A 55,323-nucleotide genomic window follows, 5' to 3' on the forward strand; every position below is an offset into this window, starting at 1 on the left:
CACGACTCCGCCGACCAAGCCGCCCACGACCCCGCCCACGACTCCGCCGACGACCACTCCGCCGACGACGCCGGGTTGTGAGCACGGTGGCACGGGTCCGGGTTGCGAGACGGATCACCCGACGACTCCGCCGCCCACCACGACTCCGCCGACCAAGCCGCCCACGACCCCGCCCACGACTCCGCCGACGACCACTCCGCCGACGACGCCGGGTTGTGAGCACGGTGGCACGGGCCCGGGCTGCGAGACCGATCACCCCACCACTCCGCCGACCAGCACGCCGCCCACCACGACTCCGCCGACCACCCCCGGCTGCGACTACGGCGACACGGGTCCCGGTTGCGAGACGGACCACCCGACCACTCCGCCCACCACCACCCCGCCCACCGACCACCCGCACCTGCCCGACACCGGCAGTGACTCCGCCGCCCTCATGGGCGCCGCGGCCATCAGCGCCGCGCTCGTCATCGGTGGCACCGTCCTCTACCTGCGCGGCGGCCGACTGGTCCGCGGCAAGCACTGACACGCGCTGACGTCACGTCAACCGAGGCCCCCGCCCTCACCGGTGGGGGCCTCGTGTTGCTGCACTCAGGGGAAACCCGTCACGTATTCGCCTCGCAACTCGTTTGCAGGACATGAATCTGCGATCTCACGCCGGCCTTGGCCTTCTCGCCGCCGCCCTCGCGTCGGCGGCCCTGGCCTCCCCCGCCGTCGCCGACGCCCCCGTGGTCGTCCCGCTGCAGGGCCTGGAGCCGGTGCTTCCGATGGACGCCCCCACCGTCGCCACCGGTGTCCCCACGCCGATCCCGGGCGCGCCCACCGGTTTCCACCAGGGTTCCGGTGCGCTGCCGGACCTCAGCCTGCCCCGTCTCCCGCTCGAAAGCGCCCTGTCGGAGACCGACATCGCCGCGCCGCTCCCCGAGGTGCTGCGCGGCAGCGAGCCCGGCACCGCCGAGCTCAACAGCCCGCGCTCCGAGATGCACGCCGTCACCCCCGGCGCCACCGTCGGCAACGCGCTGCAGACCGCGCACCACGACCCGCTCGGTCTGCCCGGGCTCGGCGTCCCGGAGATCGGTCTGCTCACCCCCGCGCTCAACGGCGCCGTCGACCCCCAGCTCGGTCTCGCCCCCTGACCGTTTGCGCATTTCCTGTGCAGAGCGGTGGTCCGGCGGGTGAAGACACGATTCTTCCCGCCACCCATGGGGCTCGCGCTCGTTGCAACAGGCGGCTTGTCGCATGGCCGCGGCCCGCGGAAGAACCGGTTCGTCCCGTCGTATCCGACGACGGGCGGGCGGCCCTTCCGCGGGCCATCTCTTCCGACTCTTCCGATTCTGATTTTTCTTCGCTCCCATTCGGCGCAATGCCCGTGACTCGTGCGCGCTTTCGCCGTTGAAGGACGCGTGTGGCCGTGATTCTCGCGGTCGCTTTCCCCGTTCAAGGAGTTCCTGATGTCTCGCATCGCGAAGGCTGCCGCTGTCATCGCCGGCACCGGTGCCGTTGCCCTCAGCGGAGCCGGCCTGGCCATCGCCGACGCCGGCGCCGAGGCCGTCGCCGCCCACTCGCCCGGCGTCGCCTCCGGCAACGTCGTGCAGGTTCCGATCCACGTGCCGGTCAACCTCTGCGGCAACACCGTCAACCTCGTCGGCCTGATCAACCCGGCCTTCGGCAACCAGTGCGCGAACGTCGACGGTGGTCACGACCGTCACGACGACGGCGGCTACGGCGGCTGATCCCCGCCCCGCTGTACAGAGCGTCCCCCCGGCCCGCGCGGGCCGGGGGGACGCTGTCATGTCAGGTCGGGCATGTCACGCGTAGCGGTAGATCGCGCTGTGGTCGAGCAGCTCCGACGGTGTCACGTTCCACGGCCCCATCCGCTCGTGCAGCGCCGCGACCTTGCGGTACTGCGGATCGCCGAGCGACGGCGGGTCCTTCGGCAGATAGCCGGCCCCCGGGTTGCGGGCCTGCCAGCGCGACCACAGCAGGTCGACATAGGCGTGGTGCAGCCAGAACACCGGGTCGTTGACCGACCCGCCGCCGAGCATCAGCCCGCCGACCCAGCGGTGCACCCGGTTGTGCAGCTTGAAGCGGTCGTTGCCCGAGCCCTGCGCCCAGCCCTCGACCCGGTTGCGGAAGCCGGTGCGGCTGGTGGAGTTCCAGGGCGCCGTGTCGTACGTGCTCTCCCGCATCGCCACGTCCACGTCGGCGGCGGTGGGCAGGGTGATCGCGTCGCCCGGCCGCCCGAAGTCCCGGCTCAGGAACTTCTGTTCGGTCATGCCGTGCCGGACGGTCCACTTCCCGCCCGCGTACGCGAAGGGGCCGGTGGTCACCTGGAGGTCGCCGCGCCGCCCGTTGCCGCCGAGGAAGTCCTCGCGCCACAGGCCGGCCGCCGGGGTGTTGTCCCGGGTCCAGTCCCAGTACGGCACGGTCACCGACGCGTCGATCCGGCGCAGCGCCCGCTCGAACTCCAGCAGGAACTTGCGGTGCCAGGGCAGGAAGCTGGGGCACATGTGTGCGACACGCAGCTTCCCCTCCCCGTCCGCGACGTAGTAGTCGATATGGGTGCGGACGAACTCGTCGTACTCCCCCCTCCGCTTGAGCTCCAGGACGGCGGAGACGAAGCGCTTCCGCTCGGCACTGGTCAGATCGCGCTGGTTCTTACGCGTATACGCCACGCGGGCTCCCTCCCGTAGCTCCCGCCTCGTGACCGCCGTGCCCGGCGGCGTAGCGGCTGAGCGGCGCGGGCCCCGCCACGTCCACGGCCGCTCGGGTGGCCGCGAGCGGGGTGGGGCAGGACTCGTAGTGGTCGAGCGGGGTGACCCAGCCGCCGTCGGCGCAGCGCATCAGATGCAGCGGCCGCCCGTCGACGAGCACCACGGGCTCGCCGCCCGGCCCGGCGAGGCCCCGGAGGTGCCGGCCCGCGTACATCTCGTCGAACTCCTCGAAGCCGGACTCCTCGGAGGCGCCGGCGGCGAGCGGGTCGTCCCGCGAGTCCCCGGTCGGTATGGCGGTGATACGGGTCAGCGCGCCGCCCGTGAAGGCGGTGACGGCCAGTGCGAAAAGCGAACGCACGGCCACCCGGCGCGGAATGATCATGAATGATCTCCTGGGGTCGAAAAGGTGCCCTATGGGCACAACGATGAAAACCCCGGTTCGTTGCGGCGGAAATGCCAGCAGACGGTTTGTCGGCCGAATGAGTGAATTCGGCTCCGGCTGACGGGTGTTCGTCCCCTAGCATCCGGATTCATGACCACATCCAACGCCGTGTCCAAGGCGCACAGCGCCCATTCGATCGGGACGCTCACCGTCATCTCGTGGACCCTGGGGCCCACCGACGACATTCCCGCCACTCCCTTTCTGATGGTGTATTCGCTCGGCGACGGCCTGCACGGCCCGGAGGCCGGCGAGGCGGAGCTGCGGAGCACCCTGGAGGACATGGGCGTGCCGATCGGCGGCATCGTCGTCGACGCCGCCCAGGAGCGCGGGATCGGCGCGCACCTGCTCGTCGAGGCGGGGCGGGCCGTGCTCACCATGCCGTTCATGAACGCGCAGTGCCTGGTGCCGGAGGACTGGCAGGCGGCGGCGTACGCGACCGGCCACGTCATCGTGAAGGTCCCGGTCGTCCCGTGGCCGGACGCGCAGCCGGGGGTGCCGATCGCCGAGGACCGTCTCAAGGCGTTCCTCACCGACGAGCACGTCGTACGGAACTCGGGCCTCATCGCGGTGCCGGTGAGCCGGATCCAGGGCTGAGCGGACAGGGGGCGGCGTCATGGCGACGGTGAACGTACGCGGCGGAGCCGGGGTCCCCGGCCAGCGGCAGCAGGACCTGGAGCAGGGGCAGGACGGCGAGCGGACGGGTGGAGCGGGGACCGGCGCGAGCCGGGCCTTCGCCTGGATGCTGATGGTGACGGGCGCGGCCGGAGTCCTGGCCGGCTGGGTAATCACCATCGACAAGTTCAAGCTCCTGGAGGACCCGGGCTTCCAGCCGGGGTGCAGCCTGAACCCGGTGGTCTCCTGCGGCAGCGTGATGAAGAGCGAGCAGGCGGGGGTGTTCGGCTTCCCGAACCCGATGCTCGGGCTCGTCACGTACGCCGTCGTCGTCGCCGTCGGCGCCGGGATCCTGGCGGGCGCCCGCTACCGGGGCTGGTTCTGGCTCGGGCTCAACGCGGGCATGCTGTTCGGCGTGGGCTTCTGCACCTGGCTGATGCAGCAGTCGCTGTACGAGATCAACGCGCTGTGCCTGTGGTGCTCGCTCGCCTGGTGCGCCACGATCGTCATGTTCTGGTACACGACCGCGCACAACGTGCGGCACGGGGTGCTGCCGGCGCCCGCCGCCGTGAAGGGCTTCCTCACGGACTTCACCTTCGCGCTGCCGGTGCTGCACATCGGGATCATCGGGATGCTGATCCTGACCCGCTGGTGGGAGTTCTGGACCAGCTGACATGCGCTCCCTCCGCTCCCTCCGTTCCCGGGCGAGAACCTGGGCGACCTGGCCGCGGGTGGCACTGACCGTGCTGCTCGCGGTCGCTCTCGTGTTCCTGCTGCCGTACGCGTGGCGCACCGCGGAGCGGAAGGCGCCGCCGTCGGCGACCGGTCCGGTGCCGCGGCCGGGGGTGCCGTCCGGGTTCTTCACCGGCTCGGACGCGGCCGGGGTGCGGCGGATCGCCGAGGTGGAGCGGTGGCTGGGCGGCGCGCCGCTGACGGTCGGGCACACCTATCTGCCGGGGGACCGCTGGTCGAACATCGAGGGGCATCCGGCGCTCTTCGAGCCCTGGGCGCGCTGGAAGGCGGAGCGGCCCGGCCGGATGTTCGTCCTGAACGTGCCGCTGCTCGACCGCAACGAGGAGGGCCTCTCCGACGCCGAGGTGCGGGCGGGCCTGCGGAGCGGGGCGGCCGGCGCGTTCGACGGGCACTTCCGGACGCTCGGCGGCCGGCTCGTGACGTACGGGCTCGCGGACTCGGTCCTGGTGCTCGGCTGGGAGATGAACGGCACCACGTACGCGCACCGCTGCGGTCCCGACCCGGAGGCATGGAAGGCGTACTGGCGCCGGGTGGTGGAGGTGCTGCGCGAGGTGCCGGGCCAGCGCTTCCGCTTCGACTTCACGCCGAGCCGGGGCCGGGACGCCATCGCCTGGCCGGACTGCTGGCCGGGGGACGACGTCGTGGACGTGATCGGGCTCGACGCGTACGACCAGCCGGCCGGTCTCTCGTTCGAGGAGCAGGTGGCGGAGCCGTACGGGCTCGACTTCCACGCCCGGTTCGCGGCCGAGCACGGGAAACCGGTGTCGTTCCCGGAGTGGGGTCTGTTCCGCAACGGGGACAACCCGGCGTACGTACGGGGGATGCTGGACTGGTTCGCCCGGCACCGGCCGCTCTACCAGACCTTCACCGACTACTGCCCGCACGGGGTGTGGGAGTGCGCCGAGAACCCGGTGTCCGGCGAGATCGTCAGGGCCGGGCTCGGGGCTGTCAGGCCCCCTGGCCCGGCCTCAGGGTCAGCCCGGCCTTGAGGACGTCGACGGTCCGGTCGAGCAGCGGCACCAGGTCGTCACCCTGGCCGTGTTCGGCCCAGTGGACGGTGGCCTCGCGCAGCGCGCCGAGGACGGCGGCGGTGAAGACCCGTACCTCCAGGTCGTCGGGGGAGCGGCCGGTGCGCTCGGCGACGGCGCCGGACAGCAGCCGGCCGGTCTGGGCGGTGGTCTCGGTGAGCCGGGCGCGCAGGGCGGGGACCTCCACCAGGAGCCGGGTGCGCAGCCGGGTCTCGGCGGGTTCGGCGGCGAGTGCGGTGGTGACGGCGTCGAGGACGACGGCCCGCAGCGAGTCCAGCGGTTCCTCGTCGGCGGGCCGGGCGCGCAGCCGGGCGAGCAGGAGCTCGTCCTGGTCGTCGGTGAGGACGACGTCCTCCCTGACCGGGAAGTAGCGCACCACGGTGGAGGGGGAGACCTCGGCGGCCGCGGCGATCGCCTCGGTGGTCGCGGCCTCCCAGCCGTCCTCGGCCGCGATCCGGTAGGCGGCCCGGCGGATCGCGGCGCGGGTCTTCAGCTTCTTGCGCTCGCGCAGCGAGGGGCGCGCGGGGGGTTCCACCATGTCCGCCATTGTGCCTGGTCAGGCACGGGTGGCCAGGCGCGGGCGGTTCAGACGTCGGTGGCTCAGGCGTGGCTGTAGGCGACCAGCGAGATGCCGACGTAGTGGACGATGAACGCGGCGAGCGTGAACGAGTGGAAGACCTCGTGGAAGCCGAACCAGCGGGGCGACGGGTTGGGGCGCTTCATGCCGTAGATCACGCCGCCCGCGCTGTAGAGCACACCGCCGACGATCACCAGGACCAGGACGGCGATGCCGCCGGCCCGCATGAAGTCGGGCAGGAAGAAGACCGCCGCCCAGCCCATCGCGATGTAGCAGGGCGTGTACAGCCAGCGAGGGGCGCCGACCCAGAAGACCCGGAAGGCGATGCCGGCCGCGGCCGCCGCCCAGACCGCCCACATGAGGGGCCGTCCGGTGGAGTCGGGGAGGAGGAGCAGCGTCAGCGGGGTATAGGTCCCCGCGATGATGAGGAAGATATTGGCGTGGTCGAGGCGCCGCAGCACCGCCTCGCCGCGCGGCCCCCAGTTCCCCCGGTGGTACAGCGCGCTGATGCCGAACAGCAGGCAGGCTGTGAGCACGTAGATCCCGCAGGCGATGCGGGCCCGCGGGGAGTCCGAGAGGGCGACCAGAACAAGCCCCGCGACGATCACCGCGGGGAACATTCCGGCGTGCAGCCAGCCCCGGAGTCTCGGCTTGAGCGGGAGCGGCAGCAGCGCCGGGCGCTGCTGCGATGCGGTGAGGTCCGGCGAGGCTGCAGTCATGAGTCCGCATCGTACCTACGCGATCGTAAGTAGTGGATATGAGTGGCGCTGCTCACGTGTGCACCCCTCTGGACATATGCGCGGAAGCGTCGGATGATCAAATGAGTGCGGTCGGCACCGGATGAGCGCCTACGACGCAACACACGCATCCGGGTCGAAGCCCCCAAGGGGCATACATCTGAAAACCCCTTCTTCAAGGAGCAATCGTGGCGCGCGACAACGCGGCTCCCTCCACCGTCCCGACCCAGCACCAGGAGCTCGTCTCCTGGGTCAACGAGATCGCCGAGATCACCCAGCCCGACCGCGTCGTGTGGTGCGACGGGTCCGAGGCCGAGTACGACCGCCTCGCCGAGGAGCTGGTCGCCAAGGGGACCTTCAAGAAGCTGGACCCGGTCAAGCGCCCGAACTCGTACTACGCCGCCTCCGACCCGACCGACGTCGCACGCGTCGAGGACCGGACCTTCATCTGCTCCGAGAAGGAGGAGGACGCGGGCCCGACGAACAACTGGATGGCCCCGGCCGAGATGCGGGACCTCTTCGCCGGTGACAAGGGCATCTTCCGCGGCTCGATGAAGGGCCGCACCATGTACGTCGTGCCCTTCTGCATGGGCCCGGTCGGCTCCCCGCTCTCCGCCATCGGCGTCGAGATCACCGACTCCGCGTACGTCGCCGTCTCCATGCGCACCATGACCCGCATGGGCCAGGCCGTGCTCGACGAGCTCGGCACCGACGGCTTCTTCGTCAAGGCCGTGCACTCCGTCGGCGCCCCCCTCGAAGAGGGCCAGGAGGACGTGCCGTGGCCGTGCAACACCACCAAGTACATCTCCCACTTCCCCGAGACCCGCGAGATCTGGTCGTACGGCTCCGGCTACGGCGGCAACGCGCTCCTCGGCAAGAAGTGCTACGCCCTGCGCATCGCGTCCGTCATGGCGCGTGACGAGGGCTGGCTCGCCGAGCACATGCTCATCCTCAAGCTGACCCCGCCGCAGGGCCAGCCCCGCTACGTCGCCGCCGCGTTCCCGTCGGCCTGTGGCAAGACGAACCTGTCGATGCTGGAGCCGACCGTCCCCGGCTGGACCGTCGAGACCATCGGCGACGACATCGCCTGGATGCGCTTCGGCGAGGACGGGCGCCTCTACGCGATCAACCCCGAGGCCGGCTTCTTCGGCGTCGCGCCCGGCACCGGCGAGCACACCAACGCCAACGCCATCAAGACCCTCTGGGGCAACTCCGTCTTCACGAACGTCGCGCTCACCGACGACGGCGACGTGTGGTGGGAGGGCCTGACCGAGGAGACCCCGGCGCACCTGATCGACTGGCGCGGCAACGACTGGACCCCGGAGTCCGAGACCCCGGCCGCGCACCCGAACTCGCGCTTCACGGTCCCGGCCTCGCAGTGCCCGATCATCGCGCCCGAGTGGGAGGACCCCAAGGGCGTCCCGATCTCCGCGATCCTCTTCGGCGGCCGCCGCGCCTCCGCCGTACCGCTGGTCACCGAGTCCTTCGACTGGAACCACGGCGTCTTCCTCGGCGCCAACGTGGCCTCCGAGAAGACCGCCGCGGCCGAGGGCAAGGTCGGCGAGCTGCGCCGCGACCCCTTCGCCATGCTGCCGTTCTGCGGCTACAACATGGGCGACTACATGGCCCACTGGATCAAGGTCGGCGCCTCCGCGGACGCCGCGAAGCTCCCGAAGATCTACTACGTGAACTGGTTCCGCAAGAACGACGCGGGCAAGTTCGTGTGGCCCGGCTTCGGCGAGAACAGCCGCGTCCTGAAGTGGATCGTCGAGCGCCTCGACGGCAAGGCCGAGGGCGTCGAGACCCCCATCGGCATCCTGCCGACGAAGGCCGCCCTGGACACCGACGGCCTGGAGATCCCCGACGAGGACCTGGACTTCCTGCTCACCGTCGACAAGGACGTGTGGCGCGAGGAGGCCTCCCTGGTCCCGGCGCACCTGGAGACCTTCGGCAGCCACACGCCGAAGGAGCTGTGGGACCAGTACAACAACCTGGTCGAGCGCCTGGGCTAGTTCCCCAGAGACTCGTGACGGGTTGCCCCGATTTCCGCCCTGACCAGCTGGGGTCACGACGGCCCGCCACGACGCATCCGGCCCCCGGAGCCCCCTCACGGCTCCGGGGGCCGGCGCATGCCCGTGCTCCCTCCGCGGGCGGAAGTGTCATGCCCGGAACATAACGGATCACCGGCCGCGGACGATCGCCCTCCGCGGCCGGTGACCCGTGTTCGCGGCGCCGGTCACCGGTCACCGGTCACCGGGCCCTGATCTACCGGCCCCCCCGGTCGGCCCCCCGGGTCGGCCCCCGGTCACCTTCCGCGGTCCTCCAGATAGCGCGTGTGGGTCTCCTGCCGGCGCGCCTCCGCCTCCCGCAGGGCGTCCGCGATGGCCGCCGCCTCCTCGTACAACGCGTCCAGCTGACGCTCCAGATGACGCTCCGGCGGCTCCGCGCCCGGCACCACCCGGTTCCACCACCGCGTGCGTACGAACGCGTCGACGGCCTCCGGGACGTCCTGCCGCACCGCCCGGCCGAGCACCCGCACCTGCTCCGGGTCGATCACCCAGCCCGGCGCCAGGAGCGCCTCGATCAGGTCGTCGACCTCCGTGAGCCGGGTCTGCGCGGCCGACGGCAGCTCCACCTCGGCGATGTACGTGCGCAGGGTCGCCAGGTCCGCGCGCAGCGCGTCGAGCTGCTCGGCCGGTTCCGGGAACGCCGGGGCGGGCGGCCGCTCCGGCGGAGCGATCAGCGCCCCCGCCCCGTAAAGACCCGCGACCACCACCGGCCACAGCGAGCCCGCGGCGCCGGTCAGGGTGATCCCGAGCCCGGCCAGGCCGCACGCGCAGCCGACCAGGTTCTTGCGGGACTCCAGGTAGCGCAGCGCTCTGTTACTGGTAGCCACGGATCTCCTCGAAGGCCCCGTCGAGCGAGCCGGTCGTCGCGTCGAACAGCCTGCCGCCGGTGAGCTGCGCGATGTGGTCGAGCGCCGCCCGGTCGGAGTCGCCGAACAGGATCGGGAACACCGGGATGCGCTGCTGCTCCGGGCGGAGGCCCTGGTAGAAGCCGTCGAAGGCCCCGGCCGGGTCGCCGTCCGAGTTGGCGCCGTCCGTCATCAGCACGATCGAGGTGAAGGTGTCGTCCGGCGCGGTGCCCAGCTTCCCGTACGCCGCCTCCAGACTGGAGTAGATGGCCGTGCCGCCGGACGCCGAGAGGCGGTTCGCGTCGCCGCGGATCGCGTCGAGCGCGGCCTTCGGCGCCGCCGGGTCCACCGTGTGCGTGGTGACCTCGGACTCCTTCACCGACGAGCCGAACGGCATCAGCGTCACCTCCTCCCGGTCCCGGAAGTCGCCGGTCAGCTCCACCAGGGCCTTCTTCAGCCGGTCGAGCCGCTCGCCGTCCATCGAGCCCGAGGTGTCGAGCACGTACACCGTGCGCGACGGGCGGCGCAGCGTGTTGTCGTACGAGTCGAGCAGTCCGTCCGCGACCGAACGGCTGCCGGGGAACGGCAGTTCGCGGCGCGGGTCGGCCGCGAGCCGCGGCTCCGGCGCGACGCCGGGGACCACGGGCCGGCGCAGGGTCTTCTCGGTGATCAGCTTCTGCGCGGCCGGGGTGCGCAGATGCGCGGCGAGCCGGCGGGCCGCGTCCTTCGCCTCGGGCCGGGCGGCCGTGAGCGAGGTCAGCGGATAGTCGGCGGTGACGACGCCGTCGGCCGGGCGGATCACGGTCAGCTTCTGCGGCATCGAGAGCAGCACCGACTCGTAGTTGACCAGCGCGTCGATGTCGGTGCGCCGCTCGTACGCCGTGGCCAGCCAGCCGGAGGAGCCGGAGGTCAGCTTCTGCCCGGCGAAGAACTCCTTCAGCTTCGGGCTCGTCTTCCTCACGTCTGCGTCGGTGAGCGCCGACTGGGCGCCGGACAGGCCCGAGGTGACCGAGACGAGCGCGGAGAAACCGGAGTTGGAGCGCAGCGGGTCGGTCATGCCGTACGTCAGCTTCTTCTCGGCGACGGCCTGGTGGATCTGCGCCCAGGTGACCTTCTTCGGGTCCCAGCCGAGCCGGGTCACGGCCTCGGGCCGTACGCCGAAGGCCACCGGCGAGGTCATCACCGGGGTCTCGCCGGTGATCCGCCGGGCGACCTCGGGCCGCAGCCGCAGGTAGTCGTTGGAGGACAGCCAGATGGCGTCGTACTGCTTGTCCGCCTCGCCCGAGGCGATCCGCTCGACCGCGTCCAGGGTGCCGGCGTAGGTCGGGCGCACGGTGACGCCGGTCGCCTTGCGGGCCTCGTCCAGGACCGGGGCCAGGTCGGCGAGTTCGGAGGAGGCGAGGACGCGGAGGGTGCCGGGGCGGTACTCCAGGTCGTCCATCCCGGAACCCTTGTCGCCGCTCCCGCCTCCGTCGGACGTGCAGCCGGTGAGCGCGAGGGCGAAGGCGAACGCGAGGGCCGCGAGCCGGCCCGTACGGGGCCTCATCCGCGGCCTCCTTCGAGGATGCCGGGGGCGGCGGTGCCTTCCGTGCCCTGCGCGCGCTCCAGGTAGGCGCTCGCGGTGCGCAGTTCGCCGGACAGCGCGTCCACGGTCTGTGCCATCGACTCCGTCGCGCGCACCTTGTACGTGTCGATCGCGTCGAGCGTCCGGTAGATCTCCTGGAACGCGCCGCGCACCGTCTCCAGGCCCACCGCGGGCTCCGCCGCGAGCCGCTGGATGTCGCCGGACTGGCCCGCGAGGGCCGCCGCGTTGCCCTGGATCAGGGTCTCCGTCGTCCCGCGCAGCGCGTTCACCTGCTCGACGACCTTCTTCTGGTGGTCGAGCGCGGAGGCCAGCATCACCGCGATCCGCAGCGCGGTCACCGTCGTCGTGGTGGCCCGGTCGACGCCCTTGATCAGCTCGTCGTTGTTGCGGCGCACCACGTCCATCGCCAGATAGCCCTGCGCGCACACCGCGAGCTGGGTCAGCAGGTCCTGCTGCTTCTGGCGCACCGGGAACAGCACGTCGGCGCGGAGCGCGTCCGCCTGGGCCGGGTCCGTGGTGCCCGCGATCCGCTGCTCCACCGCCGTGTCCAGGGCCTCGGTGAGCACCGCGTACTCCTGGAGCTTGCCCATGGTCGCCCACAGCCGGGCCCGCTCGGTCTGCAGGGCCGCGTTGTCGCGGCGCAGCTCGTCCTGGCCGCCGCGCAGCGCGTCGAGGATCCGGCTGATGGTCTCCTGCGAGGAGGCGTACTTGGCGATGTGGTCGCGCAGCCTGTTCCCGCCGGGCAGCTTGGACAGCAGACCGCGCATGCCCTTGGCGGGGGTGTCGCGCGGGTCGAGGTCCTCGATCGTGCGGCACAGCTCGACGAGCGAGTCGCCGACGCGGGAGGTCGGGTCGCCGCCGGCGGAGCCGAGCGAGCGGACGGTGCGGTCCAGCATCCGGTTGGACTGCTGGGCGGCGGTGCGCATCTCGCCGGAGCCGAGCGCCGTGATCTCGCCGATGCGGCCGCTGAACTCCGGGGAGCGGGCGTCGATCCCGGCGAGCGCGCCGATGTACTCGGCGGCCCGGCGCCCCATCTCCGTACGGACGGAGTCGTCGATCGGCACGAGCGTGGCGGCCTGCTCGGCGCGGATCGGCGCGACCGGCTCGGGCGGGGTGAGGACGAGGGCCGGCGTCTCGTCCGGCGGCCGAAGCGAAGGCGTGCCGGGCGTGCCGGGCGTGCTGGGTGTGGTCATGCGGTGCCCCCCTGGTCCCGGGCCCGCAGCGCCATCTCGTGCAGCACCTGCGAGGTGGGCACGGGCGCCTGGCGGACTCCGGCGAGCGTCTGGTTGAGGTAGCCGGTCCGGCCGGCGGTGGCGGCGGTGAACTCGGCGGCGGCGCCCTGCGGGCGGAAGCCGTGCCGTACCGCGAGCTTGCGCAACTCCGGGTCGGAGGAGAGGAGTTCACCGAGGGCGCGGCCGGTCTCGGTGAGCGGGACGAGGGTGTGGTCGCTGTTGACGGTGGTGTCCGGGTAGAGCACCACCAGGTCGCCCAGGTCCTGCTTGGCGATCAGCTGCGCGGCCACCTGCGACTCGTACACGAGCACCAGCGGGTTGCCGACACCGCTCACGAAGTCCCGGAACGGCGCGTCCGAGCTGGACTGCTGGGCGCCCTGCACCTGCGTCAGCTTGCGCAGCAGCGGCGCGGTGCGGTCCACGGCGGCCTTGTCCCCGGCGACCCGGCCGCCGTCGGCGACATAGCTCGCGGCGGCGAGGTAGAGCGCGCCGGAGTTGGAGGCGAGGGGGTCGGTCGAGGTGATGAAGAGGGTGCCGCTCAGTTCGGCGTGCCCGGCCGAGCCCTTGAGCTGCTGCCAGGTGCGGTCGGCGCGGGCGGCGGCCAGATACGGCTCCATCCTCAGGGTGCCGGTGTGGCCGCCGGCGCCGAGGGTGGCGAGCCCGTTGTCCGCGAGCACCTTGGCGGCGGCGCTGTGCGCGACGACCACCAGGGGCGAGTAGAAGGGCCGCAGCGGGGCCGCGGTCACCTTCGTCTTCGCCTTGATCTCGTCGGCGGGCGCCTTGGCGGACGGGAACGCGAAGTCGTAGCCCTTGAGGGGCAGTTCCTCCATGTCCCAGGACCCGGAGGTCTCGGTCCGCACGGTGAGGCCCTTGGTTGCCAGGGCCTTCACGACCTCGGGATCGGCGAAGAACTCCGCCTTCTCCGACCCGATCACTCCTCGCACGGTCTTCGTTGCCGTGCCGCTGTCGTCCTTGTCGCCGCCCACCACGAGGGCGGCGGCCACGCCGCCGAGGAGAAGGACGGCGAGGACGATTCCCAGAATGCGTCTCACGCGTGCAGGGTGCTCGCGGAAGCCCACATTCCAGGGGGAGTTGGGTGTACGGAGGGTGAATCGGTGATCCCGGTAGTGAACCGGAGGCGGGCGTACCGCGCCGTCCCGGACCAGGGTGGGTGGCGCCCGGTCCGCGCGGGGTCGTGGCCGCGCGGACCGGGGCCGTCAGGGGGCGCCGACGAGAGTGTCCTCGGCGAGTGCCGCGGTGTGCGCGTCCATGCGCTCGGCGGCGAGGATCGCGGCGGCGGTGTCGGCCCGGGAGGCGGCGACGACCAGGGCGCGGCCCGCGAGGGCGTGGGCCTTGCGGTGCAGCGTCCCGGCGGGGGCGCCGCTGAGACCGGCGTGCCGGGCCGGCGGGGCGCCGCGCAGCCTGGCCACCTGGCGGGCGATGAGCTCGCCCGCCTCCGTGTCGCCCAGCTCGTCCGTGACGGCGAGCAGCGCGCCGAGGTGCCCGGCGAGCTGGATGTCCAGCTCCTCCTCGCGGGAGCGGTGCGGGAAGGCGTCCCGGGCGTCGTCGGTCATCCGGTGGACCGACTTGGTGCGGATCGGTTCGTACATGGGGATGGCCTCCAGCGGTAGCTCTGGAGGCATCCTAGCTTAGATCCGGTCTAAAGTTGAGCGGCGTCTCGGTAAAGAGAGGGTCAGGGGCCAGATGGCTGGGGCTCAGGAGGCGGGGGTCAGTACTGGCTGTAGCCGTCCAGGAAGCGCGCGATCCGGGACACCGCCTCCGCGAGATCCGTCGCGTTCGGCAGGGTCACGATCCGGAAGTGGTCCGGCTCGTGCCAGTTGAAGCCGGTGCCGTGCACCACCATGATCTTCTCGGCCCGCAGCAGGTCCAGGACCATCTGCCGGTCGTCCTTGATCTTGTAGACCGCCGGGTCGAGCCGCGGGAACAGGTACAGCGCACCCTTCGGCTTCACGCACGTCACACCCGGGATCCGGGTCAGCAGCTCGTACGCCGTGTCCCGCTGCTCCAGGAGCCGCCCGCCCGGGAGCACCAGGTCCTCGATCGACTGCCGGCCCTGGAGGGCCGCGGCCACCGCGTGCTGCGCCGGCATGTTGGCGCACAGACGCATGTTGGCCAGGATCGTCAGCCCCTCGATGTACGAGGAGGCGTGCGCCTTCGGACCGCAGACCGCGAGCCAGCCGGAGCGGAAACCGGCCACCCGGTAGTTCTTGCTCATCCCGTTGAAGGTGAGGACGAGGAGATCCGGGGCGAGCGAGGCCGTCGGGGTGTGCGTGGCGCCGTCGTAGAGGATCTTGTCGTAGATCTCGTCCGAGCAGACCACCAGGTTGTGCCGGCGGGCGATCTCCGTCAGGCCGCGCAGCATCTCGTCGTCGTAGACGGCGCCGGTCGGGTTGTTCGGGTTGATGATCACGAGCGCCTTGGTGCGGTCGGTGATCCTCCGCTCGATGTCGGCCAGGTCCGGCATCCAGTCCGCCTGCTCGTCGCAGCGGTAGTGCACGGCCGTGCCGCCCGCGAGCGAGACCGCCGCCGTCCACAGCGGATAGTCGGGGGCCGGGACGAGCACCTCGTCTCCGTCGTCGAGCAGCGCCTGCATCGCCATCATGATGAGCTCGGAGACGCCGTTGCCGAGGTAGATGTCCTCGACGGAGAGCGGGATGCCCTTGGTCTCGTAGTGGCTCATGATCGCGCGCCGCGCGGACAGCAGGCCCTTCGCGTCGCCGTAGCCGTGCGCCTCGGAGAGGTTGCGCAGCATGTCCTCGAGGATGGCCGGCGGGCACTCGAAGCCGAAGGCGGCGGGGTTGCCGGTGTTGAGCTTGAGGATGCGGTGGCCCGCCGCCTCCAGCCGCATCGCCTCTTCGAGCACCGGGCCCCGGATTTCGTAACAGACGTTGGCGAGCTTCGTGGACTGGATCACCTGCATGACGAGAGCTTACGGCGGGTCGCCGCGTTCCGCTTCGTGTTTTGTGACACGCCGGGCGCGGCGTACCGTTCCCGAGGTTTGTCCCTGATGCGCCGCGACTCGCCTGTAGGGTGCCATGCTCCCTACAATCCGGCGCCATGAGCCACCAGGAGAACAGCGTCTTCGTCGACACCTCGGGCCGGCGTCGGCGCGCCGCCCGCTGGACCGCCGTGGGCATCGGAGTCGGCTGCCTGGGCTTCCTGGGTGTCGTCGTCGCGGGCGTCTTCGGCAGCGGGCCCGCCGGCGGGCCGCTGCACTGGCAGGACGACGAGCCCCCCGCGCCGCCGTCCCTGATCCAGGCGGATCCGGGAGGCGACGGCGAGGGCGACGGCGAGGACGCGGAGAAGTCCGCCCGGCCCTCCGGGTCCCCGAGCGCCAAGGCCACCGCGAGCGCCGCTCCGAGCTCGGCGGCGCCGAAGACCGCCGCACCCGCACCCTCCGCCACGTCGACCACCAAGGCGCCCTCGCCGGCTCCGAGCGGCACCACCGCCGCCGGTCCGGGGAACTCGGGCAACGCCCCCGGCGCGACGAAGCACCCGAAGTGACGGGCGGGCGCCGGCGCCGCGGCGGAGACGGCGAACCGGAGCCGCACGGTTCCGGTTCCGGTTCCTACGAGTCATACGGTGAGCGGTACGGCGAGACGTACGGCTCCCACGAGGCGTACGGCCAGGGCCCGTACCCTCCGCAGGGCGGGTACGAGCAGCCTTACGGCACCCAGGCCGGGTACGCCGGGCAGCCGTACGAGCAGCAGCAGGGCTACGACCCGTACACCCCCTACGACCCGTACGACTCGTACGGCGTCCAGGGCGAGCCGTACCCGTCCCCTCACCCGTACCCGTACGAGAATGCGGACCCCGCCCCCGCCCCCGCCCCGCCGGCCGGCCCGGCCCCCCGCGCCGCCGCCGGGGCACGCGCCCACGCGCGCCGCCGGGACCCCCGGGCCCACTGGGCCATGCTCTGCCTCACCCTCCTGGTCGCCGCCACCGCGCTCGTCTTCGCCGGATACGGGCGCCACGAGATCGCCGCCACCGGCGCGGCGCCCGCCGCCGACTGCCTCCCCGCGCCCGCCGGCGTACGCACCGGCGAACCGGTGCTGCGGGTCGACGGCTCCGGAGCCGTACAGAGCACCGCACCCTCCGGCGGCAGGGCCGCGCTCACCTACGACGGCGGGCCGAGCCCCGACTGGACCCCGCGCCTGCTCGACGTCCTCGCCGCCCACAAGACCAAGGCCACCTTCTTCCTCACCGGCTCCGAGGCCGCCGCCCACCCCGACCTCGTGCGCCGGATCGTCGCCGACGGCCACGAGATCGGCTCGCACACCTACTCCGACGTGGAACTCGGCCAGGTCTCCGAGAGCCGGGCCGCCCTGGAGCTGTCCTTCACCCAGAACGCCCTCGCCGGCTCCGCGGGCATCGGCACCCGCCTGCTGCGCCTGCCGCACACCGCCGGCCCCGGCACCCTCTGCGCCGACACCTGGGACGCGGGCCGCCGCGCCGCCGCCGAGGGCTATGTGATCGTGGCGGCCGACGACGAGTCCGTGCGCCAGTTCACCGGCTCGGCGCAGGCCGTGGACGACACCGAGCGGCTGCTCGGGCAGCAGGGCGCCGCCGGCCGGTACACCTCCGTCGGCGCCGCCCTCGGCCTGGACGGGACCACCTACCCGGTGTCGACGGTCGCGGAGTGGAAGGGCGCCGCGTTCATCGCCGCCCAGGGGGCCTCCCGGTGGTTCGTGGACGGCATGACCTGGCTGCTCGCCGTGGCCGGCGTCATCACCGCCGTACGGCTCGCGCTGCTGCTCGGCGTGGCCCGGGTCCATGTGCGCCGCACCCGGGCCGCCCGGCGCAGGCGGGGCGTCCCGCGGACGCCGCCGGTCACCGAGCCGGTGTCCGTGATCGTCCCCGCGTACAACGAGGAGGCCGGGATCGAGGCGACCATCCGGTCGCTGCTCGCCTCCACCCACGAGTACGTCCAGATCGTCGTGGTCGACGACGGCTCCACCGACCGGACCTTCGAGATCGCCGAGTCCGTCGAGGACCCGCGCGTGATGGTGGTGCGCCAGGACAACGCGGGCAAGGCCGCCGCCCTGAACACCGGCATCGGCTGGGCGCAGTTCGACATCATCGTGATGATCGACGGCGACACCGTCTTCGAGGCGGACGCCGTGCAGCGGCTGATCCAGCCGCTCGCCGATCCGCGGGTCGGCGCGGTGAGCGGCAACACCAAGGTCGGCAACCGGCAGGGCGTCCTCGGCCGCTGGCAGCACCTCGAGTACGTGATCGGCTTCAACCTCGACCGGCGCATGTACGACGTCCTGGAGTGCATGCCGACCGTGCCCGGCGCCATCGGCGCCTTCCGCCGGGAGGCGCTCGCCCGGGTCGGCGGGGTCAGCGAGGACACCCTCGCCGAGGACACCGACCTGACGATGGCGCTCTGCCGGGACGGCTGGCGGGTCGTGTACGAGGAGTCCGCCATCGCCTGGACCGAGGTGCCGGCCACGCTCCGCCAGCTCTGGAAGCAGCGCTACCGCTGGTGCTACGGCACCCTTCAGGCCATGTGGAAGCACCGCAGGGCGGTGGTGGAACGCGGGCAGGCAGGCAAGCTGGGCCGCCGGGGGCTGCTGTATCTGCTGCTGTTCCAGACGGTGCTGCCGCTGATCGCGCCGCTCGTCGACGTCTTCGCCGTGTACGGGCTGCTGTTCCAGGACGCCGGTCAGGCGCTGGGCGTGTGGCTCGGCTTCACGGCCGTGCAGGTGGCCACGGCGGTGTACGCGCTGCGCCTCGACCGCGAGCGGTTCGAGCCGATCTGGACGCTGCCGCTGCAGATCTTCGTCTACCGGCAGCTCATGTATCTGGTCGTGGTGCAGTCGGTCGTCACCGCCCTGCTCGGCAGCCGGCTGCGCTGGCACCGTATGCAGCGCACGGGCACGGCGACCGAGACGCTGGACCGGACGGCCGCCGTCGGGTAGGGCCGGTCCGGCAGGTAGGTTCTTCCCCCATGTGGGTTCTCAGCACCGCCGGCTGCCGGTGGCTCGGCGCGGCCGGTTCGCTGGCCGTCGCCGTCGGCGGCTGGGCGGCCGGGACGCTGCCGGTACGCGGCGGCGGGGGCCTGTGGCAGCCGCACGGCGGCGCGGTCACGACGGCCGGAGCGGTCGTCGCGTACCTCGGGCTGACCCTGCTGATCCTGGCGTGGTGGCAGTACGGGCGCGGGCTGCGGGCCGGTGCCGGGGCCGGTGCCGGGGCCGGTGCCGGGGCTGGTACCGGTGCCGGGGCTGGTGGCACGAGTGGTGTCGGTGGCCGGGTCGGGGGCACCCTCGCCTGCTGGGCGGCGCCGCTGCTCCTCGCCCCGCCGCTCTACAGCGCCGACGTCTACAGCTACATCGCGCAGGGCGCGATGGTCCTCGAAGGCCACGACGTGTACGGCTCCGGGCCGTCCGTCCTCGGCCCCGGCGAACTCGGCCACGACGCGGCCGCGAGCGTCGGCGGCCACTGGACGGACACCCCCGCCCCGTACGGCCCCTTCTTCCTCGTCCTGGCCCAGGCGGTCGTCAGGCTCACCGGCGGTGCGGTCGTACCGGCCGTCCTCGCCCTGCGGCTGATCGCGGTGCTCGCCCTGCTGCTCGTGGTGTGGGCGGTACGCGGGCTCGCGCCCGAACGGCACCGCGCGGGCGCCGTCTGGCTCGCCGCGCTCAACCCCCTGCTCCTCATCCATGTGGTCGGCGGAGTCCACAACGACGGCCTGATGGCCGGCCTGCTGCTCGCGGGCATGCTGTGCGCGGTGCGGGGGCGGTGGCTGCTCGCCGGGGCGCTCATCGGTCTCGCGATGATGATCAAATCACCGGCGGCGGTGGGTCTCCTCTTCGCCGGCATCGTGATCGCCCGGCAGCGGGGCCGCGTGCTGACCGGGCTGCTGGCGGGGCTGCTGCCGGGGGCGGTCGCCGTGGGCGTCGCCGCCGCCGCGAGCCTCCTCGCGGGCACCGGCTTCGGCTGGCTCCGCACCCAGAGCGTGGCCGCCACCATCCACACGGCGCTCTCCCTGACCAGCGACCTGGGCCTCGGCCTCGGACTCCTCGTCTCGTCGTCCGGCGACCCGGAGCCCGTGAAGGGCGTGGTCCAGCAGCTCGGCCTGCTGGTCGCCGTCGCCGTCATCGGCGCGGTGGCCCGGCGCGCCTGGAAGGGCCGCGTCGACCCGGTCCTGGGCCTCGGCCTCTCGCTGCTCGCCCTCGTCGCGCTCTCCCCGATGGTCCAGCCGTGGTACCTGCTGTGGGGCACGGCCGTCGTGGCGGCGGTGGCGTGGGCCGGGCGCCTGGGCCAGACGCTCGCGGTGCTGTGCGCGGGCCTCGCGTACGAGACGGCACCCTCGGGACACACCCCGTGGTACGGCTTCGTGGCGGCGGGCGCCGTGGTGGCGGCAGGCCTGTGGTGGGCACGGCGGGAACCGTGGGGCGCCGCTGACGCCCCTGACCGGGCGGAGGCCCCGGTCTCCCTGCCGGCACAGCCGACGGGCGAGCGGGAGCGGCAGACGTCGTAGGGCGCCGCCCTCCGGCGCGCGCTGCGCCCTCGCTGCGCAGTGCTTCCCGTGCGGGCTTTGCCCCCGCCCACCCCCGCGTGGGCCTGCGCCCCGCATGGGCGGTGCCCTCCCGCACGGGCTGCGCCCGTCGTCACCTCCGTGTGGGCCTGCGCCCCGCATGGGCGGTGCCCTCCCGCACGGGCTGCGCCCGTCGTCACCCCCGTGTGGGCATTCGTCCCGCTGGGGCGGGACGGGTGGGCACACGGGACGGCGCCCCTTGCGGGCGCGTTCCGCACCTGTGCCTGGACCCGCACCACCAGTGCGGCGCCCTACGGCTGAACGTCCAGGCGCAGGGAGCCTAGGCCCGGCAAGGGGCGCCGTCCGTTGTGCCCACCCGTTCCGCCCCAGCGGAACGTATGCCCACAACGGAGGGGGCGAGGCACCGCGCAAGGGGCGGGCACCGCCCTGCAGAACGTATGCCCACAACGGAGGGCGCGACGAGGCACCCCGCAAGGGGGCGGCATCGCCCCACGGGCGCGCGCCGCAGCGGAACGGCAAGCCGCGTCGGTGGCTCAGCGCGTCCTCCGGACCGAGCGGCCCGGCAGTTCGTCCGTTCGCCTCCCGTCCTCCATCACGAAGCGGCCGTTCACCAGTACATGCGGGATGCCCACCGGAAGCGTCCGGGGAGCGGCGTACGTCGCGGCGGACGCGACCGTCGTCGGGTCGAAGAGGGCGAGGTCGGCCACGTAGCCCTCGCGGACGCGGCCGCGGTCGGGGAGGCGGAGGCGGGCGGCCGGGCGGGAGGTGAGGTGGGCGACGCACTCCTCCAGGGAGAGGACGGCCTCGTCGCGGACGTAGCGGCCGAGGTACTCGGGGAAGGTGCCGTACGCGCGCGGGTGGGGCTTGGTGCCCTGGAGGATGCCGTCGGAGCCGCCGGTGTGCACGCGGTGGCGCATGATCGCGCGGACGTTCTCCTCGTGGCCCACGTGCTGCAGGATCGTCGAGCCGAGCCGGTCCTCCAGCAGCAGACGGCGGGCGGCGGGCCAGTCCGGGACCCGGCGCCCGACCCAGTCCGCCAGGGCCGGGGCCGTCACGCCGGAGATCTCGATCGTGTCCCACTCGACCGGCACACCGTGGCACCCGTCCGACCCGGTCTCCTCCAGGCCGTGCCGGATCCGCTCCGCCGTCGCGTCGTCGGCCAGCCGCGCGAGCAGCGCCTCCGGCCCGCCCTCGTGCGCCCAGCTCGGCAGCACGGCGGCCAGGGTCGTACACCCCGGCGTGTACGGGTACGAGTCGAGCGAGATGTCCGCGCCGCCGTCCAGCGCCTCGTCCAGGAGCGCGAGGAGCTCCGGCGCGCGGCCCTCGTTCACGCCGAAGTTCATCGTCGCGTGCGCCAGGTGCAGCGCACAGCCCGCGTCCCGCGTGAGCCGCACCATCTCCTCGTACGCCTCCAGCGCGCCCGCCCCGTACGAACGGTGGTGCGGGCAGTAGTACCCGCCGTACGACGCCACCACCCGGCACAGTTCGGTCAGCTCGGCGTCCGGCGCGTACATCCCGGGGGTGTACGTCAGGCCCGAGGACATGCCGACCGCGCCCTGCTCCAGGCCCTCGGCGACGAGCTGCCGCATCCGGTCGAGCTCGGCCCCGGTCGCCGGCCGGTCCTCCCAGCCCATCGCGTACATCCGTACGGTCCCCTGCGGGACGAGGTAGGCGGCGTTCACGGCGATCCCCCGCCCGTCGTGCGCGGTGTCCAGCCGGTCCAGGTACTCGCCGACCGTCCGCCAGTCGAGGTCCAGGCCGGAGCCGTCGCCGTTCCAGCCCGTGATCGCCTTCCGCACCTCGTCGAGCGTGCGGTCGTCGACCGGCGCGTACGAAAGACCGTCCTGGCCGAGCACCTCCAGGGTCACGCCCTGCGCTGCCTTCGCGCTGTGGTCCGGGTCCCGGAGCAGCGCGAGGTCGCTGTGCGCGTGCATGTCGATGAAACCGGGGGACAGCACCAGGCCCTCGGCGTCGACGATCCGGCGGGCGGTCGGGCGCTGGCAGCCGGCCGCCGCGCCCTCCTTGACGATCGAGGCGATACGGCCGCCCTCGATCGCCACATCAGCGCGGTAGGAGGGCTCGCCGGTGCCGTCGACGACCTCCGCGTCACGGAAGACGAGATCCATCACCACCCCCTCACTAGAAGAACGTGCGGATGTAGTCGACGACCGTGCCGTCCGCCTCGACGAGAGGGATCAGCTGCCACTTGTCGAAGGACGTGCACGGGTGCGACAGGCCCATGCCGACCCAGTCGCCGACCTCCACGTCGGCCCCCGGCTCCGTGTCGAGCCACGCGTGCTGGTCGGACAGCGCGGTGACGGTGATGCCCTCGGCCGGACGGATCTCGCCGGTGCGCCCGTCGCGTACGACCTGCGCCTCGGGCAGATGCAGGTCGTACGCGGCGTCCCGCTTGCCCGCGTTGGTGAAGGCCTGCGCGGCGGTGGGGCGGGAGACGACCTGCGACCAGAGCCGGAACGCGGGCTGCAGCGCGCCCTCCTCCGGGATCCGGTTGAACGGGGTCCGCTCGCGGTACTGGCCGTCGTCGTGCGAGACGTACGCACCCGAGCGCAGCAGTTTCAGGACGGGACGGGAGAGCTCCGGGATCCCGGCGAAGACCTCGGCGACCGTGTCGAACCACTCGCTGCCGCCCGCGCTGACGACGATCTCCGGCAGATCGGGCGCGAACCGGCCCGCCTTGTCGAACGTGACCGCGAGCCCGACCAGCCGGTGCAGCCACTCCCGTACGCGGTCGGCGTCGGCCTGCGGCATCGTGGCCTCGTAGCCCGCCACACCCACGAGCCGCAGCCGGTCCGTGGCCGCGACCGCGTCGGCGACGGCCTCGCACTCGGCCTCGGTCCGCACACCCGTACGCCCCGCCTCGGCCGCGCCCAGCTCCACCACCACGTCCACGGCGCGCCGCGCCCCGGCGGCCGCCAGGGCCTCGTCCATCAGCTCCACGCCGCGCACGGAGTCGACGTAACAGACGAGGTGGAAGTCCGGGTCCGCGTCCAGTTCGGCGGCGAGCCAGCGCAGCGCGACGGCGTCCACGAGCTCGTTGGCGAGGAAGATCCGCGCGACGCCGTGCGCGCGGTAGACACGGGCCTGGTGGGGGACGGCGGCGGTGATGCCCCAGGCGCCGTGCGCGATCTGACGGTCGAAGAGCTGCGGGGCCATGGAGGTCTTGCCGTGCGGCGCGAAGGCGAGGCCGTGGCGCTCGGCGTAGATCTCCAGGAGGCGCAGGTTGTGCTCGACGGACTCGGCGGAGAGGGCGAGGACGGGGGTCGTGAAGCCGCCCGTGAAGAGGTTGCGGCGCTGGGCCGCCAGCTCACCGACGGTCAGGCCCGCGGCGTCCGGCGGCAGGGCCTTGAAGCGGTGGTCGACGACCTCGCGGGCCAGGTCGTCCGGCGTCGGCGTCGGCGTCGGCTTCGGCTTCGGCTTCGGCTTCGACATGAGGGTCCTCCTCGTCGAGGGTGGGTGGTGCTGGTGCTGCCTGCTGATACTGCCCGCCGATTCTCACTGTTGCACTATGTGCAACGATCGTTGCGTATGTCGTTTCGAGCTGTCTAGCATCCGGGCTGATGGCGGGTCAACGGGCCGACCCGCACCATGAGACAGGGAGCCCCGCAGTGACCGGAACACCGCCGGACGTCGTCTGCCTCGGCGAGTCCATGGTCACCTTCCTGCCCACCCGGCCCGGCCGCCTCGCCGACGTGCCCACCTTCGACCGGGCCATCGGCGGCGCCGAGTCCAACGTCGCCTGCGCGCTCGCCGCCGCCGGGCACCGTACGAAGTGGGTGGGCCGGGTCGGCCAGGACGGCTTCGGCACGCATCTGACGGAGGCCATCGGCGCGTACGGGGTCGACGTCTCCGCCGTCGTCCGCGACCCGGACCGGCCCACCGGCGTCTACTTCCGCACCGCGACCGACCGCGCGACGGCCGCGTACGAGGTCGTCTACCACCGCTCCGGGTCGGCGGCCTCGGCGATGTCGCCCTCGACCGTGCCGTACGACGTCGTCGGGGGTGGCCGGATCCTCCATCTGACCGGCATCACGGCGGCGCTGTCGGACTCGTGCCTGGCGCTCCTGCGCGAACTGACCTCCCCCCGGCCCGGGCGGCCGCTCGTCTCCTTCGACGTCAACTTCCGGCCTGGGCTGTGGGTCGACCCGGTGGGTGGGGGACCGGTGCTGCTTGAGCTGGCGCGGCGCGCCGACCTGGTCTTCGTCGGCGCGGACGAGGCGGAGGAGGCGTGGGGGGTCGGGGAGGCGGACGCGATCCGGGCGTTGATACCGGAGCCGGCCGTGCTTGTGGTCAAGCGTGGCGCGGAGGGGGCGACGGTGTACGAGCGGTCAGTCCAGCCCCGCCGGCGATCGAGGCGCGGGGGTCCGGGGGCAGAGCCCCCGGTTACGGACACCGTCACCCACGTCCCCTCCCCCCGCGTCGACGTCGTCGCCCCCACCGGCGCCGGCGACGCCTTCGCCGCCGGGTTCCTCCACGGGACCCTCCGCGGCCTGGACGCCAAGGCCCGCCTCCGCCACGGGCACCTCATGGCCGCCGCCGCGCTCACCGTGGCCGGTGACGTCGCCGGCTCCCCCGCCCGGCGCGCCCATGCCGACCGGCTGGTCGGCGCCGACGACGAGGCCTGGGGGAGACTGCACCTCGGCCCCGGGTGGACGGGGGAGGACCAGGAGGTACGTACGCCATGAGCCAGACCGTCGACCGGGCACTCAGCATCCTGCCGCTGCTTGCCCAGGGACCCGCCGACCTCGGGCAGGTCGCCGAGCGGCTCGGCGTCCACAAGTCCACCGCGCTGCGTCTGCTGCGCACCCTCCACGCGCACGGGCTCGTCTACCGGCAGCAGGACCAGCGCTACCGCCTCGGCGCCCGCCTCTTCGCGCTCGCGCAGGAAGCCGTCGAGAACCTCGACATCCGCGAGATCGCCCACCCCCACCTCGTCGCCCTCAACGAACGCACCGGGCACACCGTCCACCTCGCCGTCCACGAGGAGGGCGAGGTCCTCTACATCGACAAGGTCGACAGCCGCTACCCCGTCCGCATGTACTCGCGGATCGGCAAGCCGGTCGCCATCACCGTCGCCGCCGTCGCCAAGCTGCTCCTCGCCGACCTGCCCGAGGCCGAGCGCCGCGCGCTCGCCGCGAAGCTCGACTACCCCCAGTACACGCCCCGTTCGACCCCCGACGCCGCCGCCTTCCTCAAGGAACTGGCGACCGTACGCGACCAGGGCTGGGCCACCGACCTCGGCGGCCACGAGGAGTCCATCAACTGCGTCGCCGCGCCCATCCGCGGCGCCGACGGGCGGGTCGTCGCCGCCATGTCGGTGTCCGCGCCCAATGTCGTCGTCACCGCCGAGGAACTCCTCGCCCTGCTCCCGCTGGTGCGCCGCACCGCCGACGGCATCAGCCGTGAGTACTCCGGTACCACCGACCCCAAGGACAAGGACGCATGACCGAGAAGATCGCCCTCACCCCCGCGACCCACACCACCCCGCCCGCCAGGTTCTCCCACGGCGTCAGGAAGGGGAACATCCTCCAGGTCGCCGGCCAGGTCGGCTTCCTGCCCGCCGTCGAGGGCCAGGCCCCGACCCCCGTCGGCCCCACCCTGTGCGAGCAGACCCTCCAGACCTTCGCCAACGTCAGGGCGATCCTCGAAGAGGGCGGCGCGACCTGGGACGACGTCATGATGATGCGCGTCTACCTCACCGACGTCGACCACTTCGCCGAGATGAACGAGATCTACGACCAGTACTTCGAGGAGCAGGGCCTCAAGGCCCCCGCCGCCGCCCGTACGACGGTCTACGTCGGGCTCCCCAAGGGTCTCCTCATCGAGATCGACGCACTGGCGGTCCTGAGCTGACACCACACCCGGCTCGTACATCCACAGGGTCTTCGGCCATACTTCCGCCCGTGGAGCAGCGCACAGGCACAGGACCCAGCATTCAGGCGGTGCAAGGCGCCGCGGCGGACCCGGCGTTCGTCCCGGGCATCACGGGCCTCGGGGGCCTCGCGGGCGTCACGCCCGCGGCGCCCGCGACGTCCGAGGAGCCCGAGGAGCCGCAGGACATGGCGCCGGAGGAGCCCCAGGACGCGGTACCGGCCGCGGAGCCGGAAGCGGAGCCCGAGACGGAAGCCGTCGCCGACGGGCCCGTCTTCGAGGCCGCCGACCGGCGTGGCCGGATCCTCGCCGACGCCACCGGCGTCCACCTCGCCCTCGACGAGGAGAAGTGCGAGTTCCGCTGGGACGAGATCGGTGCCGTGGCGACGGAGGTGTCCCGCTTCGGGCGCCGGTTCACCGTCACCGTCCACACCCCGGACCGGCGCTGGTACCCGATCGAGATCGACGCGCCGGCCAAGGGCCGGGTCGCGGAGTGGGAGTCGCAGCTCGACGCGGTCCTGGACGCCTACTTCGACGAGGGCACCGAAGGCACCGAAGGCACCGAAGGCGACAAGGGCGTCCAGGACGCGTCGTAACGCGTACAGCCACCGCTAGCAGTACTGCGCGGCCTTGCCGATCGAGCGGTACATGCAGTCCGCGTTCTCCAGGAGCTGGAGCACGGCGTCCCGGTTGCGCGCGGTCTCCCGCTCGATCACCTCGTCGGGCGGGTAGAAGCCGCCGTTCCAGGACGAGGTCGGGTACATCTCGAAGGTGTACGAGAAGATCTTGTACGTGCCCCAGAGATAGTCGTCGATCGTCCCGTCGGTGATGTACAGATCGCTGGACTGCTCGGGCGTGTAGCCGTTGCTCGCGGCCATCCGCTTTCCGATGGTCGCGAACGCGTCGCGGTCGTCCTGCGTCATGCCGGTGGCCGTGTCGGCGTTCGTCCAGCCGAACGGCCACAGGACCAGTTCGCTGTACGTGTGGAAGTCGATGCCGGCCTTGATCTGCTGCTTGCCGCCGATGACGCGGGAGCGCACGAAGTCGGCGACCACCTTCACCTCGGGGGCGGACTCGGCGGCCGTGCCGCGGTAGGTCTCGGAGCTCTTGGAGCCCGAGGAGCCGCCGCAGCAGCCCCACTTGTAGTTCCAGTTGCGGTTGAGGTCCGTACCGACGTACGAGGAACCGGAGTTGGGCTGCCGGTTCTTGCGCCAGCTGCGGTAGGAGCCGCTCGCGATGTCGTACTCGCCGCCGTCCGGGTTGAGGTCGGGGACGATCCAGATCTCGCGGTCGTTCACCATGCTGGTGATCCGGCTGTCCGTGCCGTAGCCGGCGCCGAGTTCGCGCAGCAGGTAGAGCGCCATCTCGACGGTGAGGTGCTCGCGGGCGTGCTGGTGGGCGGTGAAGAGCACCTCGGGCTCGTTCTCGTCGGTGCCGACGTTGTCGCTCACCTTGATGGCGACGATGTCGCGGCCCAGGTAGGACTTGCCGATGACGCGCTTGGTCATGATGCTCGGGTACGCGGCCAGCCGCTGGTCGATCTCCGCGTTCGCCTCCGCGTAGTTGTGGTACTTCGCGTCGGCGGAGGGGAAGTCGAGCGGTCCGGCGGCCAGGCCGGGAGTGTTGCGCTGCGGAGGGGCGGGCAGGGCGGTCACCTTGTAGCCGAGGGACGTGAGGTGCGCGACCTGGGTCGCGTTCGCGCTGACGACCACCGAGCGGGCGTCGACCTCGTCGAGCGAGACCCCGGTGGCGGTGAGGGCGGAGCGTTCTGCGGTGGTGGCGGGCCCGGCGATCTCGTACTGCCGGATCACCTCCTCGCCGCCGCTCGGGCCGGCGGCGCCGCGGGCGGTACTGGTGGCGGCCGTCGTGACCGGCACCGCGAGCGCGAGCGCCAGAAGGGCCGCGAGGACGGCCGGCTTTCCGCGAGTACGAAGTCGCATGCTGTCTCCTGGGTAGGGAGGGTGGGGGGTGCGACAAGCAGACGGACGTGCGGTGGTGACATGGTGAGCGGGTGGCATGAACCGGTCAAGAAGGAGGTTCGGCCACATTCTCCCTTCACCGGACCCGGAAACGGCGCAGCGCCGCCGGGGGAGCGGCGGCGCTGCGTACGGAATCCCCCGAAGGAGGGAGGGGGGCGGGGGAGTGGTTACGGCATGCCGTGGACGTGCGGGCCGACCGCGTTCGACCACGCGTTGCCGGCCGTGGCGTCCCAGTTGGTCGACCAGGTCATCGCGCCCCGGATGTTCGGGTAGGTCTGCGACGGCTTGAAGGTGCCGCAGCCCGTGCCCTTGGCGAGGCAGTCGAGCGCGTTCTTCACGATCTGCGGGTCGACGTAGCCGCTGCCCGCGCCCCGCGTCGAGGCGGGCACGCCCAGGCCGACCTGGGAGGCGTCGAGGCCGCCCTGGAGCTGGATGCAGGCGAGCGCGGTGAGGAAGTCCACCGAGCCCTGGCTGTAGACCCTGCCGTCGCAGCCGAGCATCGAACCGCTGTTGTAATACTGCATGTTGACCACCGTGAGGATGTCCTTCACGGCGAGCGCGGTCTTGAAGTACTCGGTGCCGGTGGACTGCATGTCGATGGTCTGCGGGGCCATCGTCAGGACCAGCGACGAGCCCGCCTTCGCGGACAGCTGGCGCAGCGCCTTGGTGAGGTAGGTCGCGTTGATGCCGTGTTCGAGGTCGATGTCGACGCCGTTGAAGCCGTACTCCCGCATCAGCGAGTACGCGCTGTCGGCGAAGGCGCTCGCGGACGCGTCACTGTTGATGGTGACGTTGCCCTTCTCGCCGCCGACCGACAGGATGACCGACTTTCCGGCCGCCTTCTTGGCCGCGACGTCGGCCTTGAAGTCGGCGACGGAGGCGTAGCCGACGGCCGGGTCGAGGTTGAAGGTGATCTGGCCGGCCGTGGTCGTCGCGTCGGCGAAGGAGACGGCGATGATGTCGTACTGCGACTGGACGTCGCGCAGCTTCTGCACGGTCGCGCCGTTGTTGAAGTTCTGCCAGTAGCCGGTCAGCGCGTGCTTGGGCACGGCCGGGCCGGGGCCCGGGTCGGAGACGTCGGAGGTACGGGCGGAGACGGCCGCCGACTTGGCGGACTCGCCGGCCGCGTTGGTCGCCGCGACCTGGAACTGGTACGTGGTGCTCGCGGTGAGCCCGGTGACGGTGGCCGAGGTGCCGCTGACCGTCGCCGCGAGGGCGCCGTCCTTGTAGACCTTGTAACCGGTCGCGTTGGAGACCGCGTTCCAGCTCAGGCCCACGGACGACGAGGTGACGGAGCCCGCGGCGAGACCGGCGGGCGCGGCCGGGACGGTCGGTGCCGGGTCGGTGCCGCCGCCCCCGTCCGGGCCGAAGACGCTCACGTCGTCGACGGAGTACGCGGCCGTGCCGTACCACCCGTGGGTGTAGATCTGCACGGAGGTGGTGTTGGCGCCGGTGGTGAAGGTGGTCGTCAGCTGCTTCCAGCTGCCGCTGTCCGGCGTCCACGTCGACACGTCGGTGGTACCGGTGCCGCTCGCGCCGAGGTAGGCGTAACCGCCCTGCACCCAGGCGCTCAGGGTGTAGGTGGAGCTCGGCTTCACGGTCACGGTCTGCGTGCACTTGGCGTTGTCCATGCCGGCCGGGGTGGCGCGCAGGGCGCCCGCGCCGGTGCGTACCGGCGAGGAGACGACGGCGCCGCTGCCGGCCGAACAGGACCAGTTGGCCAGGCCGTTCTCGAAACCGGCGTTCTTGGCGACGTTCACGTCCGCGGCCTGGGCGACGCCGGCGCCGCCGGCGAGGACGAGCCCGGCGCTGACGGCGAGCGTCAGGGCGGCTCTGGTGGTGCGGTCCACGTGCTTCCTCCGGAGGGGAGTGGGGGAGGGGAGGGTGCGCGGAACAAGCTGGTCCAGACCAATTGGGTTGTCAAGACCTCTGGCAGGAACCGCAGTTCAGAGGCGGGCCCGAGGCCGACCGGGTCCGTCGTGAATATGACGGAGCTTGAAGGATTGTGTGTTCACCACCCCAGCGGCCTGGATAAGGTGCAGTCGCGGTAACGCTGCGAACGCAGCAAGTGATCAACGAGTGATCAACGAGTGGTCAGTGAGGGATCGGGGGAGCCCGACATGCCGACAGCGATTGCGGTCACCAGCGCCGATCTGGTGCTGCCGCCGACCGATCCGCAGACGCCTCCCGCCGCCGTCCTCCCGGCGCCCGACACCCGGCCGCTCGACGCCACCCTCGCCGACGTACGCCGGCTGCTCGACCAGCACGGGCATCTGGTCGTCGTCTGCCCCGACTCCGTACCACCCGCGACCGCCCGACGGCTGCATTCCGTACGGTCCCTGCTCGAATCCGACCGGATCGCGATCGTCCGCACCGGCCTCCCGCCGCTCGGCACCGCCGTCCTCGTCCGCCAGCTCCGCCAGCTCTCCGTCTGCGACTTCAGCCCCGGAGTCCTCGCCGCCGCCGCCCGGCTGCTCGCCCACTACGTGTACGCGGGCGCCGTCCTCGGCTCCGTGGCCAGGCTGGACCACGTGCCCGTCGGACTCACCTCGCACGTCAAGGGCTGGCTGCCCGGCGCCCACTTCGCCGTCCTCGCGGGACCCGCGCCCCAGCTCGTACGGATCGGTTCGGGCGGGACGGGGAGTTCCGGCGGGTCGCGGAGTTCCGGCGGGTCCGACGCGCTGACCGGCCCCGAGTTCACCACCGATCTCGTCCTCGCCCGCGGCCAGCTCGCCACCGACTGGCCCACCACGGTCCTCGCCCCCGGCTGGCGGGTCCGCGCCGTCCAGGAGGCCGCCCTGCCCGAGTCCTCGCCCGGCTGGTGGGGCACGGGCAAGCTCGTCGAGTTCGCCGCGTACCTGCCCGACCTGCCCGTCCTGCACCAACTCGTCTCCTCCGTACGGCGGGAGACCTGCCACTGGTGCCGCATGGAGCTCATCGGCGACCGCTGCGGCTTCTGCGGCGCGCCCCTGGCGGGCGCCGCCGAGCCCGCCGCCACACCAGGCTGACCGCCACCTGCCGTGATCCGGTCCCCGAACGCCCCGTCCGCCCCGCCCGCCCCGCCCGCCCCGTCCGTCGCGTCACCCGTCCACGATCGATCGAGGTAGTACGGCCATGAACTCCCGCCAGCGCCGTGGCGTCATCCTGCTGCTGCTGTCCGTCCTGTGCGCCGTCGGCGCGTTCGCCGGCGTGCTGTCCGTGATCAGCGACGTGAACTCCAAGGTCGGGCCCGAGGTGACCGCGTACCGCGTCAAGGACGACATCCAGCCGTACGCCCCCCTCGGCCCCGGCGACTTCGAGAAGATCACGATGCCGGAGCGCTGGCTGCCCGCCACCGCCGTCACCGACCTCCGCAAGGCGGAGGGCAAGATCGCCGTCACCACCCTGAAGGCCGGCTCCCTCCTCCAGAGCGACATGATCGTCGACCGGCCCGCGCTCGCCCCCGGCCAACAGGAACTCGCCATCATGGTCGACGCCGCCACCGGCGTCGCCGGCAAGATCACCCCCGGTGCCTCCGTCAACATCTACGCCACCTTCGCCGGCGAACGCGGCGGCGCGCCCGCCCAGTCCAAGCTGATCGTCGCCGGCGCCAAGGTCCTCGCCATCGGCAAGCTGACCCCCATCGAGAACCGCGACGACCGCGCCGGCCGCGGCACCGAGGCCGTCCCCATCACCTTCGCCCTCACCACCGCCGACACCCAGCGCGTCGCCTACGCCGAGTCCTTCGCCGAACACGTCCGCCTCGCCCTCGTCGCCCCCGGCGGCGGCAGCAACGCGCCCGACCCGCGCGACCGCACGTACACGCTCGACAAGGACAAGTAACGGCACACAACGGCCAGTACGGACAGGTAAGGACCAGTAAGGACCAGTAAGGACAAGTGAGGCCACGCATGACCACGAGGATCCTGCCGGCGGTCGGCGACCCGGACGCGGCCCGCGCCGTCACCACCCTCATCGGCCAGCTCCCCGACGCCGAACCCGCCGGGCCCGTCGCCGACTCCACCCAGCTCCTCGACACCCTCGCCCGGCTCGCCGCCACGTCCCTCGACGAGCTTCCCGAGGTCGTCCTCGTCCACGAGCGCATCGGCCCCGTCCCCGCGCTCGACCTCATCCGCGAGGTCGCCCTCCGCTTCCCCGCCGTCGGCGTCGTCCTCATCACCGCCGACGCCAGCCCCGTGCTGTTCTCCGCCGCCATGGACTCCGGCGCCCGCGGCCTCGTCACCCTCCCGCTCGGTTACGAGGAACTCGCCAGCCGCGTCCAGGCCGCCGCCCAGTGGTCCACCGGCGTCCGCCGCCACCTCGGCGCCGCCGGACCCGACACCCCCACCGGCCCCGGCGGCACCGTCGTCACCGTCAGCGGCGCCAAGGGCGGCGTCGGCACCACGGTCACCGCCGTCCACCTCGCCCTCGCCGCCCGCGCCTCCGGACACACGGTCGCGCTGGTGGATCTGGACCTCCAGGGCGGCGACATCGCCTCGTACCTCGACGTGCAGTTCCGCCGCTCCGTCGCCGACCTCGCCACCATCAACGACATCACACCGCGGGTGCTGCAGGACGCCGTGTACGTCCACGAGACGGGCCTGTCGCTGCTCCTGGCCCCGGGGGAGGGGGAACGGGGCGAGGACGTCACCGACCGCGCCGCCCGCCAGATCGTCAGCGCCCTGAGCGCCCGCCACGAGGTCGTCGTCATCGACTGCGGGACCCATCTGGACTCGGCGGGCGCGGCGGCCGTGGAGACGGCGGACACCGCGCTCCTCGTGACGACACCGGACGTGGTCGCCGTGCGGGCGGCCAAGCGGGTCGTACGGATGTGGGACCGGCTCCAGATCCGCAAGCCCGAGGAGAGCACCGTCCTGGTGAACCGCCACCAGCGGTCCACCGAGATCCAGCCCCCGCTCGTCCAGAAGATCACGGGGACGAGGATCGCGGGTGTCGCCGTCCCCGCCGCCTACAAGGAGCTGGCCGCCGTCGTCGACGCCGGCCGGCTGCACGACCTGGACGCGCGCTCGACGGTCAAGCAGGCGCTGTGGGCGCTGGCGGGGGAGCTGGGGTTGGTGAAGGCCGCGGCGGCGGCCGGCCCGGGCAAGGAGCTCGTACGCGGCGGGGACCGCGGCGCGCTCGGCCTGCGGCGGCGCGGCGGCGGAGGGCGATAGACGTGCGGGTGCCGGGGCGGGACGAGCGGGGGCGGAGCGACAGCGGTCACGACAGCGGTCAGGTGGCGGTCGAGTTCGTCGGCATGCTGCCGCTGATCCTGCTCACGCTGGTGCTGCTGTGGCAGTGCGTCCTGATCGGCTACACGTACACGCTGGCGGGGAACGCCGCGGACGAGGCGGCGCGGGCGGCGGCGGTGGGCGGCGACTGCGAGGGAGCCGCGCTGCGGCACGTGGAGGGGGCGTGGGCGTCGAGCGCCGGGGTCCGGTGCGGGGGGCCGTCGGGCGGCATGGTCACGGCGACGGTCACGCTGCACACCCCGGTGCTGTTCCCGGGCGCGATCAGCTTCCCGTGGGACGTGGACGGCGAGGCGGCTGCGGTGTGGGAGGGAAAGGGGGAGGACCGATGAGGCGACGTGGCGACAGAGGCCAAGTGGCCGTCGAGTACCTGGGCTTCCTGCCGATCCTGCTGATCGTCGGCCTGGTGGGCGTCCAGCTCGGCCTGGTGGCGTACGCGGCCCAGCAGGCGGGTACGGGGGCGCGGGCGGCGGCGCGGGCGGCGAGCGTGGACGACCCGGACTCCGTACCGGCTCCGCAGGCGGCGGGGAAGGCGGCGATGAGCGGCTGGATCGCCCGCCGGAGCGACGTCTCAGAGGCCGGCGGGGTCGCGACCGTACGCGTCGACATCCCCTCCCTCATCCCGTTCATGAGCTTCGACCCCGTGACCAGGACCGCCACCATGCCCGTCCCCGACTCCGCATCCGAGGAGGCCCAGCGATGAGCCTGCGGTCCCGTATCCACACCCCCGAGGAGAACCGGGCCGGCGGCGGCGCCGGCCGGGAGGACGGGCATCTCGTCGCCGCCTTCCGGGCCAAGCTCCTGGAGGAGATCGACCTCACCGAGATGTCCGCGCTCGCCGCCGCCGAGCGCCGGGCCCGCCTCGAACGCGTCCTCGGCCACATCATCAGCCGCGAAGGCCCCGTTCTCTCCACCGCCGAACGCGCCCAGCTGATCCGCCGCGTCGTCGACGAGGCCCTCGGCCTGGGCGTACTCGAACCGCTCCTCGAAGACGCCTCCATCACCGAGATCATGGTCAACGGCCCCGACCAGATCTACATCGAGCGCGCGGGCCGTGTGGAGCTCCTCCCGCTGCGGTTCGCCTCGCACGAGCAGCTGATGCAGACCATCGAGCGGATCGTGTCCACCGTCAACCGGCGCGTGGACGAGTCGAATCCGATGGTCGACGCCCGGCTCCCCTCCGGCGAGCGCGTCAACGTGATCATCCCGCCGCTGTCCCTCACCGGGGCCACGCTCACCATCCGGCGCTTCCCGCGCGCGTACACCCTGCACGAGATGATCGGCCTCGGCTCGCTCGACGAGCAGATGCTGCTCCTGCTGTCCGGACTCGTCCAGGCCAAGTTCAACATCATCGTGTCCGGCGCCACCGGCACCGGAAAGACGACCCTCCTCAACGCCCTGTCCGGGCTCATCCCCGACGGCGAACGGGTCATCACCATCGAGGACTCGGCCGAGCTGCAGCTCCAGCAGTCCCATGTCATCCGACTGGAGGCCCGGCCGCCCAACATCGAGGGCCGCGGCCAGGTCACCATCCGCGACCTCGTGCGCAACTCCCTGCGCATGCGCCCCGACCGTATCGTCGTCGGCGAGGTCCGCGGCGGCGAGACGCTCGACATGCTCCAGGCGATGTCCACCGGCCACGACGGCTCCCTCGCCACCGTCCACGCCAACTCCGCCGAGGACGCCCTGATGCGCCTCCAGACCCTCGCCTCCATGTCGGAGGTCAAGGTCCCCTTCGAGGCCCTGCGCGACCAGATCAACAGCGCCGTGGACGTCCTCGTCCAGCTCACCCGCCACCCCGACGGCACCCGCCGCGTCACCGAGATCGCGATCCTCGCCTCCCACGGCCGCGAGCGCTACCTCCTCGCCACCGTGGCCCGTTTCGATGCCCAGCCGGTCGCCGCCGACGGCCGGGTGTACGGACGGTTCTCGTACCACCCGCTGCCGCGCCGGGTCGCCGACCGGTTCTACATGGCGGGCCAGCCGCTCCCGCAGGCCTTCGGCGTGGCGGCGACGGACGCGCAGCTCGCCACGCGGGAGGCGAAGTGAGCGCCCGAGTGAGTGCCGGAGTGAGCGCCGAAGTGAGCGCCCGAGCCGGTGCCCGAGCGGGTGCCCGAGTGAGTGCCCGAGTAGGGAAGGAAGAAGAAGGACGATGAACCCGACCCTGCTGACCGTCGGCGCGGCACTCGTGTGCTGCGTCCTGGTCGTGGCCGGCATCCAGCTGTACGCGAGCGGCGCCGCCCAGCGGTCCGCGCTCATCGCCCGGCTCTCGCAGACCGCGGGCGAGACGGGCGAGGGCCCGGGCGGGCGGCGTCGGCGGCCCTTCCGGGGCGTCGACCGGAGGGTGCGCCGCACGGCCCTCGGGCGCAAGCTGGAACTCCGTATCTCCGCCACCGGACTCGACATCACCCCGGGCGAGTTCGTCGTCGCGATGGCGGTGACCGTCGTCGCCCTGTGGATCACCGGGCAGGCGCTGCTCTCCCCGTTCTTCGGCCCCATCTGCGGCTTCCTCGGCCTGTGGGTCGCCATGGGCTTCCTCAACTGGCAGCGGCAGAAACGCATCGAGAAGTTCATCAACCAGCTCCCCGAACTCTCCCGCATCCTCGCCAACGCCACCCAGGCCGGCCTCGCCCTGCGCATGGCGCTCTCGCTCGCCGCCGACGAACTGGAGGCACCGGCGGGAGACGAGCTGGAGAAGGTCTCCCAGCAGCTCGCCGTCGGCAGCTCCCTCGACGACGCCCTCGGCGAACTCGCCGAACGTCTCCCGTCCCGCGAACTCGTCGTCCTCGTCACGACCCTGGTCCTCGCCAACCGGGCCGGCGGCACCGTCGTCTCCTCCCTGCGCAACCTCACCGAGACGCTGGAGGAGCGGAAGGAGACGCGGCGCGAGGTGCGGACACAGCTGTCGCAGGTGAGCCTCACCGCGTACGCCGTCCCGGTCATCGGCGTCGGCTCGCTGCTCCTCATCGACAACATGCAGCCGGGTGCCCTGGACCGGATGACCGGCTCGGGCCTTGGACAGGCGGCGGTCGTCCTCGCCTTCGGCCTCTACGTGGTCGGCTTCGTCGTGATCCGCCGCCTCGCGAAGATCGACGTGTAGGGGAGGTGACGTGGTCCATGAATTACTTGACTCCAGTCAACCTTTTGGTCGCCTTTCTCGCCGGCCTCTCCGTCGCGGGCGCCTGCTACGGCATCCGCCTCTACCTCGCCGACGCCAAGCTCCCCTCCGACCTCCAGCTCGCCCTGGAGGTCGGCGCGACCCGTACCGGCGCCGTCGACTCGGTCGTCGACCGCCTCGGCATGCGCTGGTCCCCGGCCGTGCTCCGCCTGATGGGCCCGAAGCGGGTCAACTCCGTCCGCCGCCGCATCGACCTCGCGGGCAACCCCGGGGGCCTCACCATCGACCGTTACGGCGCCCGGCGCGCCGTCTACGGCTTCCTCGGCGGCCTCGGCGGCCTGCTGATGATCAGCAGGGGCTCGATCCTGGTGGCGCTACTGCTCTTCGCCTTCGGCGCCTTCTGGACGGAGGTCGGCATCTGGTCGGCGGTCCGCATCCGCAAGGACCAGATCGAGCGGACGCTGCCCGACTTCCTCGACGTGCTCGCCGTGGTCGTCTCGGCGGGCCTCGGCTTCCGCCAGGCCCTGGAGCGTGTCGCGGACAAGTACGAGGGCCCGTGGGCCGACGAACTCCGCATCACCCTGCGCCAGATGGACATGGGCGTCAGCCGCCGCGAGGCCTTCGACGAACTGCGGCGGCGCAACGACTCCGAGCAGGTCGCCCAGTTCGTGACCGCCTTGCAGCAGGGCGAGGAACTGGGCGCGCCCATCGTCGACACCCTGATCCAGATCGCCAACGACATGCGGCGTACCGATGCCCAGAACGCGCGCCGGAAGGCGGCCAAGGCGGTGCCCAAGGCCACGATGGTGATCACCACGCTGATGGTCCCGGCGACGATGATCCTGCTGGGTGCGGGGCTGTTCCTGGGTACGGGCACCGACTTCGGCTCGATCACGGGCGAGTGAGATGCGGAAGCTGAGGGTTCTGGTGGTGGCTGCCAACCCGGTCGTACGGGCGGGCCTGTCGGTGCTGTTGGGCGCGTGCCCGGACATGGAGGTACTGGCGGAAGGGGCGGGGGCGGGTGCGGGGGCTGGAGCGAGGGCGGGGGTGCCGGACGTGGTCGTAGTCGACGGGGACCAGGACGCGGTCGCCCACCTGTCGGCCCTCGCACCGGTCCTGCTTCTGACGCACTCGCCCGTGAGGGGTGGAACGGCCGGCGCGGCAGCAGCTCAACTGGTCCATGGCCAGTACGACGTGGCGCAGCTCGTACGGACTGTGCGTGCGACTGCACATGCTGGCGCCGGAGCAACTGTCACGAATATACTGCCCTTCAGAAATCCAGCTTCGCGAGTGCAACGATTCGGTCTGAGTGCGAGGGAGGTGGAGGTCATGGACCTGATCGCATCCGGCCTGACCAACCAGCAGATCGCCACCACCTGCGCCATCACCGAAAAGACCGTCAAGAACCACATCAACCGCATCTTCGCCAAGCTCCAGAGCACCACCCGCGGCGAGGCCATCGCCTCCTGGCTCGGCACGAGGACCGCCTCGTGAACCGGGCGGCACCGATCACCCACAGTGATTGGGCCTACGGACCCTGTGATCCCCCCACCCGAACGGCGTACCCTGCCCGAGTCGCCGGACTCGGAGGGGAACACGATGAACGAGGCGCTGCTGAAGGCCGCGACCAAGGCCAAGGTGCACGTGGGGAGTTGGGTACGGGCGCGGGCGGCCGCGGGCGCAGCTGCGGGAGCGGGCAAGCGCCGGGACCGCGGGCAGACGGCGGTGGAGTACCTGGGGATCATCGTGGTGGTGGTGGCGATCGTGGTCGCGATCTCGGGGACGAGCATCGGCCAGGACATCATGGATGCGATCTCGCGCAAGATCAGCAGTTTGACCGGTGGCGGCAACTGAGAGGCGCACGGGCGGATGACTCCGGCCAGGCCTTCCCGGTCTACATCACCGTGATTGCCGGCCTGCTGTTCCTCGCCTTCGTCTACTTCGTCGTCGCACAAGCGGCGGTGCTTCGCAGTGGAGGGCAGACCGCCGCTGACGCAGCCGCGCTCGCCGCGGCGCAGGACGCACGGAGGCAGCTCCGTGACGGCTGGCGTGCGGTGATCCTCGACCCGGACGCCTGGGACCGATTCCTCCAGGGCAGGGAATACGACGGCGGCACGGCCTGTGAAAGTGCAGCGCAGTACGCCCGGGACAACGGTGCCACGATGTCCCCCTCCGACTGCTTCGATCAGTCATCGGAGGACGGAATCGAGTTCCGCGTGCGGATCACCACCACCGGCACCGTGGGCAAGTCACTGGTGCCGGGCACGGAAGGCGAGCACGCGGAGGCAACGGCGACGGCTGTTCTCGAGCCGCTCTGCTCCTTCCACGCTCCGGATCCGACCCTCCCGCCGCCCACTCCCGTGACGCCCACGCCGACGGACTCGGCCACGCCTGATCCCACGCCGACGCCGAGCCCTGAACCCGGACCGATCACCGGCCTCGTCTGCGATGACGTCGAGTGGACGATCGACCCGGAAGACCCACAGCTGCCCGACGCGGCAGCCCTTTTCACCGTTCGACTTGTCGACTGATGCGCGAAGGACCTGGATTCATGAATGTTCGGTACGCGAGGAAGGCCCGCAGAGGGGCGGCCGTGGCCCTGGCGGCTGGACTGGCTTTCGGCATTGCGGGATGCGGGAGCGGCGAATCCCCCAAGAAGCAGCAGCCTTCGGCGAGCTCGGTCTCACCGAAGAGCGGCGGACAGGGCGCCCAGCCCTCCCCTTCCTCGGAAGCGTCGACCGAAGTCCTGGCCACACTCAAGGGCCAGGAGGGACTGGAGCTGACCGTGAACACTGCCACACGGGATGCCGGAGGCTTTCTCACGGTCAGCGGCAAGCTCAGGAATACGTCGAACGCCCCCGCGGTCATCTCCGCTCACCTCAGCGGTGACGAGACGGAGATCATCAAGCACGGCAAGTCCCTCGGCGGTGCCACACTCCTCGATTCCGTCGGAAAGAAGCGCTACTACGTGCTCCGCGACACCGACGGCAGACCGCTCACCACCACTCGGCTGTCCACCCTGGAGCCTGGCGCAGAGACGCCCGTCTTCATGCAGTTCCCCTCGCCGCCGGCAACTTCCAGTGAGGTCTCGCTCCAGCTCCCCACCTTCACCCCCGCCACCATCAAACTCTCCTGAGGCGCAGTCATGACGACGACCACACCGCGCCGCCTCGCCACCCTCACGGCCGCCCTCATCCTCCTGGCCAGTACTGCCGGCCCGGCCGGCGCCGCCCGCGCCGACGATCCGCCCAACTCCACCTCCAACGGCGGCCCGCCCCCCGTCATCGATGCCAGCTCGCCCGCCCTCATGCTCCCCGACGGCGCCACCCTCGCCCCCGCCAAAGTCCTCGACATCAAGCAGATCGTCGAGGAGGAAGGCGGCGAGCAGCGCCGCGAGGACACCAACGTCGACGTGACCTTCGCCCTACAGGCCGAGGTCCTGTTCCCCAAGGACAGCGCCAAGCTCAGCCCCTCCGCCACCGCCCGTATCGCCGCCATCGCCGTCGAGATCAACAAGCAGCAGTCCCGGCGTGTGCGCGTCTTCGGGTTCACCGACGACCTCGGGTCGTACGACCATGGGCTGAAGCTCTCCAAGGAGCGGGCCGACGCCGTGCAGCTCGAACTCGCCAAGAGCCTGGACCCCGGGATCACCTTCGACATCCGTGGGTACAGCGAGGACTACCCCATCGCCGACAACGCCACCGAGGAAGGACGGAAGAAGAACCGCCGGGTCGAGGTGTCGTTCCCGCGCACCTCCGGCGGGTAGCGGGGCGATGCGCACGACCGCATCTGCCGCCTTCGCCGCGACGCTGGCCGCGTCCGCCCTCGCCACCATCCCCGTACCCCCGCCCACTTCGGCGCCCCTGCCCCCGTACCGCACCGCCGCCGACGCCCACCCCGTCGGCGACGGCTCGACGCTGCCCGGCCCGGGCACGTACACCGACGGCATCGCCATGGGCGAGACCCGCACCTACCGCGTGCGCCTGGACGCGACCTCCAACGTCTTCCTCTCCGCCGTTCTCGCCCCGGCTCCCGGCACGCCCGTCGACGTCGTCGACGGCATCGCCCTCACCCTGCGCACCCCGGACGGCCTCGCCTGCGGGCCGCGCAACGACATCCGCTTCTACGGGGACAGCGCGCGGCCCATCGCCGACTACGTCAGCCGGCGCCTCGAAGCGGGGCGCGCCTGCCAGGCGGCGGGGGAGTACGAACTCCTCGTCGAGACCGTCGGCCGCGACCAGGCCAAGGACGGCGCCGACCGCGCCGATCCCACCGACCGCACCAGTGCCGGGCCCCGTCACGTCCTCGAACTCGGCTACGTCACCGAAAGTCCGTCCCGCGACGCCCCGCCCCCGCCCGCCACCTGGTCCACGGATCCGCCGGACGGGGCGCTCGTTACGGGGAAGGGGCAGGACGTACGGGGCGGCACCGGGTTCAACGACGCGGCGCCGCTCGCGGCGGGCGGGACGTGGCGGGACGAGGTACGGCCGGGGGAGAGCCGGTTCTACCGGGTGCCGGTGGGGTGGGGGCAGCAACTGTTCGCGCGGGCGCGGTTCGGGAACGCGGCGGCGCCGTACGGAGCTTCCGCGTTGCCCGACGGGCTGCGGCTCGCCGTCTACAACCCGGCTCGCGGCGCCGTCGACGAACGCCGGGCCCTCTACACCGGCGCCCCCGCCACCCTCCTCCTGGCCACCGCCCCGGCCGCGTACGCCAACCGCACCGCCAGCACGACGGAGGCCGTCGCCGCGATGCGCTTCGCAGGCGCTTATTACCTTCAGGTCACCCTGGACCGCCGCGCCCCGGGCCCGGTCCCCGTGGCCCTGGACCTCGCCCTCACACCGTCGTCCCGCGCGTCGACTGCGGCTGGGGACTGGGCTGGGGCGTGGGCGGGGGCGGGGACCGGGGGCGGCGCCGCCCCTGAACCCGCCCCCGATCCCACCCTGCGTGCCATCGGCATCGCCGGTGTCACGACGGGGACGGTGCTCGTCGCCGGGCTCGGCGCCTGGCCGGTGGTGGTACGGGTGCCACGCCGCCGCCCGCGAGGGCGGCACGCTCGCCAGAGCAGGTGATCGGCCTTGCCCGCCTTGATCTCCAGGGTCTCCCGCCACGAGGACCCCGACGCCGAGACGGTCTGCGCGGCCCGGCGCCGGCGGGCGTTGTGGCTGCTCGCCGTCGCCGTGGAGGACTGGGGCGGCGAGTGGGGCATCACGGAGGCGCAGCCACCGCCCGGGGGACGAAGTCCTGGGTGGGACTGCCCTGGTGAGTGCGGGTCTTGGGCCCTACGGGTGGGCGTTGCTGGTGTGCTTCTGGTGTGGCCGCCCTCACTCCGAGTGTGGCCCCCGGAGTCCCCGCGTCAAGGGCGCCTCCGGCGTCGCTTCGCGATGGGCTTCGCCCACCCTTGACCCGGTGCCACCGGGGTCCTTTTCACACTCGGAGGGCGGTCGGGGGGCCCGGCCACGCGGAACGGTCCGGGCAGCCGTCCCCGCCGTAGGCGGATGGCGGCCCGGTGGTGGGTGGGCCCGGGTATCGCTCCCGAGCGGAGTAAGCCTGCCTGCCGGTGGGTGGGGGCTTGGTTCGTGGCCGAGGCCGATGGGACTGTGTCCGGCGGTTGAGGGTGCGCCGAAGAGAAACGGGGCGGCCGGGCCCGGCTCAGCGACTGCTGGCGGTCTTATGGTCGGGATGCATGCCCAGCTGGTTACGGCCGGTGGGTGGTGTAATCCCGCTCGCGCGAGCCCTTGGGCCGCCATCGACGGCCGTAGACCGCCACTGGAATCACATGAGTTCACACGCGCCCCATTTCGGCTGCGGATTGCGGATTTTGCATCGCACGGACCCGGGGGCGCGGGCGGGGGATTCTCGGCGCATCGGCCCTGGTAGAACAGTGGCCGATGGGTATCCAGGAGCGCGAACGCAAGGTGTACCGGCCGCTGCGACGGGCCGGTCTGGAGGTGATCCCGAACGCCGTGCCGGACGGCACGATGCCGTTCGTCTTCGGATACGGCTCAGAGGACATCATCGGCGGCTTCTCCCACCCGTACCGCACCCCACGGCTTGTCGAGCGGCTCAACGCGGACTGGTACGACCTCGCGGTCTCCACCGGCCTTCTCGACCACCGGCGCGAGTTCCTCGTCCAGCTTCCACAAGGCGTGTTCACGCACAACGGCTTCCTGCGGGACATGCACTGGGGCCGTCGTGCCACACCGACGGCCTGGACCCGGGTCCGGCTCCTCGAACGCTGGGACATCATGGGCCGGGGCGCGGCATCGGCGTTCCTCGGCATCCGTGCGGGCCATCCGGGCTTCGGCATGATGGCGCTCGACAGTGGTGTCCACATCAGCTGCTCGACGGGCGAGATCGGCGTCGACGTCATCGCGGTCCGTCACCCTGACCGTTCGGAGAAGGTCCTGCGGTACCTGGAATGGTTCGCGTCCTGGAGGGACAGTCCCTACGACCGGCGCGAGGATCAGAAGCGGGTCGCCGCCTGGCTCGCAGGCCGCGCGTTGCGTGGTGCCGGCCGTTCAGACCAACGGCATTGCTAGCGCCAGGGATCCAGGGCGAGCTTGCCGTGGGTCCCGCCCGCTTCGAGCTGCTGCAGCACTGCCGGTCCATCCGCCAGGGGGTGGATCTGCGGGGTGCCGGGTGGGTAGACGCCGGCGGCGATGAGGGTGTCGATCTCGGTGAGCAGCGACTGGTAGAGGGAGGGCGCTGCGGTCGCCAGCGCGCCGATGTGCAGGCCCTTCACCTGGACCTGGTGGGTGAAGACCAGGTCGTGGGTGGTCAGGGTGGCGTCGCCGGACGCCGCGCCGAACACGACGACGCGGCCGGTGAAGGGCTTGGCGACCGACAGGCTGGTCTTGAACGTGGCCCGGCCCACCGATTCCAGGACCAGGTCCACCCCGCCGGTGCGGCGGGTGATCTCCTCGGCCAGATCGGGGCGTCGGCCGTCCAGGACGTCATCGGCGCCGAGCGCCCTGACGGTGTCGTGCTTCGCCGGTGACGCCGTGGCCACCACCCGGGCACCGTAGTGGCGGGCGAGGCGGACCGCGGCCTGCCCCACGCCTCCGGCCGCCGCGTGAATGAGCACCGTCTCACCCGTCTCGACCTCGCCCAACGGCTTCAGCGCCGCCAGGGCGGTGGCCCAGTTCAGCACCAGGCCGAGGGCTTCGGCGTCGCTCCAGCCGGGCGGTACGGGGAGGGCACCCGCGGCCGGCATCGTCATGTACTGCGCGAAGGCTCCGGGGCCCGCTCCGACGACATGGGTGCCGAGCGGCAGCGGTCTTTCGATCCCCGGGCCGACCCCCACGATCTCGCCTGCGGCCTCGAAGCCCGCCACATAGGGTGGTTGCGGGCCTCCGCCGTACGTTCCGTGGGACTGCATGACGTCGGCGAAGTTCACCCCGGCGGCACCGACGCGGATCAGATACTCGCCGGGCCCGGGGGTGGGCAGGTGAAGGTCCGTCGTCAGGGACAGATCCTTCGGTCCCCGGTGCGACCGCTGGACCAGTGCTCGTACCGTCTGCTCGTTGGTCTCCATGCGGCGAACGTAGGAGTCTCACACTTGCGTCAAGGTCAAGCGCCCGTCAGGGACCGGTGCGACGGGCCTCTCGAAGGTAGGCGTCGAGCGCTGTCTGCTGATCACTGAGAACGGCGATGCGAGCGGCAAGCCGGTCGCGATGGCTCTGCACCTCGTGCAGGAACTCCGGGCACACGCCTCCGGTGCCGTGGAGGAGGACTTCCCGGATCAGCCGTACGGGGAGGCCGGACTCCAGCAGCGAGCGGATGACCAGCACCTGGTCGATCGTGGACTGGCAGTAGTCGCGGAACCCGTTGCTGAAACGGCCGGGGACGATCAGGCCCTCATCTTCGTAGTGCCGTAACGATCGCGCGCTCACGCCACTGACTCTGGAAGCTTCGCCGATCTTCATACCCGGAGACAACGCCCAGGAGCGCCGCGGCCTTCCTCAGCTCAGCTGCTCGGCCAGCGCCAGGATGATTCCGCTCGGCCCCCGGAGGTAGCAGAGCAGGTAGCTGTCCTCGAAGCGCGCCACCTCGCCGACGAGTTCGGCGCCGTGCGGGCGGAGGCGGGCGAGGGTGGCCTCGATGTCGTCGACGGCGAACATGACGCGGTGCAGGCCCAGCGTGTTCGGCGGGGCGAGCTCGGGCTCGGGGGTGATCGCCGCCGGGGAGTGGTACGTCGCCAGTTCGAGGCGGCCCGGTGCGCCCGGGATCCGCATCATGGCGATCTCGCTGCGCATGCCGTCGAGCCCGACGACGCTCGCCGCCCAGGCTCCTTCGATCGGCGTTCTGCCTTCCAGCTCCATGCCGAGTGCGGTGAAGAAGGCGACGGCGGCGTCGAGGTCGTCGACGACGATGCCGACGTTGTCCATGCGCTGGATCGTCATGCCTCCCGAGGGTAGAGGGCGGGGCCGGTGTCGTCGGGCATCGGATCGGGTGTGTTCCGGGCGCTTGCGCTTGCCGCTGCGTCAACTCCTACGGTCGTTCCTGTGGCCGGACGGACCGGCCCGGCGAGAAGAGGTGCGGGCATGGCCTGGTCGATCGCGGATGTGGCCCGGATGTCCGGGGTGACGTCCCGGACCCTGCGTCACTACGACGAGATCGGCTTGCTCCCTCCCGCGTACATCGGCGGCAACGGGCACCGCTACTACGAGCAGGACGGCCTGCTCCGGTTGCAGCGGATCCTGCTGATGCGGGAACTGGGCCTGGGACTGCGGGAGATCGCGGCGGTCCTGGAACGCCAGGTCGGCCAGGTGGCCGCGCTGCGCGAACACCGACGCAGGCTGCTGACCGAGCGCGACCGCCTCGACGTGCTCGCCCGCACGGTCACCCGCACCATCGCCGAACTGGAGAAGAACGAGGAGACACCCGACATGGCAGAGATCAGCAGGCCGGAGAACCTGTTCACCGGCTTCGACACGACCCGGTACGAGCCGCCGGCCCACACGAGGTGGTCCGACCAGGCGCAGCAGTCCGAGCGGTTCGCCGCCTCGCTCTCCGCCGAGGAGACCGAGCGGCTGCAGCGTGAGGCGACCGCGGCCATGGTCCGTATGGCCGAGCTCATGGAGGCCTGCACGCCGGTGACCGACCCCGCCGTGCAGGCCGAGGTCGACGCCCAGTACCAGGCCGTCTGCCGCATGTGGACCCCGGACGCGGCCGCGTTCAAGGCCCTGGGGCAGACCTACGTCGACGACGTGCAGTGGCGCGCCGCCTACGACCACATCGCCGCCGGGCTGGCCGCGTACCAGCGCGACGCCATGACCACCTACGCCGACGCCCGGCTGAGCTGACCGCTCGCCCGTCACCGGTTGCTGAGGGCTGCAGACCTCAGCACTCCATCGCCCTCCTGATCGTCCATCCGGTCCGCGGTCGACGTCGTCGGTCAGGCGCGGCCGGTCCTACCATCGGGCCCCTGAGCGAAGCACCGACGCATTGGACCGTGCACCACTTCTCGCGGGCCAACCCGGCTGGCCCCGGCTGCGACAGCGTCCCGGCTCTCCTGCGGCGGCTGGCGGATTCCATCGAGGAGCTGGGCCCCGCCGAGATCCAGGACGTGGTGATCACGTCGGAGATGACCGAGCACGGTCCCTGGCGGTCTGGAACCGTCTACTTCCACCTGCCCGAGGACTGATTCCGCCCTCGGTGACGAGCCCTTCGCCCGCCACGAAGGCCCGGCGACCCGCCGTGCGGCACCAGAGGCAGCGTCATGCCGGGTGCCGGCGGGGTGATGGCGGCCCAAGGGCTCGCGCGGGGCGGGGTTTGCACGCGGCCCCTCCCCCTCCCCCCCACCACTGCGCTCAGTCCTCCAGCGCCCGCCTGATCGTTCCGATCACCCGTTCCGGGTGCCGGAACACGTCGGTGGCCGTGAAGCGGAGCACTCGGCGGACCTCCTGGCAGTCCGTGAGGGCGTTGAAGCGGGCGATGTCGCGTTCGTGGGCCCGGCGGGTGCCGTGGAAGGCGTAGCCCTCGATCTCGACGGCCAGGCCCGCCTCGCGGAAGAGGAAATCCGGGTGCAGCGTGCGGCCCGAGCGCGTGCGCAGGGGCGGCTGGGACTCGGGGTGGAGCCCCGCGTCGTGCATGTGGAGGCGGGCGATCGTCTCGGCGGGGGAGCCGGCGGCGGGATCGGTCAGGCGGAGCCAGGCGCGGGCTCGGACCGTGCCCGGCCGACGCGGGATGAGTTCGTCCGCCAACTGCTCCTGGCGGACGAGTGGTTCGCGGCGCACGCCCTGGACGGTGCGGCGGGCGAGCGCGGAGTCCGCCGCGACCACCGCCTCCTCGCGGGAGGCGGCGGCGCGTATCAGGTCGGCGACCGTCCGCGGCGGGGTCGTCACCCGAAGCCCGGCCCGGACCGAGTTGTCGGCCTCCGTGAGGAACGGCGTCGAGTGGACGCGGATCCCGGATCGGGTGCTGATCCCGGCAGGCCCCGGCCGGTGGGTGGTGAACTCCAGCACCTCCGGTATCTCCGAGGAGTTCAGCCTCTCGATGCGGTGCAGCGCCGCCGCCGTCACGTGGCTGCACACGAGGTCGGGGCGGAGCAGTTGGATGATCCGTGCTCGCTCTCTCCAGTCCACCTCCTTCCCCGGGGCGGCCCATGCCCCCCGCCAGATCGGTTGCCATCCCTCGCGCCGCAGTCGCCCCCGCAGCCGTCCGCGCGACCACCCCGCCTCGTACGCGCGTACGGTCAGCAGCACCCCGCCCCTGGCGAGTCGCATCAACTCGTACATGTGCCCAACGATCCACGGAAGAGGGACACTTCGCACCCCCTGTGGAAAACTCCGCGAAAGGCATCGTCAGGGAAATGCAAAAGGGCTGGTAAGTGGTGAGATCGGACGCCCCGGAACGGGCATGCTGAAGCGTGAGCGAGCTCGCACGAGCTCCCCGGCGCTTCCGAAACGGGCACCCGATGACCACCCCCGCCGCTCCCGCTCCCGCTCCCGCCCCCGTCCTCACCCCCGGCGTCCAGCTGGTCGGCGACCTCGTCGCCCGCGTTCCCGGGTTCCGCGACGCCTACGACGCGCATGTCTTCCGGCAGGGCTGCGTCCAGCCCCATGTCTTCTTCTGGGACGTCGTGCAGGGCACGGTGCGCGCGTTCCTCGGCGACGAGGGCAGTGCCGTCGACTGGCGGTGCACCCTCGACTTCCTGGAGGAGCAGAGCCGGCGCGGCGAGGCCGGGGTCGACGACGTGATCGTGACGTCCTTCCTCGGGGATCTGCCGCACGCGCACGAGCCGGGGTACGGGATCGTGGGCGAGCTGGGCCCGGTCATGGCCGCGCGATTCCTCCGCCTCCGGCCCGGCGGCTGATAATCGGGCGCATGTCCCGCGCCCCCTCCCCGACCGCCGCCGCCCTCCTCGGCTACGCCGCCACCCGCCTCCTCGGGCTCGCCGCGCTCGCCATCGCCGCGGCCGCCACCGGCAAGGACGGGATGCACCGGCTCATGGGCCGCTGGGACGCGGTCTGGTACACGCGGATCGCCGAGCACGGGTACGGCTACCAGGTCACCCTCCCCAACGGCGCCGTCCACGCCGACCTCGCCTTCTTCCCCCTCTTCCCCGCCCTGGAACGGGCCCTGTCCACCGTCCTCCCCGTCGACGCCGCCACCGCCGGACTCCTCGTCTCCTGGGCGGCCTCGCTCGCCGCCGCCTGGGGCATCTACGCGGTCGGCGCCCACGTCGCGGGCCCGCGCACCGGAGTCGTGCTCGCCGTTCTGTGGGGGGCGTACCCGACGGCGTTCGTGCAGTCGATGGCGTACACGGAGACGCTGTTCACCGCGCTCGCCGCCTGGTCGGTCCTCGCCGTCCTCCGCGACCGCTGGATCCTCGCCGGGGCCCTGGCGGTGCTCGCCGGGCTCACCCGGCCGACGGCCGCCGCGCTGATCGCCGCCATCGGGATCACGGCGATCGTCACCGTCGTACGGGAGCGGAAGCTGCGCGCGCGGGTCGCGGCGGGGACGCTGCTCGCGCCGCTCGGCTGGCTCGGATACGTCGTGTACGTGGGGGTACGGCAGGACAGCGCGACCGCGTACTTCGAGGTGCAGTCGGCCTGGGGCAACTCCATCGACGGCGGGCTCGCGCTCGCCCGCTTCATCGCCGGCCTGCCGTGGCCCGCCGCCCTCGGGCTCTGTCTCGCCCTCGGACTGCTCGGCTGGCTGCTCTTCCTGTGTGTGCGGCAGCGGCAGCCGCTCCCGCTGCTCGTCTACACGATCGCCGTCGTCGTCATCTCGCTCGTCGGCGCCGCGTACTTCGGCTCCCGGCCGCGTCTGATGATGCCCGCCTTCGGGCTCCTCCTGCCGCCCGCGGCGGCCCTGGCCCGGCTTCGGACCCGCAACGCCGTGCCCGTCCTCGGCGCGCTCGCGCTCGCCTCCGCCGTGTACGGGGCGTTCACGCTCCTCGGCGCCGGTCCACCGTGACCGTCACGCCCGGCTCCAGGCCCCAGCCCGCCATGGTGCCGCCCTCGGCCTCCAGGACATGCTGGCCGCGCAGCCTCGGCATCCCGAGCCGGCCCGGCCGCATGGTGACGACGTCGAGGACGGTGAACGAGCGGTCGAGGTAGGCGATGTCGAGGGTGAAGCGCATGCCGAAGGTGTGGATGCTGTTGGTGGGAGTGATGAGCAGGGCGCCGTCGATGCCGTCGCGGCCGAGGAGGCCCCGCCGCCGCGCCTTATAGGTAGCGGCGATCTCTACCGGCACCCGTCCGCCGTTCGGCGTCTCCAGCCACCCGACCCCGTCCCGCCAAGTCCTCCCCATGGGCCCGACCCTAGTCCTAAGGTCGGCCCGTGGACGCCCTGTCGATCGCCTTCGTCGTGGCCGCCGCCCTGTGGGGCGCCGCGGCCGGGCTGCTCGTCCCCCGCGCCGCGTACCGGCTCTCCGTCGCCGCCGACGAGCCCTGGCGGGCGGCCTGTCCGGCCGGGCACGCCTTCGTGGGGCCCGCGCGCGGTTGGCTGGGCGGCCCCGGGCGGGCCGCCTGCGCGACCACGCCCGCTCCGCTCGCCGCTCCGCTGCTCACCGCGCTCGCGTGCGCCGCGCTCGCCGCGGCCACCGGCACGCCCCGCCCCGAACTCCTCGTCTGGCTGCTCGTCGCGCCCTTCGGCGTGCTCCTCGCCGTCGTCGACGCGCGCGTGCACCGGCTTCCGGACCCGCTGACGCTGCCGCTCGCCGCCGCGCTGCCGCTGCTCCTCGCGCTCGCCGCGCTCCTGCCGTACGCGGCGGGCTCGTGGCTCCACGCGCTCCTCGGCTCGCTCGCGCTCGGCGGCGGCTACCTCGGGCTCTTCCTCCTCCACCCCGACGGGATGGGCTTCGGCGACGTGAAACTGGCCGTCCCGATCGGCGCGGCGCTCGGCTGGTACGGGTGGGGCGTGCTGTTCGCGGGGGCGTTCGCCGGGTTCCTGCTCGGGGCGCTGTACGGGCTCGGCCTGGTGCTCGGCCGGCGCGCCGGGCGCGGCTCGGCGATCCCCTTCGGGCCGTTCATGATCGTGGGCGCGCTCCTCGGGCTGCTGCTCGGCGCGTTCACCGCCCTGCCCTGAACGGCCCGCCCTAGCATCACGCCATATGCGGACAATCGATACGGAATCGACCCCATATGAGACCCCTCATGCGCCCCCGGCGGAGGCGGAGGCAGCAGCAGGACCCCGAACCCGACAGCGGCCCCCGCGCCCCTGGCTCCCCTGGGCCTGGGCCGCCGCCCTCTGCCTGCTCTACGCGACCGTCGCCGTGCGCCGCCACCAGCTCATGCGCACCACCGGCTACGACCTCGGCATCTTCGAACAGGCCGTACGCGCCTACGCCGAGTTCCGGGCGCCCGTCGTCCCGCTGCGCGGCGAGGGCTTCAACCTCCTCGGCGACCACTTCCACCCCCTCCTCGCCGCCCTCGCCCCGCTCTACCGCCTCTTCCCCTCCCCGCTCACCCTCCTCGTCGCCCAGTCCGCACTGCTCGCGCTCGCCGTCGTGCCACTAGCCCGCTGGGCGGTGCGCGTGGTCGGGCCGCGCGGCGCGCACGTGGTCGCCGCCGGGTACGGGCTGAGCTGGGGCGTCGCGTCCGCCGCCGCGTTCGACTTCCACGAGGTCGCCCTCGCCGTACCCCTGCTCTCCTTCTCCCTCGAAGCGCTCGGCCGGCGCCGCTGGCGGGCGGCCGTCGCCTGGGCCGCGCCGCTCGTGCTCATCAAGGAGGACCTGGGGCTGACCCTGGCCGCCGTCGGTGTCTACATCGCCGTCAAAGGCCCGCGCCGGCTCGGGATCGCCACCGTGGCGGCCGGTCTCCTTGCCTCACTGATCGAGATCAAGTTCCTGCTGCCCGCGTTCAACCCCGGCGGTGACTACGCGCACGGCGGCAACCTCGCCGACGGCCACGGCTCACTGCTCTCCACCCTCGCCCACGCCCCGCTCGACGCCCTGCGCCCCGACATCAAGGCGATGACCCTGATCCTGGTCTTCGCCCCGTCCGCGCTGCTCGCCCTGCGTTCACCGCTCGCGCTGATCGCCGTACCGACCCTCGCCTGGCGGATGGCGTCCGAGAACGCCTTCCACTGGGGCACCGCCTTCCACTACAGCGCGGTCCTCATGCCGGTCGTCTTCGCCGGGCTTCTCGACGTCCTCGGCCGCGAGACGAGCCGGCGCACCGTCCGCGCCTCGCTCGTCACCGTCCTCGCCGTGACCGTGGTGATGCTCCCGTCCTTCCCGCTGGCCCAGCTCGCCCAGCGGGCCACCTGGCGGACCACGTCACACGTCGAGGCCGCCCGCTCCCTGCTCGCGCGGATCCCGGACGGCGCCACGGTCGCGGCGTCCAATCGGCTCGTTCCGCAGCTCACCTCGCGCTGCGAGGTCGTGATCTTCCCGACCTTCCCCGTCGACGCCCGGCTCGACCACCGGGACACCGGCCCGCTCCCGGCCCCGACGGCCGAGTGGATCGTCTACGACGACGTACCACCGGAGGCATGGCCGCAGCGGAGCGGCCCCTGGCCGTACCCCCTGCAACAGCAGCGCGAAGAGCTCGCCGCCGCCGAGCGCACCCACGGCTACGAGGTGGTCGCCCGCCGTGACGGGATCACTCTCCTGCACCGTCGGGGAACCCCCTGACCTGCACCGCCGCGTCAACCGGGCGACTTCTTGACCGGGTCCCCCGTGGGAAGTACGGATTACGCCGCCACGCCGGGGCATAAACCCGCCACACACCCCTGGAGCCCTTGTGCCACTTGGCCTCCGAAGAATTCCCCGTGCTTCGGTCGGCGCAGTCGGCACACAGCACGACTAATGAAGGGTTATGGTGGAAACCCCCCCTCGGGCCGGTCCGTATCCCCCCCCACGGACCGGCCCGTTTTTCTTTTCCGCCGACAGGCTCGGCTTCCGCCGACAGGCTCGGTTTCCGCCGACGGCTTGCCTACGGGCTCAGCCCCGCCCGGCCCAGATGTTGGTGCCCTCGGTGTCGACGGCGAAGGTGTCGATCTCCTTCAGCTCCTCCTCCGTGAGCGGAGCCCCGTGCAGCGCCGCCACGTTCTCCTCCAGCTGCCCGACGCTGGACGCGCCGATCAGCGCCGAGGTCATCCGCGGGTCGCGCAGCACCCAGTTGAGCGCCAGCTGTGCAAGCGACTGCCCGCGCCGCTCCGCGATGTCCGCGAGGCCGCGCAGCCGCCGCAGCACCTCGTCCGACAGCAGGTTCGGGTCGAGCGACTTGCCCTGGGTGGCCCGCGAGCCCTCCGGGACGCCCTTCAGGTACTTGTTGGTGAGCAGACCCTGGGCGAGCGGCACGAAGGAGATGCAGCCCATGCCGGCCGTCTCCAGGGTGTCCAGGAGGCCGTCCTCCTCCGTCCACCGGTTGATCATCGAGTACGAGGGCTGGTGGATCAGGGCCGGGACGCCCATCTCCTTCAGGAGCCGGGCCGCCTCGGCGGTCTGCTCGCTGGTGTACGAGGAGACACCGACGTACAGCGCCTTGCCCTGCTGCACCGCGGACGCGAGCGCGCCCATGGTCTCCTCGAGCGGGGTGTCCGGATCGAAGCGGTGCGAGTAGAAGATGTCGACGTAGTCGAGGCCCATCCGCTTCAGGGAAGCGTCGAGCGACGACATCAGGTACTTGCGGGAGCCCCACTCGCCGTACGGCCCGGGGTGCATCTCGTAGCCCGCCTTGGTCGAGACGATCAGCTCGTCCCGGTACCGGGCGAAGTCCTGCGCGAAGATCTTGCCGAAGTTCAGCTCGGCCGAGCCGGGCGGCGGTCCGTAGTTGTTGGCCAGGTCGAAGTGGGTGACGCCCAGGTCGAAGGCGCGGCGCAGGATCGCGCGCTGCGAGTCGAGGGTGCGGTCGTCGCCGAAGTTGTGCCAGAGGCCGAGCGAGATCGCGGGGAGCTTGAGCCCGCTGCGGCCCGTACGCCGGTACTCCATGGAGTCGTAGCGGTCCGCGGAGGCGCGGTACAGAGGGGAATCAGTCACGTATCCCTGCTTATCACGGACTTGTGACAGTCCCGGGCTGGGAGCCGGTTACCCGTCCGCAGTAGTGTGGCGGCTTCGGGGGCCGACGCTCATGGAGGGGTAAAGAACAGTGAACCTGCGCGACCTGGTGTACGGGCTCTACGCACGCCGGGTGGAAGGCCGCCTCGATCACGCCCAGGTGCCCAAGCACATCGGCGTCATCCTCGACGGCAACCGGCGCTGGGCCAAGGCCTCCGGCGGCACCCCTGAGCAGGGTCACAAGGCCGGCGCGGACAAGATCCAGGAGCTGCTCGGCTGGTGCGCCGAGACCGACGTCGAGGTCGTCACGCTCTGGATGCTCTCCACCGACAACCTGAACCGCCCCGAGGAGCAGCTGGTCCCGCTGCTCGGGATCATCGAGGACGCGGTGCGGGCGCTGGCCGCCGACGGCCGCTGGCGGGTGCACCACGTGGGCACCATGGATCTGCTGCCCGCCCGCACCCAGACCGTGCTCAAGGAGGCCGAGCAGGCCACCCTCGGCAACACGGGGATACTCGTGAACGTCGCCGTGGGCTACGGCGGCCGGCAGGAGATCGCGGACGCGGTCCGCTCGCTGCTCCTGGACCACGCCGAGCGCGGCACCAGCTTCGAGGAGCTCGCCGAGGTCGTCGACATCGACCTGATCTCCGAGCACCTCTACACCCGCGGCCAGCCCGACCCCGACCTCGTGATCCGCACCAGCGGCGAGCAGCGGCTGTCCGGTTTCATGCTGTGGCAGAGCGCGCACTCGGAGTACTACTTCTGCGAGGTGCACTGGCCGGCCTTCCGCAAGGTCGACTTCCTGCGCGCGCTGCGCGACTACGCGGCGCGGCACCGGCGTTTCGGCAACTGACACTTCCGTACCCGGACACCCCCTGCGGACGACGCGCCCCCTCGGCCCCGCGCGTCACCCCCTGTTCACGAACACGCCGTCATATGCCATGGCATGACGGCGTGTGTTCGAGGGCATATCCCCCTGTGAAGTGAGCGGCACGGAGACCGCCACCCGGGAGGCCCTTTGCACCAGGACGACCGTGCGGGACACGCACGGGAGAAGCGGAGGGCCGGCGCTCGGCCCGCGCATCGTGGCCTGAGCCCGGTCCCATTCCGCCGCGACACCGGCTTCCCCGGCGGCGTTCGAGCCGCCGCGGGCCCGTCGCAACCCCGACCTCTCAGGGGTCCTCGAAGGGGGTCTGTCCTTCCGTGGTGACCAGCACTAAGCGCCGCTTGTCCGACAGGCGCACCTATGTCCTCGACACCAGCGTCCTGCTGGCCGACCCCAACGCGATGTCCCGGTTCGAGGAGCACGAGGTCGTGCTCCCGATCGTCGTCGTGACCGAGCTGGAGGCCAAGCGCCACCACCCCGAGCTCGGCTACTTCGCACGGCAGGCGCTGCGCCTGCTCGACGACTTCCGGGTGCGTTACGGCCGGCTGGACTCCCCGCTCCCCATCGGGGACCTGGGCGGCACGCTGCGGGTCGAGCTCAACCACTCGGACCCCGGTGTCCTGCCCGCCGGTTACCGGCTGGGGGACAACGACTCGCGGATCCTCGCGGTCGCGCGCAACCTGCAGGCCGAGGGGTACGACGTCACGGTCGTCTCCAAGGACCTGCCGCTGCGGATCAAGGCGTCCTCGGTCGGTCTCCTGGCCGAGGAGTACCGGGCGGAACTCGCGATCACGGACTCCGGCTGGACCGGAATGTCCGAAGTCGCCCTGTCCGCCGACCAGGTCGACCTGATCTACGAGCAGGAGACGCTGTACGTGCCGGAGGCGGCCGAGCTGCCCGTGCACACCGGTCTCGTGCTGCAGTCCGAGCGCGGCAAGGCGCTCGGCCGGGTCACGGCCGACGGTTCGGTACGGCTGGTGCGCGGCGACCGGGAGGTCTTCGGCATCCGGGGGCGCAGCGCCGAGCAGCGGATCGCGCTCGACCTGCTCCTCGACCCGGACGTCGGCATCGTGTCCATGGGCGGCCGGGCCGGCACCGGCAAGTCCGCGCTCGCGCTCTGCGCGGGTCTCGAAGCGGTCCTGGAGCGCCGCCAGCACCAGAAGGTGATGGTCTTCCGTCCGCTGTACGCGGTGGGCGGGCAGGAGCTCGGCTATCTGCCGGGCACCGAGGCCGAGAAGATGAGCCCGTGGGCGCAGGCGGTCTTCGACACCCTCTCGTCGGTGGCGGGCCGTGAGGTCATCGAGGAGGTGCTGAGCCGCGGCATGCTGGAGGTGCTGCCGCTCACCCACATCCGGGGCCGCTCGCTGCACGACGCGTTCGTCATCGTCGACGAGGCCCAGTCCCTGGAGCGGAACGTCCTGTTGACCGTTCTGTCCAGGATCGGGGCGAATTCCCGAGTCGTCCTCACCCATGACGTCGCCCAGCGCGACAACCTGAGGGTCGGGCGGTACGACGGAGTCGTCGCCGTGGTCGAGAAACTGAAGGGGCATCCGCTCTTCGCTCATGTCACGCTGACCCGCTCCGAGCGCTCGCAGATCGCCGCGCTCGTGACCGAAATGCTGGAGGACGGCCAGATCTGATCGGTTTCGTCCCGTGT

57 protein-coding genes are annotated in these 55,323 nt (G+C 72.0%); 37 read left to right on the top strand and 20 right to left on the bottom strand.

From position 1 onward, the window contains the following. From AB0C73_RS28620 to AB0C73_RS28630, 3 genes are all read left to right on the top strand, one after another. On the top strand, window positions 1-523 hold a 523-nt coding region (locus AB0C73_RS28620; protein ID WP_362535790.1), incomplete at its 5' end, for an LPXTG cell wall anchor domain-containing protein. 112 nt (window positions 524-635) lie between these two features. After that, the gene (locus AB0C73_RS28625; RefSeq protein WP_362535791.1) at window positions 636-1,133 is read left to right on the top strand and encodes a hypothetical protein; all 498 of its coding nucleotides are present in this window, start codon (window positions 636-638) and stop codon (window positions 1,131-1,133) included. A 315-nt stretch (window positions 1,134-1,448) separates the two neighbouring features. Beyond that, the gene (locus AB0C73_RS28630; RefSeq protein ID WP_362535793.1) at window positions 1,449-1,730 is read left to right on the top strand and encodes a chaplin; all 282 of its coding nucleotides are present in this window, start codon (window positions 1,449-1,451) and stop codon (window positions 1,728-1,730) included. Window positions 1,731-1,805: 75 nt separating this feature from the next. On the opposite strand, the gene AB0C73_RS28635 is transcribed toward AB0C73_RS28630, so the two are convergent. Both AB0C73_RS28635 and AB0C73_RS28640 read right to left on the bottom strand, forming a co-directional pair. Next, entirely contained in the window at window positions 1,806-2,672 is an 867-nt protein-coding gene (locus AB0C73_RS28635; protein ID WP_362535795.1) for a tyrosinase family protein, read from the bottom strand. Further along, the gene (locus AB0C73_RS28640) at window positions 2,656-3,093 is read right to left on the bottom strand and encodes a tyrosinase family oxidase copper chaperone (protein WP_362535797.1); all 438 of its coding nucleotides are present in this window, start codon (window positions 3,091-3,093) and stop codon (window positions 2,656-2,658) included. Before AB0C73_RS28640 ends, AB0C73_RS28635 begins: the two co-directional genes overlap by 17 nt. 150 nt (window positions 3,094-3,243) lie before the next feature. Between AB0C73_RS28640 and AB0C73_RS28645 the strand changes: the two genes are divergently transcribed. The 3 genes from AB0C73_RS28645 to AB0C73_RS28655 are packed head-to-tail and all read left to right on the top strand — an operon-like array spanning window position 3,244 to window position 5,507. Further along, window positions 3,244-3,747 (top strand): DUF5949 family protein, encoded by a 504-nt coding sequence (locus AB0C73_RS28645; protein ID WP_362535798.1) that lies wholly within the window; start codon window positions 3,244-3,246, stop codon window positions 3,745-3,747. Between the two features lie 19 nt (window positions 3,748-3,766). Further along, on the top strand, window positions 3,767-4,438 hold the full coding sequence (locus tag AB0C73_RS28650; RefSeq protein ID WP_362535800.1) for a vitamin K epoxide reductase family protein: 672 nt from the start codon (window positions 3,767-3,769) through the stop codon (window positions 4,436-4,438). A 1-nt stretch (window position 4,439) separates the two neighbouring features. After that, a complete protein-coding gene (locus AB0C73_RS28655; RefSeq protein WP_362535802.1) occupies window positions 4,440-5,507 on the top strand; it encodes a glycosyl hydrolase in 1,068 nt (355 codons plus the stop codon). Here AB0C73_RS28655 and AB0C73_RS28660 read toward each other — a convergent pair. Beyond that, window positions 5,467-6,084 (bottom strand): TetR family transcriptional regulator, encoded by a 618-nt coding sequence (locus AB0C73_RS28660; RefSeq protein ID WP_362535803.1) that lies wholly within the window; start codon window positions 6,082-6,084, stop codon window positions 5,467-5,469. The genes AB0C73_RS28655 and AB0C73_RS28660 overlap by 41 nt on opposite strands. A gap of 62 nt (window positions 6,085-6,146) precedes the next feature. Beyond that, window positions 6,147-6,842, bottom strand: coding sequence for a hemolysin III family protein (locus AB0C73_RS28665; protein ID WP_362535804.1), 696 nt, complete (start codon window positions 6,840-6,842; stop codon window positions 6,147-6,149). 206 nt (window positions 6,843-7,048) lie between these two features. Between AB0C73_RS28665 and AB0C73_RS28670 the strand changes: the two genes are divergently transcribed. Next, window positions 7,049-8,872 carry a phosphoenolpyruvate carboxykinase (GTP) gene (locus tag AB0C73_RS28670; RefSeq protein ID WP_362535805.1) on the top strand — a complete coding sequence of 608 codons (1,824 nt, stop codon included), beginning with the start codon at window positions 7,049-7,051 and terminating at the stop codon, window positions 8,870-8,872. 293 nt (window positions 8,873-9,165) lie between these two features. Here the strand turns inward: AB0C73_RS28670 and AB0C73_RS28675 are convergent, their stop codons facing one another. The 6 genes from AB0C73_RS28675 to AB0C73_RS28700 form a co-directional block, all read right to left on the bottom strand. Then, window positions 9,166-9,756, bottom strand: coding sequence for a hypothetical protein (locus tag AB0C73_RS28675; protein ID WP_362535806.1), 591 nt, complete (start codon window positions 9,754-9,756; stop codon window positions 9,166-9,168). Further along, window positions 9,743-11,320, bottom strand: a complete 1,578-nt coding sequence (locus AB0C73_RS28680; protein ID WP_362535808.1) for a VWA domain-containing protein — start codon at window positions 11,318-11,320, stop codon at window positions 9,743-9,745. The genes AB0C73_RS28675 and AB0C73_RS28680 overlap by 14 nt, the downstream gene beginning before the upstream one ends. Continuing rightward, window positions 11,317-12,552 carry a toxic anion resistance protein gene (locus tag AB0C73_RS28685; protein ID WP_362535810.1) on the bottom strand — a complete coding sequence of 412 codons (1,236 nt, stop codon included), beginning with the start codon at window positions 12,550-12,552 and terminating at the stop codon, window positions 11,317-11,319. Before AB0C73_RS28685 ends, AB0C73_RS28680 begins: the two co-directional genes overlap by 4 nt. Then, entirely contained in the window at window positions 12,549-13,670 is a 1,122-nt protein-coding gene (locus AB0C73_RS28690; protein WP_362535811.1) for a hypothetical protein, read from the bottom strand. Before AB0C73_RS28690 ends, AB0C73_RS28685 begins: the two co-directional genes overlap by 4 nt. A gap of 138 nt (window positions 13,671-13,808) precedes the next feature. Next, complete coding sequence (locus AB0C73_RS28695; RefSeq protein ID WP_362535813.1) at window positions 13,809-14,201, bottom strand: hypothetical protein; 393 nt, start codon at window positions 14,199-14,201, stop codon at window positions 13,809-13,811. Between the two features lie 119 nt (window positions 14,202-14,320). Next, window positions 14,321-15,532: a pyridoxal phosphate-dependent aminotransferase gene (locus AB0C73_RS28700; RefSeq protein WP_362535815.1), complete on the bottom strand. Its 1,212-nt coding sequence runs from the start codon at window positions 15,530-15,532 to the stop codon at window positions 14,321-14,323. A gap of 137 nt (window positions 15,533-15,669) precedes the next feature. On the opposite strand from AB0C73_RS28700, the gene AB0C73_RS28705 reads away from it, so the two are divergent. From AB0C73_RS28705 to mptB, 3 genes are read left to right on the top strand one after another with little or no spacing between them, the layout of a single operon-like run. Continuing rightward, a complete protein-coding gene (locus tag AB0C73_RS28705; protein WP_362535816.1) occupies window positions 15,670-16,116 on the top strand; it encodes a hypothetical protein in 447 nt (148 codons plus the stop codon). Next, complete coding sequence (locus AB0C73_RS28710; protein WP_362535818.1) at window positions 16,113-18,536, top strand: bifunctional polysaccharide deacetylase/glycosyltransferase family 2 protein; 2,424 nt, start codon at window positions 16,113-16,115, stop codon at window positions 18,534-18,536. The genes AB0C73_RS28705 and AB0C73_RS28710 overlap by 4 nt, the downstream gene beginning before the upstream one ends. Before the next feature lie 29 nt (window positions 18,537-18,565). Then, entirely contained in the window at window positions 18,566-20,098 is a 1,533-nt protein-coding gene (gene mptB / locus AB0C73_RS28715; protein WP_362535820.1) for a polyprenol phosphomannose-dependent alpha 1,6 mannosyltransferase MptB, read from the top strand. A gap of 551 nt (window positions 20,099-20,649) precedes the next feature. Here the strand turns inward: mptB and AB0C73_RS28720 are convergent. Continuing rightward, a complete protein-coding gene (locus AB0C73_RS28720) occupies window positions 20,650-22,242 on the bottom strand; it encodes a D-aminoacylase (RefSeq protein ID WP_362535822.1) in 1,593 nt (530 codons plus the stop codon). Between the two features lie 13 nt (window positions 22,243-22,255). Continuing rightward, window positions 22,256-23,566: an alanine racemase gene (locus AB0C73_RS28725; RefSeq protein WP_362535823.1), complete on the bottom strand. Its 1,311-nt coding sequence runs from the start codon at window positions 23,564-23,566 to the stop codon at window positions 22,256-22,258. Window positions 23,567-23,742: 176 nt separating this feature from the next. On the opposite strand from AB0C73_RS28725, the gene AB0C73_RS28730 reads away from it, so the two are divergent. The 4 genes from AB0C73_RS28730 (at window position 23,743) to AB0C73_RS28745 (ending at window position 26,601) form a co-directional block, all read left to right on the top strand. Continuing rightward, complete coding sequence (locus AB0C73_RS28730; RefSeq protein ID WP_362535825.1) at window positions 23,743-24,819, top strand: sugar kinase; 1,077 nt, start codon at window positions 23,743-23,745, stop codon at window positions 24,817-24,819. After that, window positions 24,816-25,580: an IclR family transcriptional regulator gene (locus tag AB0C73_RS28735; protein WP_362535827.1), complete on the top strand. Its 765-nt coding sequence runs from the start codon at window positions 24,816-24,818 to the stop codon at window positions 25,578-25,580. The genes AB0C73_RS28730 and AB0C73_RS28735 overlap by 4 nt, the downstream gene beginning before the upstream one ends. Further along, window positions 25,577-25,987 carry a RidA family protein gene (locus tag AB0C73_RS28740; protein WP_362535828.1) on the top strand — a complete coding sequence of 137 codons (411 nt, stop codon included), beginning with the start codon at window positions 25,577-25,579 and terminating at the stop codon, window positions 25,985-25,987. Before AB0C73_RS28735 ends, AB0C73_RS28740 begins: the two co-directional genes overlap by 4 nt. 89 nt (window positions 25,988-26,076) lie before the next feature. Continuing rightward, window positions 26,077-26,601 (top strand): hypothetical protein, encoded by a 525-nt coding sequence (locus tag AB0C73_RS28745; RefSeq protein WP_362535830.1) that lies wholly within the window; start codon window positions 26,077-26,079, stop codon window positions 26,599-26,601. A 15-nt stretch (window positions 26,602-26,616) separates the two neighbouring features. On the opposite strand, the gene AB0C73_RS28750 is transcribed toward AB0C73_RS28745, so the two are convergent. Next, window positions 26,617-27,945 carry a M14 family metallopeptidase gene (locus AB0C73_RS28750; protein WP_362535831.1) on the bottom strand — a complete coding sequence of 443 codons (1,329 nt, stop codon included), beginning with the start codon at window positions 27,943-27,945 and terminating at the stop codon, window positions 26,617-26,619. Window positions 27,946-28,151: 206 nt separating this feature from the next. Continuing rightward, window positions 28,152-29,810, bottom strand: coding sequence for a glycoside hydrolase family 18 protein (locus AB0C73_RS28755; protein ID WP_362535976.1), 1,659 nt, complete (start codon window positions 29,808-29,810; stop codon window positions 28,152-28,154). 294 nt (window positions 29,811-30,104) lie between these two features. Between AB0C73_RS28755 and AB0C73_RS28760 the strand changes: the two genes are divergently transcribed. The 15 genes from AB0C73_RS28760 (at window position 30,105) to AB0C73_RS28830 (ending at window position 42,869) form a co-directional block, all read left to right on the top strand. After that, complete coding sequence (locus AB0C73_RS28760) at window positions 30,105-30,992, top strand: hypothetical protein (protein ID WP_362535833.1); 888 nt, start codon at window positions 30,105-30,107, stop codon at window positions 30,990-30,992. Window positions 30,993-31,098: 106 nt separating this feature from the next. Beyond that, window positions 31,099-31,806 (top strand): Flp pilus assembly protein CpaB, encoded by a 708-nt coding sequence (gene cpaB / locus AB0C73_RS28765; RefSeq protein WP_362535835.1) that lies wholly within the window; start codon window positions 31,099-31,101, stop codon window positions 31,804-31,806. Between the two features lie 68 nt (window positions 31,807-31,874). Beyond that, window positions 31,875-33,137: a P-loop NTPase gene (locus AB0C73_RS28770; protein ID WP_362535837.1), complete on the top strand. Its 1,263-nt coding sequence runs from the start codon at window positions 31,875-31,877 to the stop codon at window positions 33,135-33,137. Between the two features lie 83 nt (window positions 33,138-33,220). Next, complete coding sequence (locus AB0C73_RS28775) at window positions 33,221-33,544, top strand: pilus assembly protein (RefSeq protein ID WP_362535977.1); 324 nt, start codon at window positions 33,221-33,223, stop codon at window positions 33,542-33,544. A 23-nt stretch (window positions 33,545-33,567) separates the two neighbouring features. Beyond that, entirely contained in the window at window positions 33,568-33,915 is a 348-nt protein-coding gene (locus tag AB0C73_RS28780) for a TadE/TadG family type IV pilus assembly protein (protein WP_362535839.1), read from the top strand. Continuing rightward, on the top strand, window positions 33,912-35,261 hold the full coding sequence (locus tag AB0C73_RS28785) for a CpaF family protein (RefSeq protein ID WP_362535841.1): 1,350 nt from the start codon (window positions 33,912-33,914) through the stop codon (window positions 35,259-35,261). The genes AB0C73_RS28780 and AB0C73_RS28785 overlap by 4 nt, the downstream gene beginning before the upstream one ends. Before the next feature lie 103 nt (window positions 35,262-35,364). Further along, window positions 35,365-36,312, top strand: coding sequence for a type II secretion system F family protein (locus tag AB0C73_RS28790; RefSeq protein WP_362535843.1), 948 nt, complete (start codon window positions 35,365-35,367; stop codon window positions 36,310-36,312). A 17-nt stretch (window positions 36,313-36,329) separates the two neighbouring features. Then, window positions 36,330-37,235, top strand: a complete 906-nt coding sequence (locus AB0C73_RS28795) for a DUF5936 domain-containing protein (RefSeq protein ID WP_362535845.1) — start codon at window positions 36,330-36,332, stop codon at window positions 37,233-37,235. Window positions 37,236-37,320: 85 nt separating this feature from the next. After that, the gene (locus AB0C73_RS28800; protein WP_362535979.1) at window positions 37,321-37,824 is read left to right on the top strand and encodes a helix-turn-helix transcriptional regulator; all 504 of its coding nucleotides are present in this window, start codon (window positions 37,321-37,323) and stop codon (window positions 37,822-37,824) included. A gap of 105 nt (window positions 37,825-37,929) precedes the next feature. Next, the gene (locus AB0C73_RS28805; protein WP_362535846.1) at window positions 37,930-38,184 is read left to right on the top strand and encodes a hypothetical protein; all 255 of its coding nucleotides are present in this window, start codon (window positions 37,930-37,932) and stop codon (window positions 38,182-38,184) included. 50 nt (window positions 38,185-38,234) lie between these two features. Next, a complete protein-coding gene (locus tag AB0C73_RS28810) occupies window positions 38,235-38,861 on the top strand; it encodes a hypothetical protein (protein WP_362535848.1) in 627 nt (208 codons plus the stop codon). 254 nt (window positions 38,862-39,115) lie between these two features. Next, window positions 39,116-39,466 carry a hypothetical protein gene (locus AB0C73_RS28815; RefSeq protein ID WP_362535850.1) on the top strand — a complete coding sequence of 117 codons (351 nt, stop codon included), beginning with the start codon at window positions 39,116-39,118 and terminating at the stop codon, window positions 39,464-39,466. A 9-nt stretch (window positions 39,467-39,475) separates the two neighbouring features. Continuing rightward, entirely contained in the window at window positions 39,476-40,096 is a 621-nt protein-coding gene (locus AB0C73_RS28820) for an OmpA family protein (protein WP_362535852.1), read from the top strand. 7 nt (window positions 40,097-40,103) lie between these two features. Continuing rightward, window positions 40,104-41,399 (top strand): hypothetical protein, encoded by a 1,296-nt coding sequence (locus AB0C73_RS28825; RefSeq protein WP_362535854.1) that lies wholly within the window; start codon window positions 40,104-40,106, stop codon window positions 41,397-41,399. An 819-nt stretch (window positions 41,400-42,218) separates the two neighbouring features. After that, window positions 42,219-42,869: a hypothetical protein gene (locus tag AB0C73_RS28830; RefSeq protein WP_362535856.1), complete on the top strand. Its 651-nt coding sequence runs from the start codon at window positions 42,219-42,221 to the stop codon at window positions 42,867-42,869. On the opposite strand, the gene AB0C73_RS28835 is transcribed toward AB0C73_RS28830, so the two are convergent. Genes AB0C73_RS28835 through AB0C73_RS28845 form a run of 3 tightly spaced genes read right to left on the bottom strand, consistent with a single transcriptional unit; the run spans window position 42,866 to window position 44,732 of the window. Beyond that, a complete protein-coding gene (locus tag AB0C73_RS28835) occupies window positions 42,866-43,864 on the bottom strand; it encodes a zinc-binding dehydrogenase (RefSeq protein WP_362535858.1) in 999 nt (332 codons plus the stop codon). The genes AB0C73_RS28830 and AB0C73_RS28835 overlap by 4 nt on opposite strands. A 46-nt stretch (window positions 43,865-43,910) precedes the next feature. Beyond that, complete coding sequence (locus AB0C73_RS28840) at window positions 43,911-44,255, bottom strand: MerR family transcriptional regulator (RefSeq protein WP_362535859.1); 345 nt, start codon at window positions 44,253-44,255, stop codon at window positions 43,911-43,913. A gap of 36 nt (window positions 44,256-44,291) precedes the next feature. Continuing rightward, a complete protein-coding gene (locus AB0C73_RS28845) occupies window positions 44,292-44,732 on the bottom strand; it encodes a VOC family protein (protein WP_362535861.1) in 441 nt (146 codons plus the stop codon). Window positions 44,733-44,873: 141 nt separating this feature from the next. On the opposite strand from AB0C73_RS28845, the gene AB0C73_RS28850 reads away from it, so the two are divergent. Both AB0C73_RS28850 and AB0C73_RS28855 read left to right on the top strand, forming a co-directional pair. Continuing rightward, on the top strand, window positions 44,874-45,635 hold the full coding sequence (locus tag AB0C73_RS28850; RefSeq protein ID WP_362535863.1) for a MerR family transcriptional regulator: 762 nt from the start codon (window positions 44,874-44,876) through the stop codon (window positions 45,633-45,635). Between the two features lie 149 nt (window positions 45,636-45,784). Then, entirely contained in the window at window positions 45,785-45,976 is a 192-nt protein-coding gene (locus tag AB0C73_RS28855; RefSeq protein ID WP_362535865.1) for a hypothetical protein, read from the top strand. A 166-nt stretch (window positions 45,977-46,142) separates the two neighbouring features. Here the strand turns inward: AB0C73_RS28855 and AB0C73_RS28860 are convergent, their stop codons facing one another. Beyond that, the gene (locus AB0C73_RS28860) at window positions 46,143-47,069 is read right to left on the bottom strand and encodes a hypothetical protein (protein WP_362535867.1); all 927 of its coding nucleotides are present in this window, start codon (window positions 47,067-47,069) and stop codon (window positions 46,143-46,145) included. A 179-nt stretch (window positions 47,070-47,248) separates the two neighbouring features. On the opposite strand from AB0C73_RS28860, the gene AB0C73_RS28865 reads away from it, so the two are divergent. Beyond that, the gene (locus AB0C73_RS28865) at window positions 47,249-47,647 is read left to right on the top strand and encodes a hypothetical protein (RefSeq protein WP_362535868.1); all 399 of its coding nucleotides are present in this window, start codon (window positions 47,249-47,251) and stop codon (window positions 47,645-47,647) included. An 11-nt stretch (window positions 47,648-47,658) separates the two neighbouring features. After that, complete coding sequence (locus AB0C73_RS28870) at window positions 47,659-48,753, top strand: glycosyltransferase family 39 protein (RefSeq protein WP_362535870.1); 1,095 nt, start codon at window positions 47,659-47,661, stop codon at window positions 48,751-48,753. Here the strand turns inward: AB0C73_RS28870 and AB0C73_RS28875 are convergent. Further along, a complete protein-coding gene (locus AB0C73_RS28875; protein ID WP_362535871.1) occupies window positions 48,725-49,090 on the bottom strand; it encodes a DUF192 domain-containing protein in 366 nt (121 codons plus the stop codon). The two genes, AB0C73_RS28870 and AB0C73_RS28875, sit on opposite strands and share 29 nt — an antisense overlap. Window positions 49,091-49,128: 38 nt before the next feature. On the opposite strand from AB0C73_RS28875, the gene AB0C73_RS28880 reads away from it, so the two are divergent. Beyond that, window positions 49,129-49,866, top strand: coding sequence for a prepilin peptidase (locus AB0C73_RS28880; protein ID WP_362535980.1), 738 nt, complete (start codon window positions 49,129-49,131; stop codon window positions 49,864-49,866). Window positions 49,867-49,891: 25 nt separating this feature from the next. Beyond that, complete coding sequence (locus AB0C73_RS28885; protein ID WP_362535873.1) at window positions 49,892-51,415, top strand: DUF2079 domain-containing protein; 1,524 nt, start codon at window positions 49,892-49,894, stop codon at window positions 51,413-51,415. A gap of 309 nt (window positions 51,416-51,724) precedes the next feature. On the opposite strand, the gene mgrA is transcribed toward AB0C73_RS28885, so the two are convergent. Continuing rightward, entirely contained in the window at window positions 51,725-52,762 is a 1,038-nt protein-coding gene (mgrA, locus tag AB0C73_RS28890) for an L-glyceraldehyde 3-phosphate reductase (RefSeq protein ID WP_362535875.1), read from the bottom strand. 109 nt (window positions 52,763-52,871) lie between these two features. On the opposite strand from mgrA, the gene AB0C73_RS28895 reads away from it, so the two are divergent. Next, the gene (locus tag AB0C73_RS28895) at window positions 52,872-53,633 is read left to right on the top strand and encodes an isoprenyl transferase (protein WP_362535877.1); all 762 of its coding nucleotides are present in this window, start codon (window positions 52,872-52,874) and stop codon (window positions 53,631-53,633) included. 350 nt (window positions 53,634-53,983) lie between these two features. Next, complete coding sequence (locus tag AB0C73_RS28900; protein WP_362535879.1) at window positions 53,984-55,306, top strand: PhoH family protein; 1,323 nt, start codon at window positions 53,984-53,986, stop codon at window positions 55,304-55,306. The last annotated feature ends 17 nt before the right edge of the window (window positions 55,307-55,323 follow it).

Origin of the sequence: Streptomyces sp. NPDC048623, assembly GCF_040650755.1 — a bacterium.
Classification (GTDB): Bacteria; Actinomycetota; Actinomycetes; order Streptomycetales; family Streptomycetaceae; genus Streptomyces.

Excerpts from the sequence above, each read along its gene's own strand:
- AB0C73_RS28705 (WP_362535816.1), top strand. The coding sequence starts at position 15,670 with ATGAGCCACCAGGAGAACAGCGTCTTCGTCGACACCTCGGGCCGGCGT.
- AB0C73_RS28835 (WP_362535858.1), bottom strand. The coding sequence starts at position 43,864 with ATGGAGACCAACGAGCAGACGGTACGAGCACTGGTCCAGCGGTCGCAC.
- AB0C73_RS28820 (WP_362535852.1), top strand. The coding sequence starts at position 39,476 with ATGACGACGACCACACCGCGCCGCCTCGCCACCCTCACGGCCGCCCTC.
- AB0C73_RS28740 (WP_362535828.1), top strand. The coding sequence starts at position 25,577 with ATGACCGAGAAGATCGCCCTCACCCCCGCGACCCACACCACCCCGCCC.
- AB0C73_RS28885 (WP_362535873.1), top strand. The coding sequence starts at position 49,892 with ATGCGGACAATCGATACGGAATCGACCCCATATGAGACCCCTCATGCG.
- AB0C73_RS28795 (WP_362535845.1), top strand. The coding sequence starts at position 36,330 with ATGAATTACTTGACTCCAGTCAACCTTTTGGTCGCCTTTCTCGCCGGC.
- AB0C73_RS28770 (WP_362535837.1), top strand. The coding sequence starts at position 31,875 with ATGACCACGAGGATCCTGCCGGCGGTCGGCGACCCGGACGCGGCCCGC.
- AB0C73_RS28700 (WP_362535815.1), bottom strand. The coding sequence starts at position 15,532 with ATGCAGGTGATCCAGTCCACGAAGCTCGCCAACGTCTGTTACGAAATC.
- AB0C73_RS28720 (WP_362535822.1), bottom strand. The coding sequence starts at position 22,242 with ATGGATCTCGTCTTCCGTGACGCGGAGGTCGTCGACGGCACCGGCGAG.
- AB0C73_RS28785 (WP_362535841.1), top strand. The coding sequence starts at position 33,912 with ATGAGCCTGCGGTCCCGTATCCACACCCCCGAGGAGAACCGGGCCGGC.
- AB0C73_RS28695 (WP_362535813.1), bottom strand. The coding sequence starts at position 14,201 with ATGTACGAACCGATCCGCACCAAGTCGGTCCACCGGATGACCGACGAC.
- AB0C73_RS28825 (WP_362535854.1), top strand. The coding sequence starts at position 40,104 with ATGCGCACGACCGCATCTGCCGCCTTCGCCGCGACGCTGGCCGCGTCC.
- AB0C73_RS28665 (WP_362535804.1), bottom strand. The coding sequence starts at position 6,842 with ATGACTGCAGCCTCGCCGGACCTCACCGCATCGCAGCAGCGCCCGGCG.
- AB0C73_RS28655 (WP_362535802.1), top strand. The coding sequence starts at position 4,440 with ATGCGCTCCCTCCGCTCCCTCCGTTCCCGGGCGAGAACCTGGGCGACC.
- AB0C73_RS28865 (WP_362535868.1), top strand. The coding sequence starts at position 47,249 with ATGACCACCCCCGCCGCTCCCGCTCCCGCTCCCGCCCCCGTCCTCACC.
- AB0C73_RS28735 (WP_362535827.1), top strand. The coding sequence starts at position 24,816 with ATGAGCCAGACCGTCGACCGGGCACTCAGCATCCTGCCGCTGCTTGCC.
- AB0C73_RS28830 (WP_362535856.1), top strand. The coding sequence starts at position 42,219 with ATGGGTATCCAGGAGCGCGAACGCAAGGTGTACCGGCCGCTGCGACGG.
- AB0C73_RS28875 (WP_362535871.1), bottom strand. The coding sequence starts at position 49,090 with ATGGGGAGGACTTGGCGGGACGGGGTCGGGTGGCTGGAGACGCCGAAC.
- AB0C73_RS28850 (WP_362535863.1), top strand. The coding sequence starts at position 44,874 with ATGGCCTGGTCGATCGCGGATGTGGCCCGGATGTCCGGGGTGACGTCC.
- AB0C73_RS28840 (WP_362535859.1), bottom strand. The coding sequence starts at position 44,255 with ATGAAGATCGGCGAAGCTTCCAGAGTCAGTGGCGTGAGCGCGCGATCG.
- AB0C73_RS28805 (WP_362535846.1), top strand. The coding sequence starts at position 37,930 with ATGAACGAGGCGCTGCTGAAGGCCGCGACCAAGGCCAAGGTGCACGTG.
- AB0C73_RS28660 (WP_362535803.1), bottom strand. The coding sequence starts at position 6,084 with ATGGTGGAACCCCCCGCGCGCCCCTCGCTGCGCGAGCGCAAGAAGCTG.
- AB0C73_RS28800 (WP_362535979.1), top strand. The coding sequence starts at position 37,321 with ATGGAGGTACTGGCGGAAGGGGCGGGGGCGGGTGCGGGGGCTGGAGCG.
- AB0C73_RS28760 (WP_362535833.1), top strand. The coding sequence starts at position 30,105 with ATGCCGACAGCGATTGCGGTCACCAGCGCCGATCTGGTGCTGCCGCCG.
- AB0C73_RS28870 (WP_362535870.1), top strand. The coding sequence starts at position 47,659 with ATGTCCCGCGCCCCCTCCCCGACCGCCGCCGCCCTCCTCGGCTACGCC.
- AB0C73_RS28725 (WP_362535823.1), bottom strand. The coding sequence starts at position 23,566 with ATGTCGAAGCCGAAGCCGAAGCCGAAGCCGACGCCGACGCCGACGCCG.
- mptB (WP_362535820.1), top strand. The coding sequence starts at position 18,566 with ATGTGGGTTCTCAGCACCGCCGGCTGCCGGTGGCTCGGCGCGGCCGGT.
- cpaB (WP_362535835.1), top strand. The coding sequence starts at position 31,099 with ATGAACTCCCGCCAGCGCCGTGGCGTCATCCTGCTGCTGCTGTCCGTC.
- AB0C73_RS28640 (WP_362535797.1), bottom strand. The coding sequence starts at position 3,093 with ATGATCATTCCGCGCCGGGTGGCCGTGCGTTCGCTTTTCGCACTGGCC.
- AB0C73_RS28685 (WP_362535810.1), bottom strand. The coding sequence starts at position 12,552 with ATGACCACACCCAGCACGCCCGGCACGCCCGGCACGCCTTCGCTTCGG.
- AB0C73_RS28645 (WP_362535798.1), top strand. The coding sequence starts at position 3,244 with ATGACCACATCCAACGCCGTGTCCAAGGCGCACAGCGCCCATTCGATC.
- AB0C73_RS28860 (WP_362535867.1), bottom strand. The coding sequence starts at position 47,069 with ATGTACGAGTTGATGCGACTCGCCAGGGGCGGGGTGCTGCTGACCGTA.
- AB0C73_RS28680 (WP_362535808.1), bottom strand. The coding sequence starts at position 11,320 with ATGAGGCCCCGTACGGGCCGGCTCGCGGCCCTCGCGTTCGCCTTCGCC.
- AB0C73_RS28630 (WP_362535793.1), top strand. The coding sequence starts at position 1,449 with ATGTCTCGCATCGCGAAGGCTGCCGCTGTCATCGCCGGCACCGGTGCC.
- AB0C73_RS28750 (WP_362535831.1), bottom strand. The coding sequence starts at position 27,945 with ATGCGACTTCGTACTCGCGGAAAGCCGGCCGTCCTCGCGGCCCTTCTG.
- AB0C73_RS28845 (WP_362535861.1), bottom strand. The coding sequence starts at position 44,732 with ATGACGATCCAGCGCATGGACAACGTCGGCATCGTCGTCGACGACCTC.
- AB0C73_RS28650 (WP_362535800.1), top strand. The coding sequence starts at position 3,767 with ATGGCGACGGTGAACGTACGCGGCGGAGCCGGGGTCCCCGGCCAGCGG.
- AB0C73_RS28775 (WP_362535977.1), top strand. The coding sequence starts at position 33,221 with ATGCTGCCGCTGATCCTGCTCACGCTGGTGCTGCTGTGGCAGTGCGTC.
- AB0C73_RS28790 (WP_362535843.1), top strand. The coding sequence starts at position 35,365 with ATGAACCCGACCCTGCTGACCGTCGGCGCGGCACTCGTGTGCTGCGTC.
- AB0C73_RS28625 (WP_362535791.1), top strand. The coding sequence starts at position 636 with ATGAATCTGCGATCTCACGCCGGCCTTGGCCTTCTCGCCGCCGCCCTC.